The sequence below is a fragment of the Streptosporangium sp. OZ121 genome (assembly GCF_051918885.1).
Lineage (GTDB): Bacteria > Actinomycetota > Actinomycetes > Streptosporangiales > Streptosporangiaceae > Streptosporangium.
Genome location: NZ_JBPXMC010000017.1, coordinates 1 through 57,339, shown reverse-complemented (window position 1 = coordinate 57,339; position 57,339 = coordinate 1). Strand labels below are relative to the sequence as shown.

Sequence of the window (57,339 nt, the reverse complement as noted above, 5' to 3'; positions counted from 1 at the left end):
GTGCACGACATGAAGGCGGCCATCCGCTGGCTGCGGGCGAACGCCGCCACCTACCAGCTCGACCCCAACCGCTTCGCGATCATGGGCGACTCCTCGGGCGGCTGGCTGACGGAGATGGCCACCCTGTCCGGCGGCGTGGCGGCGATGGAGGGCACCGTCGGCACGACCGGCGTCTCCAGCGCCGTGCAGGTGGGACTCGCCTTCTACAGCCCGACCGACTTCCTGCAGATGAACGCGCAGAACCTGCCGACCGGCGGGCTCGACCACAACTCTCCCGCCTCCCCGGAGTCCCTCCTGGTCGGCTGCCCGATCCAGACCTGCCCGGCCACGGTGGCCCAGGCCAATCCGATGACCTACGTCGACGCCAACGACCCGCCGCTGCTGTTCCTGCACGGCCAGGCCGACTTCCTGGTGCCGCACGGGCAGAGCGTCCTGCTCTACAACAGGATCAAGGCCCAGTGCGGCGACGCCACGTTCGTCTCGGTACCCGCCGCGGACCACATGATGGTCCAGATCATGGACCCCGCCCAGTACGGCCTGCAGACCGTCCGCACCACCACCGACTGCGGCGAGACCGTCGGCACCGGCACGTTGAACCCCACCTGGGCCAACTTCGCGAACTTCCTGCGCGGCGGGCTCAAGATGGGCACCTCCTGCGAGGTCACCTACACCGCCGGCGGCTGGAGCGGCGGTTTCAACGGCAGCGCGACCATCAGGAACACCGGCACGACCCCCATCGACGACTGGACCCTGACGTGGGCCTGGTCGGGCAACCAGCAGATCACGAGCGCCTTCAACGCCACGGTGACCCAGGTCGGCACCCAGGTGACCGCCCGTGACGCCGGCCACAACTCCTACATCGGCCCCGGCTCCAGCCAGAGCCTCGGATTCACGGCGACCGTCACCGGGACGAACGCCATTCCGGCCCAGTTCAAGCTCAACAACACCGTCTGCACGAGAGTGCCCGCCTGAGACGACGCGCCGGGCCCGAGCCGAAACGGTGACGGCCCGGCGCCGTTCTCACATCGCCCGGATTCTGAAAGTTACATTCGGGGAAACCACGAGGTGGAGCGGAAAGGCGCATTTCCGAAGGCGAACACGTTCTGTCGAATCCTGATCACGGAATGTCGTCGGCCGGATTACTCGCGTTCATATTGCCTTACCCGATGAGCCGCCCTACTCTTGCCCCTGACGGTTCGCCGACCTATTTTCCGTTGTTTTCATCGACCGGCCGGTACCGCTTGATATCCCGGGGCCCGAAATAAATCGGATAAGCCGCCTTCCGCTGCCCGAAGGCCGTTGTCCGGGATCGTCGATGAGTTGATGAGTTAGGAAACGTGTGCGTACATCCAACATGTTCGTCAGGAGTCTCGGCGTCTATGTGCCTGACAGCGTGAGCGTCGAGCAGGCGGTTCGTGAGGGCTGGTACCCGGCCGAGGAGGTCGAGAGGTTCCAGCAGATCGGCGCGGCGGTGGCCGGCGACATGTCCGCGCCCGAGATGGCGCGGCTCGCGGTCCTGGACGCGTACGAACGCTGGGGTGAGTCCTCCCCGCGCGATCTCGACCTCCTGCTCTACCCCTCGGTCTGGCACCAGGGCCCGAACGGCTGGCAGCCCCAGCACTACCTGCAGATGCACCTCCTCGGCGGGAACGTGCCGGCGTTCGAGATCCGGAGCGGCTGCGTAGGGATGATCAGCTCGCTCGACCTGGCGGCGAGCTATCTGCAGGCCGACGCGGACCGGGAGACGGCGATGGTCGTCTCCTCGGACAACCACGGCACCCCGCTGGTGGACCGCTGGCGGATGACCCCCGGAGCGCTGATCGGCGACGCCGCGGCCGCGCTCGTCCTCGGCAAGGGGTACGGCATGGCCGAGCTCCTGTCGGTGAACGCGACGGTGATCCCGGAGGCCGACGCGGTCAACGACGGCGCCTACCCCCTGTTCCCCCCGGACGCCACCGTCGGCAGAGGGCTGAGCTTCGGGGACCGGCACGAGGAGTTCCGCCAGCGGCTGCTCAAGGCGCAGGGAACCGGGATCCACCTGACGATCCAGAAAACGATGATGCAGCAGGTCGAGCAGACTCTGGACGAGGCCGGGATCGGACTCGCCGACATCACGCGGGTGGCGTTGCCGCACGGCCGCCGCGAGGACCTGGAGGGGCAGATGTCCTGGCTGGGCATCGACGAGGACCAGACGACCTGGGACTACGGCAGGCGCGTGGGCCACTGCGGCGCGGTGGACCAGTTCATCGCCTTCGAGCATCTGATCGCGACCGGCGGGCTCGTGGCCGGCGATCACCTGCTCATGGTCGGGTTCGGCTCGGGAACGTCCGTCGCCGCGGCGGCGTTCAGGATCCTCTCCACCTCTCCCGCCACGGAAGGCACGGAAGGCACGGAAGGGGCACGCGCATGACCGAGCTCCGTCCCGGAAGGGACACGCGCACGACCGAGCTCACGCGAAGGCTGGTCGACTTCATCCAGGACAACCTCGTCCGGGACGGCGACGACATCAAGGTCGACGAGACGACCCCGCTCCTGGTGTCGGGGCTCCTGGACTCCCTGCGGACGGCACGGCTGCTGAACTTCCTCCGCAAGGACGTCGGCGTCCCGGTCCCCGCCGCGAAGCTCGACCCCGAGAACTTCCGGGACGTCGTGACCATCGTGGCGATGGTCAGAGAACTCGAAACCGTCTAGCCGGGGCGAGGGCAGAGTCATGCAGTTGGCGGACACGTACATCAGCGGAGTGGGGGCCTTCCTCCCCCGGACCGTCGTCAGCGTCGAGAAAGCCGTCGCCAAGGGCTGGTACCCGGCCGAGGAGGCCGAGCTGCACAACCTGGCCGGGGCGGTGGTGGCCGGTGACGTACCGGCTCCGGAGATGGCCCTGCACGCGGCGCGGAGCGCGATCAAGCGCAGCGGGCGGGCGCCGGCCGACCTGGATCTCCTCCTGTACGCCTCGACCTGGCACCAGGGACCGGACGGCTGGCCCCCGCACTCCTACCTGCAGCGTCACCTCGTCGGCGGGGACGTCCTGGCCACCGAGATCCGGCAGGGCTGCAACGGGATGTTCATCGGCCTGGAACTCGCGGCCGGCCACCTGGACGCCGCCCCCGGCCGGCAGGCCGCCCTGCTGGTCGCCGCCGACAACTACGGCACCCCGCTGATGGACCGGTGGCGGATGGGTCCCGGCTACATCGGCGGGGACGCCGCGAGCGCGCTCGTGCTCGCCAAGGGGGCGGGTTTCGCGCGCCTGACGTCGGTCTGCACGACGACGGTGACCGAGGCCGAGGAACTGCACCGGGGCAGCGAACCCCTGTTCCCCCCGGGCGTCACGGTCGGACGCAAGATGAGCTTCGCGGCCAGGAACGAGCAGTTCCGGCAGCAGGTCATGTCCAAGGGCGAGGCGACCGCGGCGCTGTTCAAGATCCAGCGGGCGTTGATGGAGGTCGTCGAGCGCGCGCTGGACGAGAGCGGGATCGAGGCCGGCGATCTCACCCGGGTGGCGTTCATGAACTACTCGGAGGAGATCGTCGAACAGCGGTGCATGGCCATGCTCGACCTGCCCATGTCCCGCTCGACCTGGGACTACGGCCGCACCATCGGCCACTGCGGTGCCAGCGACCAGATCCTTTCCCTCGACCACCTGCTCACGACCGGGCAGCTGGGCCCCGGCGACCACATGCTGATGCTCGGCACCGGGCCGGGAGTGACCGTCTCCAGCGCCGTGATCAAGATCATCGACAGTCCTCAGTGGGCCTGAACCGATCCTCAGCGGGCCCGAACCGAAGAGTGGGCTTGAACCGAAGGGAAACGAACACAGATGGCCGACAGTCCGCGCGGAGTCCAGGTGGAACCAGTGGCGGTGATCGGGATCGGATGCCGCCTTCCCGGCGACGTCCGCTCACCGGACGAGTTCTGGGACCTGCTGCGCGCCGGCCGGAACACGACCCGGCCGCTGCCCGCCGAACGCTGGCGCCGGTACGAGAACCGGAGCCCCGAGTACGCCGCCGCGCTGCGTGACGCCGTACGTCACGGCAGCTTCCTGAGCGACATCGAGGGCTTCGACGCGGAGTTCTTCGGCCTGTCGCCCCGCGAGGCCGAGCTGATGGACCCGCAGCAGCGGATCCCGATGGAGACCGCGTGGGAGGCCCTGGAGCACGCCGGCCTGCCGCCGCACGAGCTGGCCGGCACCGACGCCGGGGTGTTCATGGGAGTCTGCACCGCCGACTACGGAGGCCGCCTCCTGGAGGACCTGCCCCAGATCGAGGCGTGGACCGGGATCGGCGCCGCGACCTGCGCCGTCGCCAACCGCATCTCCTACTCCCTCGACCTGCGCGGGCCCAGCATGGCGATCGACACCGCCTGCTCGGCGTCGCTGGTCGCGCTGCACCTGGCCGCGCAGAGCCTGCGGCTCGGCGAGAACGACGTCGCCCTCGCCGGCGGCGTCAACCTGCTGGTCACCCCGGGCCAGACCCTCACGCTCGGCACGGCCGGGGCCCTCGCCCCCGACGGGCGGTCAAAGTCGTTCGACGCGTCGGCCGACGGCTACGGGCGCGGCGAGGGCTGCGGCGTGGTCGTGCTCAAGCGGCTGTCCGACGCGCGGCGCGACGGCGACCGGGTCCTCGCGCTCGTCGTCGGCAGCGCCGTGAACCAGGACGGGCACACCAACGGCATCATGGCGCCGTGCGGGCAGGCCCAGGAACACGTGATGGTCCGGGCCTGCCGGCAGGCGGGCGTCGAGCCGTCCACCGTCGACTACATCGAGGCGCACGGCACCGGCACCCGGCTCGGCGACCCGCTGGAGGCGGGGGCGCTCTCCTCCGTGTACGGCACGGGGCGACCCCCCGGAGACCCGTGCCTCATCGGCTCGGTCAAGTCCAACATCGGTCACCTCGAAGGCGCCGCCGGCATCACCGGCGTCATCAAGGCGGTGCTCGCCCTCGACCGCGGCGAGATCCCCCCGAGCGTGCTGACCAGCCTCAATCCGGCCATCTCATGGGAGACCTCGGGCCTTCGGGTGGTGACCGAGCAGTCGGCCTGGCCGGAGCGCGACCACCCCCGCCGGGCGGGCGTCTCCAGCTTCGGGTACGGCGGCACGGTCGCGCACATCGTGCTGGAGCAGGCCCCTCCGGCTCGGGAGGCCCGGGAGGTGCCCCGGGAGGAGGCGGCGGGGGAGCGGCTGTTCCCGCTGTCCGCCGCGTCGGAGCAGGCTCTGCGGCAGTACGCGGGCAAGCTCGCCGACCACCTCGGCAACGGGCTCGACCTGGCGTCGGCGGGGCACACGCTGGCGCTCCGGCGCACCCACCTGGCCCGTCGCGCCGTCGTGGTCGGGGCGGACGCGGGCGAGCTGGCGGCCGGACTGCGCAGGCTCGCGGAGGACGCGCCGGCCGAGGCCGTCCTCACCGGTGACGTGCTGCCCGAGCTCGGCCCGGGGCCGGTCTGGGTCTTCTCCGGGCAGGGCTGCCAGTGGCGCGGGATGGGGCGGGAGCTGCTCGCCGTGCCGGAGTTCGCGTCCCTGGTCGACGAGGTGGAGCCGATCTTCGCCGAGGAGATCGGCTTCTCCCCCCGGCAGGTCCTGGCCGACGGCGACCTCGACACCATCGACCGCGTGCAAACCATGATCTTCGTGATGCAGCTGGGCCTCGCCAGGCTCTGGAACGCGTACGGGGTCGTTCCGAAGGCCGTCATCGGCCACTCCGTCGGCGAGCTCGCGGCGGCGGTGACGGCCGGCGCGATGACCGTCGCCGACGGCGCCCGGCTGATCTGCCGCCGCTCCCGGCTGCTGCGCCGGGCCGAGGGCAAGGGGGCCATGGTGATGGTCGACCTGTCCTTCGAGGAGGCGGCGGAGAGGCTGGCCGGCCGCGGCGACCTGGTGGCCGCGATCGCGTCGGCACCCGGCTCCACCGTGCTGTCCGGCGACGTCGCCGCGGTCGAGGCGGTGGTGAACGAGTGGCCGGTCGAGGGCATCGTGGTGCGGCGGGTGGCGTCGGACGTCGCCTTCCACAGCCCGCACATGGATCCGCTGGCCGTCGAGCTGGCCGCCGCCGTCGCCGATCTCTCGTTCGGGGCGCCGCGCATCCCCATGTACACGACCGCGCTGGCGGACCCCCGGTCGGCGCCCGTCCTGGACGGCGCGTACTGGGCGGCGAACCTCCGCGACCCCGTGCGGCTGGTCGCGGCGACGACGGCCGCGGCGCAGGACGGCCACCGCGTGTTCCTGGAGATCTCCCCCCACCCCGTGGTCGCGCACTCGGTGACCGAGACGCTCTCGGAGAACGGGTTCGAGGACGTGTTCGTCGGCACGTCGCTGCGCCGGAACCAGCCGGAGCCGCTGACCTTCCTCGTCGCGCTGGGCACGGCGCACTGTCACGGCGTCGAGGTGGACTGGAGCCGGCTGCAGCCGTCCGGCGGCCTGGCCGATCTGCCGCCGTACGCCTGGCAGCACCGCCGCCACTGGCGCGAATCGTACGTCGAGGACGGCAACCGGGGGCACGACGTGGACTCCCACGCCCTGCTCGGAGCCGTGAGCAGCCTCGCGGGCAGCCGGACCCGGGTGTGGCGGACCAGCGTGGAGGACGCCAACCGGCCCTACCCGGGCAGCCACGCCCTCAACGGGGTCGAGATCGTGCCCGCCGCCGTGCTGGTCAACACGTTCCTGAACGCGGTCGAGGACGAGGACGTCACGCTCACCGACGTGGAGATGATGCATCCGCTGATGACCGCGGAACGCAGGCAGGTCCAGGTCGTGCACGAGCCTCCGGCGGTACGGCTCGCGGCCCGCACCCCGGCCGGCCCCGACGAGCCGGAACCCGCCTGGCTGGTGCACGTCACCGCGAACGTGGCCGCTCCGGGCCAGGCGAAACCCGACGTGCTGCCGGACGCCGGCGCTCTCACCCCGATCGATCCCGGGTTCGTGCACAAGCGGCTGGCCACCGTCGGCGTGCCCTCGACGGGCTTCGACTGGACGGTCGAGACGCTGCTGGGCGGGGACGGCGTGCTGCGGGCCACTGTCCACACAGCCCGTACCGCCCGCGCCGAGGAACCGGGGAGCTGGGCGCCGGCGCTGGACGCGGCGATGTCCGTGGCGCCCTGCGTGTTCCCCGGCGATCCGGTGCTGCGCATGGTCGTGCACATCGACGAGGTGGTGCTGACCGGCACGCCACCCTCAACGGTGATCATCGACGCGGCCGTGGACCCGGCCGCCGCCGACACCGTCCGGGCGCTCCTGGCCGACGTGGACGGCCGGGTGGTGGGACACCTCACGGGACTCCGCTATCCGGTGATCGACGCGCCCGCCCCGGCCGAGGAGGATCTCCGGGGACCCGCGGAGTCGTTCGCCGGCCTGGCGCCCGAGGACCTGCGCGAGCGCGTCCTGCCCGAGGTCCGCGCGGAGATCGCGGCCGTGATGAGACTGGCCCCCGAGGACCTGGCGACCCGGCGTCCCCTCGTCGAGCAGGGGCTGGACTCGGTGATGACCGTCATGGTCCGGCGGCGCCTGGAGAAGCGCTTCGGCCGCCGTCTCCCCGCGACCCTGCTGTGGCAGCAGCCCACCATCTCCGCGATCGCAGACCACCTGGCGGGGCTTCTCGCGGCTCCGCGACCGGACGCGGCGGCGGAGACCGCTCCCGAGAGCGCGCTCGCGATCGGGGGCTGAGGCCGCCGGCCGGGTGGCCCGGGGGGCGATCCCCCGGGCCACCCGGCCGGCGCGTCCGGCCGGAGCCGGCCGCACCACCCGCCGCGTCCCGGCCGCTCGGCCGCCCTCCGCTCCTCGACGTCGACGCCGAAAGGACACGGCGCCCACGGGTTTCCGGCTGCCGATCGTGATAAGCGGACCGCCAGGATCGGAGAAAACGACACCGGCGCGGCATATCTGCGATGCCTGAATCTTTTCGCCTGCCCTTCGACCGCCGGCGGGTCGGGCGCCTCCTCTCATTCGAATGATGTCTTCGGGTCAGGAACTCTTACGAAAAAACTTGAACGGCTGGGCTTCAACGACACTTCTTATGCATTTCGCACGTGTCGTCACCGGCCCGTGGCAGGAGATCTGTCCATGTTCCGCGCTGATTCGCGTCTCCCGCGGACCGGCGATGAAAGTTTCTTCGATCTCGCGTGTGCCGGCGGGGCCCGAGGGCGAACCGCAAGGGGCCTCGACCGCCGCGTCGAGGGCCCGGCCAAGGGACGGCTCATTCCTCTCACCAGCCAGAAGACGCCGGCGACAGGTGTCGTGGACCTTCGGCCGGATGCGGTGCCTCCCCGCGCCGGGACGGTCGATCGGATCCGGCCCTGGACCGGCGCCTTGACGTGAGGGTTCAAGTGAACTTGGCTCACCGAAACCACGGGAATGACCTGCGGTTTCAGGGGGCTCGGTTCCGGTCCGGCGCCCAAGAGGGAGGCGAGAGCATGAGCTCGGGAAAACGACACCTGACGATCCTCGGGGGTGCGGCAGGAGCCCTCTGCCTGGCGGCGGGCCTCGTCACGGCACCGGCCTCGGCGGCGCCGGCCTCAGCGGCGCCGGGCTGCCAGGTCACCTACTCGGTGAGCTCCCAGTGGGACAACGGGTTCGGCGCGAACATCGCGATCACCAATCTGGGCGACCCGCTCACCGGCTGGCAGCTGAAATGGCCGTTTTCGGCCGGACAGGCCGTGACGCAGGGCTGGAACGCGACCTTCTCCCAGAGCGGCAGCGCGGTGACCGCCGCGAACGCCCCCTACAACGGCGACCTGGCGACCGGTGCCGTCACCACGATCGGCTTCAACGGAAGCTGGAGCGGTTCCAACCCGATACCCACCTCCTTCACCCTCAACGGGATCGCGTGCACGGGTTCGGTCACCGGCTCGCCGTCGCCGAGCCCGTCCCCCAGCCCGACGCCTACCCCGACGCCCGCTCCGACCCCCTCACCGCTGCCGCCCAACCCCACCGGCCTGGCCGGCTGGGCGACCCAGGGTGGCGGCACGACGGGCGGTGGCAGTGCGTCCGCCACCACGGTGACGAGCGCGTCGGCCCTGACCGGCGCGGCCTCGGGGACGGGCGCGGCGGTGATCCGGGTGTCGGGCACGATCTCCTGCTCGGGCATGCTGAGGATCGGGTCCAACAAGACGATCATCGGTAACCCCGGCGCGGCGATCGTCGGCTGTGGCCTGAACGTCTCCAACGCCTCCAACGTGATCATCCGGAACCTGACCTTCAGGAACTGGGACGACGACGCGATCAACGTCCAGTACTCGACCCGGGTCTGGATCGACCACAACACGCTGTCCAACGGCTACGACGGCGCCATCGACATCAAGCGCGCCAGCGACTACGTCACCGTGTCGTGGAACCGCCTGTACAGCCACGACAAGGCCATGCTGCTCGGTCACAGCGACGACAACGGCGCCGAGGACAGGGGTCACCTGCGCGTGACCTACCACCACAACTGGCTCGACGGCACCAACCAGCGCAACCCCCGGGTGCGCTTCGGCAACCCGGTGCACGTCTACAACAACTACTACTCCAACGTCAGGGGATACGGGGTCGCCTCCACCGAAGGCGCCGGCGTGCTGGTCGAGGGCAACTACTTCGAGAACGTCCCCGACCCGTACCACCTGGGCGAGGCCGCGTCCGGCCCCGGCACCCTGGTGGCCCGCAACAACCACCTGACCGGTTCCGGCAGCGGGCAGCAAGGCGGTTCGGTGGCCTCCATCCCGTATTCCTACAGCCTTGACGGGGCATCCAGCGTCAAGTCCATCGTCACCTCCGGTGCGGGAGCAGGAAAAATCAATCTCTGAACGGCCGTGAAACCGATTTCCGAAGTCGTTCGGCCCGCCCCGGCCGGTGGCCTCGCCCCATGGGGAAGAACCGGGGAAGTGCCGGCCCGAGGCCGAAAAGAGAAGGAGCCGGATATCACTTAGCGTCTTGACGCCCCCAATGGCGCTCCTTACCATTCTCCCACCGATATCGGGAGCGGGCCGATCGATGACGAATACCAATGTGGCACTCGATCCAACAATTCAGTCGAGTGCCATATTGGCATGTGTCTCGACGGCGACGTGATGAGCGCGAGGGAGTGGGCTTGAACGAGCCGTTCGGCCGCCGCGGGCATCGCCGGCGCGGAGAGGCGACTCGCCAGGACCATCGCTCCCGGCCGGACCGCACGCCGGTGACCGCCGGGGAACACGCGCCGGGTTCGGTGCGGCCCCCGTGCGAGGCGGACCGCGATGACCGGCAGTGGTCGGAGGTGAATGACCTGAGGGTCTGCTTCTCGGGCTCCCGATCGGGGCGCTGGCCCATCACGGTCGGCCAGAAGAACGTGCTGGAGTGGATCAGTCCGGACCTGCCGGGGCCGGCCGACATCCTGTCGACGATGGTGCGCGTGCCCCGGGGAAGCACCATGGACGCGGTCGGTGCGGCTCTGGGCGCGCTCATCGGTCGCCAGGAGGCGCTGCGGACCCTGTTGCGGGACGGCGAGCAGTTCGTGCACGCGTCGGGAACGCTCGTCGCCGACGTGGTCGAGGCCACGGGCACCGGCCAGGAGTGGTTCCCGCCTGGCCGGGCCTTCGATCCCGCCGCCGACTTTCCGGTGAGGGCGAGCGTGGTGACCCGGTCGGGATCCCCGTTCCTGGTCGTCCTGCACGTGTCGCACGTGGCGGCGGACCTGTCGGCGATGACGATCCTGCGCGCCGAACTCGCCGCCCTGCTGGCGGGCCGGCCGCTTCCCGTCGCCGCGTACCACCCCGCCGACCAGGCCGCCTACGAACTCACCCCGGCCGGGCAGCGCCGGCTGGAGGGTTCGGTCAGATACTGGGCCCGCCAGATGGCCGAGAAGCCGTTGTGCGCGCTCGGCATGCCCTTCCGTTTTCCCGGTGCCCGCGGCCATCATCACGTCCTGCTGGGCTCCCGGCCCGCCGCCGAGGCGCTGGGCCACGTCGCGGCGAAGACGGGTGCGCGGCCGCCGGCGGTCGTGATGGCCGCGTTCGCGTCGCTCCTGACGAGCTGGACCGGAGTCCCGGGATGCCAGCTGAACTGCCTGTGCAACAACCGCTTCTCCCCGGAGCTGCGCCACTACGTCGGCACGGTGGCCCAGGAGACGATCATTCCCTTCACCGCGTCAACCTCGTTCCTGCGGTCGGTCTCCCAGACGAACGCCGCGGCCCTGGCCGCCTACAAGTACGGCCGGTACGACCCGGTTCGGCTCTCCGAGGCGCAGGGCGAGGCGGAACGGGCCCGCGGCATGCGATGCCACCGGGACGTGGTCGTCAACAACACGACCGGCCACTCGCATGTGATCCTGCCGAGTGCCGGCGTGGAACCCGGCACGGGCGACCGCGTGTTCGACGCCCCCGCGGAGTTCGACGTCTACCGGCTGGAAGGCACGCTCGGCTGCGGACTCGCCCTCGATGCCCGCCTGGCCACCGCCGACGAGACCGCCGCCATCCTCGGCGGGGTCGAGCGGCTCATCGTCGCCGCCGCCGACGGCGACGTCGATCCGGCCGGCTTCGGCGTCCCCCCGGTGGAACGGGGGCCGGGCTGGGTGCGTGCCCGCTCGTGCTGGGTCGACCTCGCCGGCGTCCAGGCCGCGGCGGACCTCGCCCTCGGCCTCGGCGTCGCGCGGATCGAGGCCGCCGGCGACGAGCTCATCGCCCACGTCGGGCGCGACACCGACGTCTCCGCGGCCGCCAGGGCGGTGCTCGACGCGGTCCTGCGCGAAGGACGCCACGGCGTGGTCGCACCCGGCGACTACGTGCGCGCCGCCGGCTGAGAACGGATCGATCCGGGTGGCGGGCCGGACGCCCCGCCCGCGAGACGCGCGGCGCGGACGAGACCACTAGAATGCAATTCTAGGATTGGCCGGTCTCCCGGCCCCGACCGCGAGGAGCCCACGTGCACGACGTCTCACCGGAGCTCGGGGCACTTCGGGAACTCGGCGCCGTCTTCGACCACACCGCCGTCGCGGCACCGCGCATCAGGGATCTCCTGCCGGTCTATCGTGACCTGCTGGGCGGGACCTTCCACCGTGGCGGCGACAACCGGCTCGGCGGCTACCGGGCCATGCAGCTCACCTACCCGGGTGGCGGCAAGATCGAGCTGATGGAGCCGCTCGAGGGCTCCACCTTCTTCGACAGCTTCTTCGAGCTGACGCGCGGCCGGGGCGGCGTGCACCACCTCAACTTCCACGTGGCCGACATCGACCTGGCGGTCTCCCTGCTCACCGAGCGCGGCTACCGCCTGCACGGCCTCAACCTGGGCGACCCGAGGTGGCGTGAGGTGTTCCTGCACCCCAAGGAGGCCCACGGCGTGCTGATCCAGCTCGCGCAGCCGGGTCCGCGCGACTCCGTACCCGTCCCCTCCCTCGACGACGTGCTGGCCGGACGCGGATTCCGCGGCAACGGGATTCCCAGCCCCGCCTGAACACGGAACCATCATCGGACAGGACGGGTTCCGGAGCCTTTCCGTCCGGCGGACAGCGGAGAGGCACATGACACGCAAGCCAGGCGCCTGGGAGTGGAGCCGCACGGCGCAGACTCGTACGAGCATGCTCAGGGCCGCCAGGGAGGTCTTCACCGAGCACGGTTTCGCCGACGCCGGGGTGGCCGACGTCGTCGAGCGCGCCGGCCTGAGCATCGGCAGCCTCTACCACCACTTCGGCGGCAAGACCGAGCTGTTCCTCGCGCTGTGGGAGAACCACCAGGCCGAGCACGAGAAGAACGCGGCCTCCGCGGTGTCGAAGGCCCGCCGGTCGGGCACCCACGATCCCCTGGAACTGTTCGTCGCCGGCGCCCGCGCCTTTCTCGAGGGGTCGTGGGAACGGCGGGATCTGGCCCGGCTGTTCATGGACGGGGGCGGGCCCCCGGGGTTCGAGCTGATGCGCCGCACGCGCGGTCGCGAGTGGGTACGGCAGAACGGCGTCCTGCTCGGCGCGGGCGGCACCTCCCTCGACCGCCTGACGGTCGCCGTCCTGACGTCGGTCATCGGCGAGGCGGGCCGCGAGGTGGCGACCTGCGACGGCGAGGCGGAGGCGGAGCGGATCATCGAGGCGGCGATCGAGCTGATCCGCCGCCTCGACCCGCTGCGCGCCCCCTCTACGGCCCCACCTCGATGACGTCGGCGCCGACCGGGTCGGCGACCGTCAGGCGCGGGGGCATCAGGCGCCCCAGCCCGCCTGGGCGCCGCCGACCCGGTCGGCGGCGATCTTCTCGAAGTAGCCCGACCTGGCGTACGCCGCCATCGGGTCGGGGTCCAGGCCCAGCTCGGCGCGCACCTCGGCCAGCAGGGGCCGCACGTCGGTGTTGTAGGCGTCCATGACGACCGCGTTGGCCCCGAGCACGTCCCCGGCCGACTGCGCCTTCGCCAGCGCCTCCCGGTCCACCAGCAGCGCCTTGGCCGTGGCCTCCTGCACGTTCATCACCGACCGGATCTGCCCGGCGATCTTCGGCTCGATGTTGTGGCACTGGTCCAGCATGAACGCGACGTCCTCGGTGAACCCGCCCCCGCCGATCACCTCGACCATGATGCGGAACAGCTGGAACGGGTCGGCCGCCCCCGCCATCAGGTCGTCGTCGGCGTAGAAGCGGGAGTTGAAGTCGAAGCCGCCCAGCTTGCCCTCGCGCAGCAGGAACGCCACGATGAACTCGATGTTGGTGCCCGGCGCGTGGTGGCCGGTGTCGACCACCACCTGCGCCTTGGGGCCCAGCTTCAGGCAGTGCGCGTACGCCGTCCCCCAGTCGGGCACGTCGGTGGCGTAGAACGCGGGCTCGAACAGCTTGTACTCCAGCAGGAAGCGCTGGTTGTCGCCCAGCCGCTCGTACACCCGGCCCAGCGCCTCGGCCAGCCGGTCCTGGCGGGCGCGGATGTCGTCCTGGCCGGGGTAGTTGATCCCGTCGGAGAACCACAGCTTCAGCGTGTCGGAACCGGTGGCGTCCATGATGTCCACGCAGTCCAGCAGGTGCGCGAGGGCCTTGGCCCGCACCCGCGCGTCCGGGTGGGTCACGCTGCCCAGCATGTAGTCGTCGTCCTGGAACACGTTGGAGTTGATCGCCCCGATCCGCACCCCCAGTCGCGACGCGTGCGCGGCCAGCGCGGCGTAGTCGTCGACCCGGTCCCACGGGATGTGCAGCGCCACCCGCGGCGCCACCCCGGTGAACGCGTGCACCTGCGCGGCGTCCGCGAGCTTCTCGAACGGGTCCCTCGGCACCCCCCGCTGCGCGAACACCTTGAACCGCGTGCCCGAGTTGCCGTACGCCCACGACGGGGTCTCGATGACCTGCGCCCGCAGCGAATCCTTGATCATGAATCGGTCCCCGATCAGTTGAGGTGGAAGACTTCCTCGAGCGCGACCATGCCCTCGTCGGGGCGGCCGTCGAGGCTCTCGAAGAACGGCGCCATCTCGGCCTGCCACCGGGCGTTGACCTCGGTCGCGGCCATGGCCTCGCGGGCGGCCTCGAAGTCCTCGGTCTCCAGGTAGCCGACCAGCAGCCCGTCCTGGCGCAGGAAGAGCGAGTAGTTGTGCCAGCCGGTCGCGCTCAGGGCGTCGAGCATCTCCGGCCACACGGCGCGGTGGCGCTCGCGGTACTCCGCCAGGCGCTCCGGCCGTACCTTCAGCAGGAAGCAGACACGCTGCATGGGCCGTCCTTTCTCGGGTGCGGCCCGCGGCCCCTCGGGGCACGGGCCGCGCCGGGACGTCAGAAGTCGAACTGGTCGATGTTGGAGGCGTCGAAGGTGAACGGCGGGCCGAGGATGATCTCCCCGTCCCTGCCGATCGTCCGCTCGCCGAGCCTGCCGGCCTTCAGGACCTCGCCCTCGGCTCCGGTGATCTGCCCGGAGGCCAGCGCCGCCGCCGCGTACGAGGCCAGGTAGCCCAGGTCCTTGGGGTTCCACAGCGCGAACTTCTCGACCGTCTTGTCCCTGACGAACTGGCGCATCTGGTTGGGGGTGCCCAGCCCGGTCAGCACGACCTCGCCCTTGTACTTGGACCCGGAGATGTAGCGCGCCGCCGCCGAGATGCCCACCGTGGTCGGCGAGATGATCCCCTTCAGGTCCGGGTACGCCTGCAGCAGGCCCTGGGTCTCCTGGAAGGACTTCTGGTCGTCGTCGTCGCCGTAGGCGACCTTGACCAGCTTCATGTCCTTGTACTCGGGCCTGCCGAGCTCGTCCTTCATGAACTCGATCCAGGTGTTCTGGTTGGTCGCGTTCGCCGTCGCCGACAGGATCGCCACCTCACCCTTGCCACCGATCAGCTCCGACAGGAGCTTCACCTGGCTGCGGCCGATCTCCTCGGAGTTGGCCTGGTTGATGAACAGGTCGCGGCACTCCTTGGAGGCGTCGGAGTCGTAGGAGACGATCTTCGTCCCCCTGGCCCGCGCCTGCTGCAGCGGCCCGCACACCGCGTTGGCGTCGTTGGCCGCGATCAGGATCGCGTCGTGTCCCTGCTGGGTCAGCGTGTTGATGTACGACACCTGTGAGGACGCCGACGCGTCGGAGGGGCCGACCTCCTTGGCCTCCGCCTTGAACTCCGCGGCCGCCTCGATCCCCGCCTTGTCCACGATCGTCTCGTACGGGTTGTTGATCTGCTTCGGCAGGAAGGCGAGCTTCAGCCCTTCCTTGATCGGCGCGTTCGGGTCGGCCTTCGCCGGGGCGGAGGACGCGGGGGCCGCCGGGGCGGCGGAACTCGCCGAGTCCTTGGTGGTGCCGCCGCCGCAGGCCGCGAGCGCGATCGACAGCAGACCGGCCACCATCGCGGCGGGAACGGACCTTCGCGAAACAGTGAACATGAGCGCTTCCTCAGGAAGTGGGGGGTGGTCGGACTCCTACGAAAAAACGATTTAACCGGTTGAGCTGGACAGTAGAACCAAGCTTCGCCGGGTGTCAATGGCACATGAACGTGCCGTTTCCTTAGCGTTACACGACCTCCGCCTCCGGCGGCCCGGCTCCCCCGGGCGGGCCCGCCGGGTCCGCGGTCCGGCAGCCGAGCCTCGATCCGTTGCCACGTTTTAACCTTCCGGCACCCGGCGGGGCGGTGACACGGCCGGGAACTCCCCGTTCGCGGCACGCCGCGCGGAATCCGGGCGGTCGTTCCACCGGATGCCACTCCCCCGGGCTCCCGGCCACCTCGGCCCGCAATCCGGCGAGCCTTTTGCCAATCAAGCTGGGAAATTGCGTGAATTGCCAGCCTTTGTAGCTGTCTTGGAAGTGCATCGGGGCACCGCGACCCCGTACGGGAAACGCGTGTGAGCACTATGACGCAGACGGCCGCCCGAATGGCCGTTTACATAAAGGGCGTCAGCAGTTCACCGATCAGAGAGGCATCACCGTCATGTCGCGTAAGCGTCGCAACATCACCGCCCTGGCACTGACGCTGGCCGGGCTGGCGACCACCGCCGTCCTCGCGTCCCCCGCCCACGCGGCCGGGGCCACCGTCACGGTGGGGTCGTTCGGGAACATGTCCGTCGTGGGCACGACCGGGAACGACAGCATCGACATCAACCTGTTCAACGGCAAGATCAACGTGACCTCCAGCCTGCACTCGGTGACCGCGGGCGCCGGATGCACCCAGCAGGGGCCCAGCACGGTCTCCTGCTCCGGGGTCTCGACCATCACGGTCAACGTCAGGCCCGGCGACGACACCGTGCGCAACCACACCTCCCTGTTCACCGAGATCTTCGGCTCGGCCGGCGCCGACCGCCTCTCCGGCGGGTCCGGCCGCGACATCCTCGTCGGCGGCACCGGCAACGACGTCCTGACCGGCAACGGTGGCAACGACACCACCGACGGCGGGCCCGACGTCGACACCTGCAACGGAGAGACCGAGGAGAACTGCGAGCTGTAGCGGAGGTCACCTGGCCGCACGGGAGCAGGCCAGGCCGGGGGCGGGTGACGGCACCGCGGGGGCGGTGCCGCCACTCGCCCCCGACCGTGACACGCGGGACCGGTGCCGTCACGCGGCCCGGCACGTCCCCCGCGACCCGGGCGCGCCCGGGTCGCGGGGGGACGCTATTTTCCGAACATGACGATCGCCCGTTCACTGCTGTTGTTCGCGCTGGCGGCCGTCGCCGAGATCGGCGGCGCCTGGCTGGTCTGGCAGGGGGTCCGCGAGCAGCGGGGGCCGCTGTGGATCGCCGCGGGGGTCGTCGCACTGGGGGCGTACGGGTTCGTCGCCGCGTTCCAGCCCGACGCGAACTTCGGCCGGGTCCTGGCCGCCTACGGCGGGGTGTTCATCGCCGGATCCCTGCTGTGGGGGATGCTGGCCGACGGCTTCCGTCCCGACCGGTGGGACCTGATCGGCGCGGGCGTGTGCCTGGCGGGGGTCGCTCTGATCATGTACGTCCCGCGCGGGTGAGGCGGGAGAGGCCATCGTGAAAGGGCCGTGGGAAAGGCCCGCGTGGCCGATCCCGGGGAGAAAGGCGAATCCACCGGCAGTTTCACCCACCATTTCTGATATATCCCCCGTATCAGGAAAGTCTTTCCGGTTACCCTTGAACCGTGCCCGTCTACGTGGCCGTGGATCTCGGACCTGAGAGCGGCCGGGTATTGACCGGCGAATTCGATGGTGAACGGCTCGCGGTGCGGGAAGTGCACCGCTTCGCCAACCGTCCCGTCCGCGTTCTCGACGGCCTGTACTGGGACGTGCTCGGACTTCTCACCCAGGCCCGCGGGGGCATCGCGCTGGCCGCCTCCCGCGGCCGCCTCACCAGCGTGGGCGTGACCGCCTGGGGCGGTGACTTCGCGCTCCTCGACCGCACCGGGCGGCTGCTGGCCAACCCCCGCCACCACCTCGACCCCTACACCTCCGGCCTGGCGGGTCTCGTCTCCTGGCAGGACCACTACGAGCTGACCGGTGTGCGCCCCGGACCCGGCACCACGGCCTGCCAGCTGCTGGCGCACGCCGGATCCCCGCTCCTGGAGGCCGCCGACCACCTGGCGATGATGCCGGACCTGTTCACGCTCTGGCTGAGCGGCGAGATGCTCGCCGAGCGGACGGTCGCGAGCACCAGCCAGCTGCTGGACGCCAGGACCGGCCGGTGGGCGGACAGCCTCATCACCCGCCTGGGCCTGCCCGGCCACCTGTTCGCCCCCCGGCTCGCCGAGCCCGGCACGGTCGCCGGGCCGCTGCGCGGCGAGAGCGGGAGCGGCGGGGGCGGCCGGATCAGCCGGAACGGGAGAGGTCCCGGCGCGACCGTGGTCGTCGCGGTGGCCGGCCACGACGCCGCCTCCGCGGCCGCGGCGCTTCCCGTCTCCTCCGGCTCGGTCGGCCACATCTCCTGCGGCCCCCGCTCGCTGGCGGGGCTGGAGCTCGACGCGCCGGTCACCGGCCGGGCGGCCAGACTGGCGGGCTTCACCAACGAGGGCGGTGTCATGGGGACCGTGCGCTTCACCCGCGCCCTCAACGGCCTGATGCTGCTCCAGGAGTGCCGCAGGGCCTGGGGGGTGCGCGTCTCGTACGCGGATCTGGTCGCCGAGGCCGCCGCGGCGCCCGCGTTCGGCCCCCTGATCGACCCCGGCCACCCGTGGTTCCTCGAACCGGGTGACGTGCCGGCCAGGATCGCGGCCTACTGCCGGTCGACCGGCCAGGCGCCGCCCGACGGCCGCGCGCAGACGGTGCGCTGCGTCCTGGAGAGCCTCGCGTGCTCCTACCGGTGGGCCCTGGAGCAGGCCGAGTTCCTCAGCGACCGGCGGGTGGAGGCCGTGCACCTCGTGGGGGGCGGGGCCGCCAGCGCCACGCTCTGCGAGCTCGTCGCCGACTTCGCCGGGCGGCCGGTGCTCGCCGGTCCGGTGGAGGCGACCGCCGTGGGAAACCTGCTGGTCCAGGCGATGGCCGACGGCCGCCTCGGCTCCCTCACCGAGCTGCGCGAGGTGGTCCGCCGCTCGTTCAGGCCCCGGCCGTTCACGCCCTGCGCGCGGCGGGAGCCGTACGAGATCGCCTACTCCCGCTACCGGCGGCTGGCCGGCATCGACGGGTTCTGGAACGGCGCGGAGGCCGGGCCGGACACCGTCCACCGGGCGCGCCCGGCCCGTCACGCGGCGTCGGCTCCGCCGGCGGAGTCGGCGGAGCCGACGGGGCTGGCGGGGCCGGCGGCCTCAGTGGGACTCGCGGGCGACCGCGTCACCGCTGGAGCCGACGAGGAAGTCGAGGTCGGCACCCCGGTGGGCCTGCATCACGTGGTCGACGTAGAGGCGTTCCCAGCCCCGTGACGGCGCGGCGAAGGCCGCCCGCATGGCCTCCGAGGGGTGACGCCTGGCCAGGTCCTCCGGCGGGATGTCGAGGTCCAGGCGCCTGGCCTCGACGTCCAGGATGATCGGGTCGCCGGTCCGCACCAGGCCGAGCGGGCCGCCCGCCGCGGCCTCGGGCGCCACGTGCAGGACCACCGTGCCGTACGCCGTACCGCTCATCCGGCCGTCGCAGATCCGCACCATGTCGCGTACCCCGCGTTCCAGGAGCTTGGCCGGCATGGGCATGTTGGCCACCTCCGGCATCCCCGGGTAGCCCTTGGGGCCGCACCCGCGCAGCACGAGCACCGAGGAGGCGTCCACGTCGAGGTCGGGGTCGTCGATCCGCGCGTGCATGTCCTCGATGCTGTCGAAGACCAGGGCCCGGCCCCGGTGGCGCATCAGCTCGGGCGAGGCGGCGGCGGGCTTGATGACGGCCCCGGACGGCGCCAGGTCGCCGTACAGGACGGCGATGCCCGCGGCCTCCTGCAGCGGCTGGCCGCGCGGGCGGATGACGCTCTCGTCCCAGATCCGCGCGTCGTCCAGATGATCGGCCAGCGGCCTGCCGGTCACCGTCAGCGCGTCCGGGTCCAGCAGGTCGCGCACCTCGCGCAGCACGGCCAGCAGCCCGCCCGCGCGGTGGAGGTCCTCCATCAGGTGGCGGCCCGCCGGTTGCAGGTCGACCAGGAGCGGCACCCCCGCGCCGGTGCGGTCGAAGTCGTCGAGGGAGAGCTCGACGCCGAGCCGGCCCGCGATGGCCAGCAGGTGCACCACCGCGTTGGTGGATCCGCCGACGGCGGCCAGCGCCACGATGGCGTTGAGGAAGGATCCCCTGGTCAGCAGGGCGCTGGGGCGCAGATCCCGCTCGACGAGCTCGACGGCGAGCCGCCCGGTCTCGTGGGCGCCCTCCAGCAGGCGGCTGTCGGGGGCGGGCGTGCCCGCCAGGCCGGGGACGGTGGTGCCGAGCGCCTCGGCGACGCAGGCCATGGTGGAGGCGGTGCCCATGGTGTTGCAGTGGCCCCTGCTGCGGATCATCGACGACTCCGAGCGCAGGAACGCCTGCTCGGTCAGGGTGCCCGCGCGGACCTCCTCGCTGAGCCTCCACACGTCCGTGCCGCAGCCCAGCTGCACGCCGCGGAAGGTGCCGGTGAGCATGGGCCCGCCGGGGAGCACCACGGCGGGCAGGTCGACCGAGGCCGCGGCCATCAGCAGGGACGGGATGGTCTTGTCGCAGCCGCCCAGCAGCACCACGCCGTCGATCGGGTTGGCCCGCAGCATCTCCTCGGTCGCCATCGCGGCCATGTTGCGCCACAGCATCGCGGTGGGCCTGACCAGCGTCTCCCCCAGCGAGACGACCGGCAGGTTCATCGGGACGCCACCGGCCTCCCAGACGCCCCGCTTGACGCTCTCGGCCACCTCGTCGAGATGGGAGTTGCACGGGGTGAGGTCGGAGGCCGTGTTGGCGATCGCGATGTGCGGCCGGCCGTCGAAGGCGTGCGAGGGCAGCCCTCGCCGCATCCAGGCCCGATGGATGTATGCGTTGCGGTCGGTTCCCGCGTACCACTGCGAACTACGCCGGTCCGCCGTCACGTTCTCAGCCCCATTTGCCGAACGGTAGTCTACGGAACCCGATTCTTGTACCTCCCGCCTCGCCCGGCGGCCCTTGGAAGGTTCCACCCGTGAGAGCGTTCGTCGTGACCGGGCCTCGCCGATTCGCCGTGCTGGACGTCGAGCCGCCGGTTCCCGGTCCCGGGCAGGTCGTGGTCGACGTGGAGCGGGCCGGGGTGTGCGGCACCGACATGGAGTTCTTCAGCGGCGAGATGGCCTACATCGAGGAGGACAACGCCCGCTATCCCATGCGGCTCGGCCACGAGTGGTGCGGGACGGTCTCCGCCGTCGGCGAGGGCGTCGACGACGGCTGGATCGGCACCCGCGTCACCGGCGACACCATGCTCGGCTGCGGCAGGTGCCGCCGCTGCCTGGGCGGGCTGCAGCACGTGTGCGAGGACCGCTTCGAGATCGGCATCCGGGGCGGGTGGCCGGGCGCCCTCGCCGAGCGGCTTCCCGTGCCGGTCACGGCGCTGCACGTCCTGCCGGACACGGTCGACGCGGTGGCCGGGGCCATGGTCGAGCCGGGCGGCAACGCGCTGCGGGCCGTCGAGGCCTCCGCCCTCGCCCCCGGCGACCGGCTGCTGGTGCTGGGGCCGGGGACGATCGGCCTGCTCGCCGCCCGGTTCGCCCTGGCGCACGGGGCCGAGGTCCACATCATGGGCCTGTCGGAGCCGTCGCTGGAGTTCGCCCGCACCCTCGGGGTGCACGGGGCGTGGACCTCGGACCGGCTTCCCGATCTCCCGTTCGACGCCGTCATCGACGCCTCCAACGCCCCCGGCCTGCCCGCCCTCGCGGTCGACCTGGTGGAGCCGGGCAAGCGGGTGGTCTACATCGGCCTGGCGCCGACCCCCAGCGCCGTCGACACCCGCGTGCTGGTGCTCAAGGACGTCACGGCCGTCGGCGTCCTGAGCGCCTCGCCCGGCCTGGCGGGGGCGATCGAGCACTACGCCTCGGGCTCGGTGGACCCCCGGCCGCTGGTGGCGGCCGTCGTCGGGCTCGAGGAGGTGGGCGAGATCCTCTCCGGCTCCCGCCCCGCGGGAGCCGGCCCCGGCCCCAAGATCCACGTCGACCCCCGGGTCTGATCCGGTCCCGCCGGGGTTTCCCCTCCCTGCCAGGTTTCGACGGCGGTGAGGCGGCTGTCCAGCCAGCCTGGCCCTGCCGGTCCCAGGACGACCAGGACACTTCCCGGCCGCGCACGGCCGGCGGACACTTCGAGGTGGCAGGACGCCCCCGCCCGCCGATCCGACGGCGGCCTCCACGACCGTTCCGCGGGAGGACCCGCGGCGAGGAACGGCCGTGGCGGGCGGGTGACGACCGGCCGCGGGGCTCCGCACGCGGCCGATCCCGCGCGCGAAGACCGTGAAGATCATGAAAAACCGTTGAGAGGACCGACAATGCCGACGTCACCACCCGGTGGAGACCTGAAGCTCGCCGAAGACCTCACCCTCAGCCGGATGGGCTACGGGGCCATGCAGCTCGCGGGCCCCGGCGTGTGGGGACCCCCGCGGGACCGCGAGGAGGCGATCGCGGTGCTGAGGGAGGCGGTCGAGCTGGGGATCACCCACATCGACACCAGCGACTACTACGGCCCGTACGTCGTCAACGAGATCATCCGTGAGGCCCTGCACCCCTACCCGGAGGACCTGCGCATCGTCACCAAGGTCGGGGCCCGGCGCGCCCCCGACAAGTCCTGGCCGCCGGCCCTGTCCCGCGAGGAGCTGGTCACCGCCGTCCACGAGAACCTCGAGCGTCTCGGGCTCGACGCGCTCGACGTCGTCAACCTCCGGGTCGGCGGGATGACGGACCCCGTCCCCGGTTCGATCGCCGAACCGTTCACCGTGCTCGCGGAGCTGCGGGAGCAGGGCCTCATCCGGCATCTCGGCGTCAGCGCCGTGTCACCGGAGCAGCTCACCGAGGCGCGGTCGATCGCCCCGGTCGTGTCGGTGCAGAACTTCTACAACCTGGCCCACCGCGCCGACGACGAGCTCGTCGACCGCTGTGCCCGCGAGGGCATCGCCTACACGCCCTTCTTCCCCCTCGGCGGGTTCAGCCCCCTGCAGTCCGGCGTCCTGGACGGCGTCGCCACCCGGCTCGGCGCGACTCCCCTCCAGGTCGCCCTCGCCTGGCTGTTGCACCGCTCGCCCACCGTCCTTCTCATCCCCGGGACGTCGTCGGTGGCCCATCTCCGGGAGAACGTCGCGGCAGCCGGTATCGAGCTGCCCGCCGACGCCCTCAAGGAGCTCGACGCGATCGGCGGGTGACCGCCGCCGCGCCGCCGCGCCGCCGGAGGAGGTTCTCAGCCCTTCAGGCCGGTGTGGGCCAGGCCCTCGATGAACTGCCGTTGCGCGAGCACGAACACCACCAGCACCGGCAGGGCGGTCATCGAGGCGGCGGCGAGCTGGACGTTCCACATCGGCCCGCCGTAGGCGTCGACGAACTGGGTCAGCGCCTGCGGGAGGGTGAACCTCTCCGGCGAGGAGAGGTACACGATGGGTTCCAGGTAGAGGTTCCAGCTGTGCAGGAACGTGAAGATCGCGACGGCGCCGAGCGCGGGCCGGGCCAGCGGCAGCGCGACCCTGTAGAAGGTGCCGAACCGCCCGAGCCCGTCCACCCGGGCGGCCTCCTCCAGCTCCCCCGGCAGGCTGATGAAGAACTGCCTCATGATGAAGGTGGCGAGCACCCCGGGCGCGCCGAGGATCGGCACCAGGATCAGCGGCCAGTGGGTGTCGGTCAGCCCGAGCCCGTGGAACATCTGGAACAGCGGGACGATCGTGACCTCGCTCGGGATGAGCAGCCCGAGCAGCACGACGACGAACAGGACGTTCTGGCCGGGGAAGCGGATGCGCGCGAAGGCGTACCCGGCCATGGCGGCCACCGCCATCGTGCCGGCCGTGACGACCAGGGCGATGTAGAGGCTGTTGAAGTACTGGCCCGCGAAGGGCTGCAGCTCGAAGACCTGCCCGTAGGCCGAGAAGTCCCAGTCGACGGGCAGCGGCCGCGGCGGGAAGGCGAAGATCTCGCTGACCGGCTTGAGGGACGAGGTCACCATCCACCAGGTCGGGAAGACGAACGGCACGCACAACACGCACAGCAGGCCGTACAGGAGCGTCTTCAGCCGTACCGGTATCTCACGTTTCATTGAAGACCCACCTCCTGCGCATCCGCCACTGCACGACGGTGAGCAGCGCGACGATCGCGAACAGCAGGACCGACAGCGTCGCGCCGTACCCGAAGTGATGGAACTGGAAAGCCTGCTGGTACAGGTAGTAGACGAGGACGGTCGTCGACATGCCGGGGCCGCCCTGGGTGAGCACCGCGATCTGCGCGAACACCTGCAGCGACCCCACCACGGTGATGATCGAGGTGAGCAGGATGGTCGGGCTGATCAGGGGGACGGTGATCCGCAGGAAGCGGGTCCGGGCCCCGGCGCCGTCCAGCTCGGCGGCCTCGTAGAGCTGGGCCGGCACCCCCTGGAGGGCGGCCAGGAACAGCACCATGTTGAGTCCGACGTTCTTGAGGACCTGGACGACGACCACCGAGAGCATCGCCGTGCCCTCGCCGCGCAGCCAGTTGGGGCCGTCGACCCCGGCGGTGGCGAGCAGGCCGTTGAGGCCGCCGTCGTCCTGCAGCAGGAACTGCCACACGATCGTCCAGGCGACCAGGGAGACCACCACGGGCGAGAAGAACACCGTGCGGAAGAAGGTGGTCCCGCGCAGCCGCTGGTTGAGCAGGATCGCCAGGACGAGGGCGAGGCCGAGGTTGAGCACGACCAGGCCGACGGAGAACAGGGCGGTTCCCCCCAGCACCTCGCGCAGGTTGGGGTCGGCGAGCAGCCTGTCGTAGTTCTCCCCGCCGACGAACTCGAAGGTCCCGGCCAGCACGTTCCACTCGTGGAGGCTGTACCACAGGACGAGCCCGAGCGGCAGGAGCACGAACAGCAGGCTGCCGAGGAGTTGCGGGGCGACGAGCAGGTACCCGACCAGGTTGTCGCGGCGGCGCACGGTCCAGAACGCGCGGCCCCCGCCGCTCCCGGGAGCCCGGCGAACCGGGCCGCCGCCCTCCGCGCTCTCCGTGCTCTCAGCGGTCCGCCCGCCGGGGGCCGGCCGGGCGTCGGCCCGGCCGGTCACCGCGGATCCGGGATGTGACGCGGCCACGTCACGCGCCCAGCATCGGCTGGATCTTGGCGCACACGCCGCCCAGCACGGCCCTGACGTCGGCGCCGGGCTGCCAGAGCGGGTCGAGCGCGGCCCGCACGGTCTGCGACAGCTCCGCCTGGCCGGTGTGGTTGGGCTTGACGACGCCCTTCTCGATGCCGCTGATCACGACCTTCTGCAGCTGGCCGGGCTTGAGCAGCGGGTTGCTCCTGGCCATGGTGTCCGCGGTGAGCTGGGAGGCCCGGGGCGGGGGGAAGTAGGCGGCGAGCTTGGCCGAGTTGGCGGGGTTGGTGAAGAAGGCGAGGAAGTCGGTGGCCGCCGCCGCGTTGGCGGACTTCTTGAAGACGCCCAGGCCCGCCTGGCCGATCACCGAGTACTCGCCCCTGGGCCCGGCGGGCAGCGGGACGAGGTCCCAGCCGAACTTCGCGTCCTGCAGGAGCGAGGCGCGGGAGATCTGGGTGATGGTCATCGCCGAGTCGCCCGCGAAGAAGTCGGCCGTGGTGCCGGGTCCGGGGAACGCCTTGTCGGTGAAGATCGACTTGTGCAGGAACGTCATGGCCTCGACCATCTCGGGGCTGTCGAACCCGCAGGTCTTCCCGTCCTCGCTCCAGGCCTGGGCGCCCCAGCCGCCCCACACCGTGGCGAGGTTGTCCCAGCCCTTGTAGTCGAAGTCGCGGACGACCATGCCCGCCTTGCCGGTCTTCGAGGCGACCGCGGCGTTCTGGGCGGCGACCTTCTCCCAGGTCCAGGTGCCGTCCTCGATCATCTCGGCGGGGGTCTTCTGGCCCGCCTTCTTGAGCAGGTCGGTGTTGACGAACACGCCGAACGGCGAGGTGGAGAACGGGTAGGCGTACAGCTTGCCCTCGGCCTGCCAGAGCTTGACCGCCGACGGGGTGAGGTCGCCGAACTCGTACCCCTGGGCCTTGGCCAGCGTGTCGTCGAGCGGTGCCAGCGCGCCGGAGGAGACGAAGTCGGGCGCGGAGCTCTCCAGGATCCAGGCCAGGTCGGGGGCGTTGCCGCCGGCGATCTGGGTGGTCAGGGTGGTGGTGTAGCTCTCGAAGGGGATGGGGTCGAACGTGATCTCGCCGACGTCGGGGTGGGTCTTCCTGTACTCGGCGGCGATCTCGTCGAACAGCTTCAGGTGGGCCTCGTTGGAGGTCCAGATCGTCATGCGCAGCGGCTGCGGGCCCTGCGCGGCGGGGGTGGCCTCGCCTCCCCCTCCGCACGCCGTCAGGGTGAGCAGTGCCGCCAGCGCGACGGCCGCGGGCCTTGCGAATGGTTTCATGGTCCGATCTCCTTGCTGGGAATCCCCCGGCGGTCGTGGTGGGTGACCGGTCCCCCGGCGGCCGGTGCCGCTCGCCCGGTCGGTGGCCCGTCGGCGGCCCGTCGGCGGCCGGCCGGTGGCCGATCAGTAACCGGCCACCTGCGGCCAGCGCAGCTCGACGCCGTCGCGGGTGAGCCGCCGCTGGAAGCCGGCGAGCAGGCCCTCGTCCTCGCGTACGGCGTGCGGGGTGGTGGCGTTGTCCAGGCAGAAGGCCGCGAGGGCGCCCGCGGCCTCGCCGACGTTCCACTCCACCGGGTGCAGCCGGTAGGCCCCGTTGGTGATGTGGGTGGTGCCGATGTTCTTGGACGCGGGCAGCAGGTTGGTCATCCGCTGCGGGACGAGCGCGCCGAGGGGGATCTCGAACGGCGAGCTCGCCACGTCGATGTAGTTGTCGCCCCCGGTGGAGGGGTGCAGGTCGATGCGGTACATCCCCACCCCGACGGAGTCGGCGTAGCTCACCGCGCCCTTGTCGCCGCGCACCGCGAGCGACAGGTCCTGCTCGGCCACGGTGTACAGGGCGCGCACGCGGCGCGACTCGCGGATGTAGGGGGCCTGGGCCAGCCCGCCCTCGCCGCCGCCGGTGACGTCGCCGCGCAGGCGCAGGCCGGGGAAACCGGTCCCGCCGTCGGCGCGCGGCGCCTCGGTCTGCATCCAGTACAGCACCGAGCGGGACAGCTCCCGGGCGGCGGCCACGTGCGCGGCGGCGTCCGGCACGTCGATGACCGGGCCCTCCAGGTAGTCGATCATCGGCCAGTTGACCAGGGTGATGTCGCTGGCGTAGGCGCCGTCGGCGAAGTTACGCCGCGCGGCGATCCTGCGGAACGTCCACAGGTTCGCGTCGCCGGGGTTGAGCCGCTGGTCGGCCTCCACCAGCAGCGGGTCGTCGTCCGGGTTGGGGGTGAAGGAACGTTCCACGATCTCCAGGGTCCTGGGGTGCGGGCAACGCCAGGACAGCAGCCGGTCGCCCCAGAAGTCGGGCTGGTAGCTCTTCCAGAACTCGTAGGCGGCGGGTTTGTCGATGGTGTGGTCGCCGTCGACGTGGTCGATCGCGAAGCACACCGAGACGGCCTGCATGTTCATCGGCTGGGCCTCGGCGGGCGCGCTCGGCTCCCCGGTGTCGCCCTGCGACTCGAACCCCGTCACGTACTCGGTGCCGGTCAGCGGCAGCAGCTCGCCCGTCTCGGTGGCGTCCAGCACGTACGGCGCGACGGCCGTGACCTCCCCTCCCCCGCTCCGGTGCTCCAGGCGCACGGCCCGCACCCGGTCGCCGTCGACCTCCGCGCCGACCGGCCGGTACGGCTGCAGCACGCGCAGCCGCCCCGAACCCCGGTACGGCGCGAGCATGGCCTCGATCACCGCGACCGCGACGCGCGGCTCGTGGCACAGGCGGCTCACGTGCCCGGCGCCCGGGTTCAGCTCCCGCCAGGCCCGCGACCGCGCGGTCAGCGGGTAGTGGTCGCGGTAGTAGCCGCGGATGCCCTCGCGCAGCGCCCGGTAGGAGGCCGTGACGCCGAACCGCTCCACCCAGGAGTGCTCGTCGGGCGGCACGGCCTGGCTGGTCAGCTGCCCTCCGAGCCAGTCGTACTCCTCGGTCAGGATCACGGTGCGCCCGGCCCGCAACAGCGCCAGGGCGGCGGCGACGCCGCCCAGCCCTCCGCCGACGACCACCGCGTCCGCCGATATCTCCACCACGTCGGGGGTCTCTCCCATCATCGTCGTTCTCACTGCCTTCTCGCCGTTCCCGGCGCTTTCTGCGTTCTCACCGTTCTCGCCGTCCTTGGTGTTCTCGGAGGTCTCACCGTCCGGTCAGCTCCGGACCGGCGCGAGCGTGGATCCCTCGACCAGCTCGCAGGCCAGTAGCTCCTGCGGTGTCCCCCCGCCGCTCTCCAGCACCTCCGCCAGCAGCTCGACGGCCCTGCGGCCCATCTCCTGCCGGGGGATGCGGAACCCGGTGAGGTCGACGTCGACGCGGACGGGCCTGGTCGGCGCGCCCAGCGCGAGGATCGACAGGTCGCCGGGGATCGACAGGCCCCGCTCGCCCGCCGCGTGCATGATCGCCACGGCGTCGGCGGGCTCCTCGACGAAGGCCGCGGTCACCCCGGTGGCCGACAGCTCCCCCAGGATCTCCTCGGGGGTCCTGTCGATGACCGGCACGTGCGACCCCTCGGCCCCGACGGCGGCCACCGCCTCGCGGAAGCCGCGCATGCGGTCGGCCGGCGACTCGGCGCCCGCCCCGGTGCCGACGTAGGCCAGCCTCCGGTGGCCGAGCCCCGCCGCCCGGTCGACCAGGGCCCGCACCGCGGGCGAGTAGTCGGCGCCCACGTACGGCACCGGCGCGCCCGCGTCGTCGCGGCGGCCGATGGAGACGAAGGGGATGCCCTCCGCCAGCAGCCGGGCCAGGTCGTCGCGGTCGACGGCGCGCCCGAGGAGCACGCAGCCGTCGGCCAGCCGCACCCGGCTGTCCTCGTTGAAGATCCGGCGCCGCTCCCCCGCGGCCCTGGCGCTGGTGAACAGCAGCAGGTCGCAGCCCATCTCCTCGGCGCACTCCTCGATGCCGAGCAGGAAGGGATGGTAGAAGTCGGCGCTCGCGGTCGGGAAGACCGCCTCGTAGGTGAAGACGCCCAGGATGCGGTTGCGCCGCTCGGCGAGCCGCCGGGCGATCGGGTCGGCCACGTATCCGGTCTCCCTGATCACCCGCAGCACCCGCTCGCGCGTCTCCGGGGCGATGCGGACCTCGGCGTCGGTCCGGTTGTTGAGGACGAGCGACACCGTCGTCTGGCTCACCCCCGCGATGCGGGCGATGTCCTGCTGGGTGAGCCGGCGGCCGGGGGAGGTCACGATCCGTAGCGTCCCATCTGCTGGTAATGCGCATTAGCGAGGTTGGGACGTCATCCTGCAATCCGCCACCGGATCCTGTCAAGAGCCGAGAGCCGGGATCATGAAATGGAAATTTGGCCGGTGATAATTCGTATTAGCATCTTGACGGGCGAGCGTGGCCGGCCGAACCTTTGCGATCAGAGAGATGTCCTCACCATCACTCACGGTGAGAGTTGTCGCGAAGGGACGGTCAATGTCTGAACCCCTCCTGGACCGCCGCGGACTCCTGCGCGCGGCGGTCGGCGCCGGTGTGGCCGGCGGTCTCGGGCTCGCCCTCCCCGGGGCGGCCACGGCGGCGATCGCGGAGACGTCCGCGCCGTCCGGTACGGCGGCCGCGCTGGGACCCGCCGGATTCCCCACCTACCAGTACATCGGCACGCCGTTCGACAAGGCGAGCCTGCGCTACAACCCGACCAACGAGCTGATCTTCCCCTGCATCCGGGGCATGTACGACAAGATCTCCGGCCCGCTGGGGCGCTACTACCTCTACTACGCCCCGCACGACGCGCCCGGCGGCATCTGCCTGGCCTACGGCGACTCGCTCGGCGGCCCGTTCACCGAGTATCCGAACAACCCGATCATCTCCAACACCTGGTCACCGCACTACTCGGTGAGTCACGTCTCGTCGCCGCACGTCATCTGGAACGCCGCCGACCGGCGGTTCCGCATGTACTTCCACGGCGAGAACAACACCACCCGGATGGCCTGGTCGACCGACGGCGTGCGCTTCACCTACCACGGCACGGTGCTGACCACCGCGATGATCCCCGGATCGACGGAGACCTCCTACGCCCGGGTCTTCGAGCACGCGGTCCCGGGGCTGGGCAACAGGTACGTCATGCTCTTCATGGGCGTCACCGGCGGCTCCCGCAAGATCTTCTGGGGCTGGTCGTCCGACGGCGGGGACTGGCGGTTCGACCCGGCCCCGCTGGTGTCGCCCGCCCCCGACGGGCAGAGCGACCTGTCCGGGCCGCACCTGCTCAAGCGCAACGGCACCGCGTACGTCGTCTACCACGGCAACAGCGGGAACATGTTCCTCACCGAGGTGGGCAACGCCTTCGACCGGGAGGTCCACCTCGGCGTCTTCCACCGGCCCCTGGCCGGCGCCCCCGACAGGGGACGCAGCGCGGCGCCCTCCTTCGGCACCGACGGCGGCGTGGAGTACATGTTCTACGAGGCGGGCCAGCGGAGCGGGTCGACGATCGCCGTCGCCCGCGCCGTCTAGGGACGCGCGCCCCCGGACGGTTCGCCCCGGCGCGACCGTCCGGGCCGGGCTCGCACGGCCCGGCCCGGAACCCACCGAGCGCCATGCGACCCGAGGGGCGAGCCGCCTGACGTCCCCGGAAAACCCGGAAAGCCCCGGAAACCCGGGAGACCCGGGAAAGGGGCCTTCCCGCGGCGGCGGTGGGAGCATGGAGGCATGAACGTGGTGGTGCTGTCCGACACCCACGCGCCCCGGCGGTGGAAGGCGTGCCCGCCGGCCGTGGCCGAGCACCTGCGGGGCGCGGACCTGATCCTGCACGCGGGCGACGTCTGCGTCGCAGGGGTGCTGGACGAGCTCGCCGCCTACGCCCCGGTGCGCGCGGTCAAGGGCAACAACGACGGGCCGGACGTGGTGGCCCCCGAGACGCTCGAACTGGATCTCGGCGGGCTGCGCGTGGCGATGATCCACGACAGCGGCGCGGCCCAGGGGCGGCTCGCCCGGATGCGGCGCCGGTTTCCCGAGGCCGACCTGGTGGTGTTCGGGCACTCCCACATACCGCTGGACCAGGGCGACGACGGGTTTCGCATCTTCAACCCGGGATCGCCCACCGACCGCCGCCGCCAGCCCCACGGCACCCTGGGCACCCTGCGTGTCGAGGAGGGCCATCTCGTCGAGGCGAGGATCGTCCCCGTCACCTGACTCCCCGGCGACGCGGGGACCGCGGACGGCCCTCGGCCACTCGTCGATCAGCACGGCGGGCGCCACCGCCCTCGGCGCCCGCGTCTCCTCCGCCGGTCCGGGGGCACCGTCCAGGTCCGCTCGGGATCTGCCACCGGGACCGTCCTCGGCTCGGTCGCCGTGCCGAACGGCGGAGGCCGGAACCCGGTGATCCACCCGGCCGGAGGCGGCGCCGGCGGAAGGTACGGAAAGCCCCTCCCCCGGCCGTCCGCCGTGGCCGTCAGACGACCAGGTCGGCGAGGCGGTCGACCTGGTCGGCGTCACGGGCCCAGCAGTAGAGCATCACCTCGTCGGCGCCGAGGTCCGTGAACGCGCCGATCACGTCGCGGATCCGCTCCGGCGTGGTGAGCATGTTCTCGACGACCCGGGTGGTGTCGCCCAGGAAGCCGTAGTAGGAGGTGATCGCCTCCGTGGCGTCCCTGACGGTGTCCTCGGGGCCGAGGGCGACGTTGACCTGCGCGACCATGCGAGGCCGCCCGTGCCGTCCCGCCTGGGTCCAGGACCTCTCGACGTCGCGCATGAGCCCGTCGGCCATGCCGGCGGGCGCGGCGCACAGGTACCCGTCCCCCCATTGGGCGACGCGCTCCACGGCGGCGGGGGCGAAGGCACCGATCAGGATCTCCGGGCCGCCCTCGCGGACGGGGTCCGGGCCGATCGGGCCGACCTCCTCGCTGTAGGGCTCACCGGACCAGACGCGCCGCAGCGTCGCCAGCTGCCGGTCGAGCCGGTGCCCGCGTCCCCGGACGTCGACTCCCGCGGCGTGGTAGTCGTCCTGGCGCGTCCCGATCCCGATGCCGAGGGTGAAACGGCCGCCGGACATGCGGTCCAGGGTCACGGCCTGCTTGGCGAGCAGCACCGACTCGCGAAGGGGACCGAGCAGCACCTCGGTCTGTACGCGGATCCGCGAGGTCGCCCCCGCGATGGCCGCCAGCGTGATCAGGGGCTCGGGGTTCGAGTAGACGAGACGGTCGAGCAGGCCGAGGGTGGTGAAGGGGCCGGCGTCGGCACGCCGGGCCCAGGAAAACAGCGACAAAGGATCGCTGATGGGCAGGCCAAGACCTACGTTCATGGAATCCAACCTCCAGAAGGGCATGCGATGACAACTGCCGCCCTTCCAGCACCGGACACGGTCACCGTGCGCGGCGCGCTCCCGTACTGCGACGTCTTTCCGGGGAGCGCGATCCTTGGAGTGCCACCATTCTACCCATCACCGCGTCCCCTCCCCCACCCCGGCTCACACCCGCACGGGTTCCGCGGGTACGCCCACCCGCGCGCTGTGCCGGAGGAAACCGCCGCCCTGCAGTACGAGGATGAGCACGCCCGTGGCGGCCAGCGCCGCCCACAGGCCGGCCAGCCCCCAGGCCGCCGTCACCGGAGCCGCCGCCGGCGCGAGCAGGCCGTACCCCGCCACGGCCGACCCCAGACCCCAGGCCGGACGCCTGAGCCCGGTCAGGCCGGCGGACATCGCGATCCCGCAGCTGTTCGCGGTGGCGTAGAGGGCCAGCAGCGGCACCAGCGTGAAGGCCAGGTTCAGCACCTCCGCGTCCGAGGTGAACAGGCCGATCACGAAGGTGCCGGAGAAGGTCAGCACGAGTGCGCCCGCGACCGCTCCGGTGGCCGCGAGCAGCAGCGCCACCCGGTTGACCAGGCGGGCGGCGGCGGGAGAGGTGGCCCTGGCGATCTCCGGCGCCGACGCCTGGCCGACGGCGAACGCGGTCAGCGCCAGGAACTCGGCCAGCGATCTGAGGATCGCGTGTGCGGCCGCCCCCTGCGCGCCCGTCCGCGCGACGACGTAGGTCAGGCTGCCCAGGACCGTGAACTTGATCAGCACGGTGGCGGACAGCGGGATGCCCACCCGGGCCATGCTCAGGATCTCGCGTGACCGGGGGCGTCCGGGCCACAGCGGCTGCCCGGCCAGTCCGGGGACGCGCAGCAGGCAGACGTTCGAGACCGTCACGGCGACGGCCGTGGAGACCACCAGCGCGATGCCGGTGCCGTGGACTCCCAGCCGGGGCACGAGGGCGACGAGCAGGACCACCTCGGCGGCCGTGCTCGACAGGCTCGACCAGAGCACCTGCCGGCTGCGGCCCAGCGCGATCAGCGTCGCGTTGGCACCGCCGCCGGCGGACAGCAGCAGCACGTTCAGCGCCAGGAGCGGCGGCAACATGCCGAACTCGGCCGTCACCTCGCCGGGCACCCCGCTCGCCCGCGCGATCAGCGGGACGCAGAGCACGACACCGGCACCCGCCGTACCGAGCGCGATGGTCAGCCAGCGCGCGTCACGCAGGATCGGCAGCGCCTCGACCGGGTTCTCCCGATGAGGCGCCACGAACGGCGTCATGCCGCGCAGCCCGGCGGCCACCGCGGCGGTGACCGGGTTGAGGACGGCGCCGGCGAGCGCGAAGGCGGCCAGCGCCGCCGTCGCCCGGTGTCCGAGCAGGGCGGTGCTGACGAGCTGGGCGATGATCCCGGCACTCATGGACAGGAAAAGGGGAACGGCCGCGCTCAGGATCGCGCGAAGAGGAGAGGACATGAACACAAAATCCCGGGGGGTTCGCCCGCCCGGGATGCATGATCAGTATACCATCCGGTTCGCGTGACGATCGCCGAGCCGGTCACGGCTCCGATCATGAGCAGCGTCGCGACCCCGCCGTCATCGTCTCGGTCGGTCCACCTCGCGCAGGCCCCTGCGAAGAGGCAGGCTCCTACGAAGAGATCGCCACGCGGCTGATTGGAGCTCGTCGATCAGAGGAGCCGCCTCCGGCCCCTGATCAGATGAACGGGCCGACGAGTCCGGCGAACTCCTCCGGGCCGACGATCCGTACGCCCAGGCTCTCGGCCTTGGCCCGCTTGGAGCCCGCCTTCTCCCCGGCCACCAGCAGCGACGTCTTGGCCGAGACGCTGGAGGAGGACTTGCCCCCGGCGCGTTCGATCAGCTCGTTCATCTGGTTGCGGGTCAGCGCCTCCAGCGCTCCGCTCATGGAGCCGGTGACCACGACGGACATCCCGGCCAGCGGCAGCTCGGACGCGTCGCTCGCCTCGGCGCCGGTGCCGGCCTCGGTGCCGGTGTCAGGGCCGGGGGCGGCGGGTGGCCTCCAGCCGGGCTCGGTCATGGTGACCCCGGCCGCCACCAGCTTGTCGATGAGGTCGGCGAGCTCGACCAGCTCGGCCACCACCACCGGCGCCTTCTCCGGGCCGATGCCCTCGACCGCCTGGATCGCCTCGGCGTCGGCCGCGCGGATGGCGTCCATGCCGCCGAAGTGCCGGGCGATGCGCCGGCTCATGGAGCGGCCGGTGCCGCGCACGCCCAGCGCGCAGAACACCCTGCTGAGCGGCTGGGCCTTGGCCCGCCCGATGGCGGCGAGCAGGTTGTCGGTGCTGGTCTCGCCCATCCGCTCCAGGCTCAGCACCTGCTCGCGGGTCAGGGAGAACAGGTCGGCAAAGTCGGCGATCAGCCCGGCGTCCAGCATCTGCTCGATACGGCTCGTGGCGAGCCCCTCGATGTCGAGCTGGTCGCGGCCGGCGGCGTAGGTGATGGAGGCGATCGCCCGGCAGGCGCGGCCGCGCACGCACCGCCATCGCTCCTGCGAGGAGTCGATGGCGTCGCCGCAGGTCGGGCAGACCTGCGGGATCGCGATCGGCCGCTCGTCGCCGGTGCGCAGGTGCACGACCGGGGCCTCGACGCGGGGGATCACGTCGCCGGCCTTGTAGACGACCACGGAATCACCGATCATCAGGCCCCGGCGGGTGATGTCGGCGACGTTGTGCAGGGTGGCGTAGGTGACGACGCTGCCGTCGAGCTCGACCGGCTCCAGCACCGCGCGCGGGGCGATGACGCCGGTACGGCCGGTGTTCCACTCGACGCCGATCAACTTGGTGATCTTCTCGGTGGCGGGCAGCTTGTAGGCGATCGCCCATCGGGGCGCGCGCGTGCCGAAGCCGGCCTGCGCCTGATCGGCGGCGAGATCGCACTTGATCACGATGCCGTCGATGCCGAAGGGCAGCTCGGCCCGCTTGGCGGCGATCTGCTCGACCCGCTCCTGGATCTGCTCCAGGGTGGTGGCGACGATCCCGCCGACGTCGGTGACGGCGGGGGTCTGCGCCCCCTGAGCGGCGACCCACGCCATGACCTCGCTGTGCGGCAGCTCGCGCAGCCGCACGGCATGCTCGGAGGTGTCATCGGGGCGTGACAGCGCGCCGTAGCCGAAGAACGTCAGCTCGCAGACGTACGGCCGGTCCTGGGCGCGCAGCGTGCCGGCGGCGGCGCTGCGCGGGTTGGCGAACGTGGTGCCGTCGTGCGCCTGGCGCTTGAGGCACGCCTGCTCGAACTGCTCGGCGGTCATCATCACCTCACCGCGCAGCTCCACCGTGACCGGCTCGGCCAGCCTGGCGGGCAGCCCCACGATGGTGCCGATCGCGTGACTCACGTCCTCACCCGCGACGCCGTCGCCCCGGGTGACCAGCTGCGCCAGCCTCCCGCCGCGATAACGCGCGGTGATCGCCAACCCGTCGAGCTTCGGCTCCACGCTCCACCGCGTGACCGGCCGGCCCAGCCTGCGCTCCAGCGACGCGGCCCAGTCGGCCAGCTGCTGGGCGCCGAAGACGTTGTCCAGGCTCAGCATCGGCACCGTGTGCGGCACATCGCCGACCACCGCGCCACCGGCCACCTTGCCCGTCGGCGAGGTCGGCAGCACCTCGTCGGGATGCTCGTCCTCATAGGCCTGGATGCCCCGGACCAACCGGTCGTAGGCGTCGTCGTCCAGCGTGGAGGTGCCGTCGCCGTAGTAGGCCGCGGCGGCGTCCAGCGCGAGCTGGACGGCCTCGGCGTAGGCGCTCTGATCGGCGAGAAGGGTGCTCGGGGGCGCGTCGGTCATGATCCCATCCTCTCGCCCGGCACCGACAGTTCCGGGCCGCGGAACGCGACCCGGCGCAGAGTGCCCCTCCTGGGCGTGTCAGCCGACTCCTCCCCGGCCAGGTCGGCAAAGCTCATCCACCGCAGCAGAGCCAGACACGTCGGTCCGGTGGCGTCGGAGCCCTTCGAACAGTGCCGACCAAGGAAGCGCACACGGAAACGTTCCTGTTGTCTATGAGCGGACGGGCGACACGCTGATGGCCGGCTACCCGCAGGTGTACAGCTCTAGCTTCGTCACAGGACGGCTGCTGAACAATATGCAAGTTATCCTCGTGGACGCGACTATCGAACTCTGGGTCACAAACCGGGCGACGATCTACGCAAGGCTGCTTTAGGGCGCGTATCGAGTCGTGATCAACCTGTGGGATTCGCCTTCGCGTCGAGGCTTGGACCGGTAGATCTTGCCGCGTGACGCGAGTGCACCCGACGGGTGCGGAGTGGGAGTTCATCAGGCCGTATCTGCCGATCGGCGAGTACGGCCCTTACCCCGAGCGACTGCGGCAGCAGTTCGAGGGCGTGATCTGGCGGTTCAAGACGGGCGGGCGGTGGCGGGAGATGCCGCAGGAGTTCGGTGCCTGGTCGACTGTCCGCAACCGCTTCCGGCAGTGGCGTGACGCAGGCGTCTTCGAGGTCCTCCTGGAGGGCCTGCGCGCCTCAGTGATCTGGATCAAGGACCTCACCCGAACCACACATTGATCACGACTCAATACATGTCCTAGCGGGCCAGGCGGTCCAGCAGCTCGCCGAGCAGCGCGCGTTCGCCAGGGGTGAGGCCGCCCGGGTCGTTGCCGACCAGCGCACGCAATGTCAGTGCGGCGCTCGCACGGGTCACGGGGGCGTCGGCGGAGGGCGTGTGCAGGACTCCGGCCAGCGCGGCCTCGCGGACGCGTCCGGACAGCCCGAAGTCCGGCTCCGGCTGGCTGATCAAGGTGAGCGTGATGCCGACGTTGGCGGCAAGCACCTGTTCGGCGGCTTCGTCCGCTGGCACCTTGAGCAGGCCCTGGGCGGCGGCGGCGGTCAACCGCTCGCGCAACGCGGCGTGCGCGGGAGCGGTGACGGCGCAGGGCTTTCCCGGCTCGGCGCGGCCGTAAAGCAGCCCGTAGAACGACGGGTGCTCCAGCCCGAACCGCACGTGCCTGTCCCAGCCCTCGCGCAGGTCGTCCAGCGGGTCGCCAGAGCTCTCGACCGCCGTGTACTGGGTGAAGCCGTGGTTCACCACGGCGTCGATCAGGCCCTGCTTGCTGCCGAAGTGGTGGTACAGCGTCGGGGCCTGCACCCCGGCGCGTTCGCACACCGTCCTCGTGGACACCGTGCCGCCGCCCTCCAGCAACTCCGCCGCGGCGAGCAGGAGCCGATCCCGTGCGTTCTGCATGCTTGCTATAGTAACTCATATAGCGCTACATTGCCCGCTATAGCGAAAGGAGAAGTCCATGAGGACTTGGTTCATCACTGGAGGGACGCCCGGAGGGTTCGGCCTGGTCTATGCCGAGGCCGCACTGAAACAGGGCGATCAGGTGGTGGTGACAGCGCGTCGACCCTCTGAACTGCAGGAATGGGCTGAACCGTACGGCGACCGTGTGCTGGTTCTCCAACTCGATGTCACCGATGCCGAGCAGGTGCGCGCGGCGGTCAAGGCGGCAGAGGAGCGGTTCGGCGGAATCGACGTGCTCGTCAACAACGCGGGCCGTGGCTGGTTCGGCTCGGTCGAGGGGGCCCCTGACGAGACGATCCGCCGCACGTTCGACCTCAACCTGTTCGCCGTGGTCGAGGTGATACGCGCGGTCCTGCCAGGTATGCGGGCACGCGGCGACGGCTGGATCGTGAACATGTCGTCGGTGGCAGGCCTCGTCGGCGCACAGGGGTTCGGCTACTACTCGGCGGCGAAGTTCGCGCTCGAAGGACTGTCGGAGACACTGCGCCATGAAGTTGAGCCGTTCGGTGTGCGCGTGCTCGTCGTAGAGCCGGGAGCGTTCCGCACCAAGGCTTTCGCCGGCTTCCAGAACGAGCCCGTCAACGAGACCGTCGACGCCTACGTGCCGATGGTCGAGGGCGTCAAGGCGGCGTTCGTGGAACACAACGGCAAGCAAGAGGGTGACCCTGAACGCGGAGTGCAGGCCGTGATCAGCGCGATGAACGCACCCGTTCCGCCGCAACGGATCGTGCTCGGCAACTCTGGCTACGACGTCGTTGTTGCGATGCACGAGAACGCACTCGCGGAGCTGCGCGCGAACGAAAAGCTCTCGCGCGGTGCGGACTTCTAAGCCTGTCGCCAGAAGTTGTGTCTGTAACTCGCGGGAGCTGACCTTGCCGCGAACGTGAGGAGCCTCGTCGGGGTGGATCGAGTTACCACACACAACCGACCCGACGAAGCCTTCATCAGTATGCGCCCCGCGCATGTCTATGCCGACTTGTCCCCTGCTGGGCACCTCGAGCTGGTCACCGCGCTGCACGGCCCGTGGCGGGTCGCCGCCCGCATCCTCATCGTGCTGCTGAGGTGCCGCAGGGACGTACCAGGACGCGCCCGTGTCCTGGCACCCGAGAAGACCGGAGAGCAGAAATGGACGACATCACCCTTCCCAAGGCTGTCGAGAGCTTCATCGCGGCCACCAACGCGCACGACGCGAACGCGCTGGCCGCGGTCTTCGGCGACGGGGCCACCGTGCGCGATGACGGGACGACCTACGCCGGCGAGGCCGAGATCCGCGAGTGGATCCAGGGGCACCTGATCAACCCCAAGGTCGTGATCACGCCGACCTCGTTCGCGGGCGACCGTCTGGTGGCCTCCGGGGACGGTGAGTTCCCCGGCGGGCCTCTGTCCTTCGCGTTCGTGTTCGGCATCAAGGACGACCAGGTCACCGACCTCGCGATCGACCCCGTCTGACTCATCACCGGCCGGGGCGGCCTGAGGGCTGCCCCGGCCATGAACAGGGGACCAGCCATGGGCACCATGGACGACTGATCAACCCGACAGTGGTGACGCAACTAGGACATGTATTGAGTCGTGATCAATGTGTGGTTCGGGTGAGGTCCTTGATCCAGATCACTGAGGCGCGCAGGTAGAGGCCGGCGAGGTAGCTGTCCGGGGTCTTGTCGTATCGGGTGGCGATGCCTCGCCAGGCCTTCAGCTTGTTGATCAGCCGCTCGACGGTGTTGCGCTCCTTGTAGAGGCCCGCGTCGTGGCTGATGGGCCGGCCGCCTCTGGAACCCTTCTTCTTCCGGTTGGCGGCCTGGTCCCTCTTCTCCGGGATAATCGCCTTGATGCCGCGTTCCCGCAGGTGGGCGTGGTTACCGCGAGACGAGCAGGCCCTGCGCGACCAGGTCAGAGGTCCAGGCCGGAGCCGCCGAACCGGTCCCGCAGGAACCTGCCCTGGTCGCGCAGGGCCTGCTCGTCGCCCCGGTAGACCGACTCGGCCACCTTGCGCAGCCGGGTGTCCAGCAGGTCGAGCTGGGCGAGCAGTTCCTCGTGCGCGCTGCGCTCCCGCTCGCCGCGCCGCGTGAGCGCGCGGGAGCGGGGCAGGTTCGCGTACGCCTCCAGGCTGGAGGGCAGGTAGTCCCTGATCGTCTGCGACACGATGTGCAGGTGGTCGGGTGAGGAGGTGAGGGTGTCCGCCCGCCGGAGGATGTCGCGCAGCACCTCGGCGAGCGCGCCGACCCTCGTCGTCACGTCGTCGGGGAAGCGGTTCTGGCCGACCTTGGCCAGCAGGGTGTCCAGGTCGGCACCCAGCCGCCGGGACTCCACCTCCGCGTGCGAGATCGTGAGCCTCACCCGGTCCGCCGGGGCCAGCAGCGCCCCGACGCCGTACAGCCCGGCGACCACGACGGGCCAGAACGTCCCGGCGACGCCGAGGAAGACCAGGAGCACCCCGGCGAGGGCCAGGGCGCACCCGGCGATGTTCCTGGTCGACCCGGCGTAGGCGAGGATCCGTCCTCCCGGGCTACTGGTAACCACGGATCTCCTTGAAGGCCGTGGCCAGCGAACCCTGCCGGGCGTCGAAGGTCGCCCCGCCGGTGAGTTCGGCGATCCGCCGCATCTCGTCGACGTCGCTGTCGCCGAAGAGCACGACGAACGTCCTGACCTTCACGGGGAGAGAGGCGTAGTGGGCGGCGAAGTCGTCGTAGGAGCCGCCGTCGGTGTTCTCGCCGTCCGTCATCAGCACGATCGAGGTGAAGTCCTCCGACGGCGAGGACCGCACCTGCTCGTAGGCGGCCCGCAGGCTGTCGAAGATCGCGGTACCGCCGCCGGCCCGCAGTCCCTCGCCGTAGGAGCGGATCCGCTGGAGCACCGGTTCGGCGTCGCGGTCGGGCAGGGTGAAGGTCCGCGGGGTGCCGGGGCCGGTGTTGAACGGGATCATCGTGACCGTCTCGCGGTCGCGGAAGCGCGAGAACGATCCGCTGGCGGAGGTGTCGGCGCCGGACAGGGCGGTCAGTGCCTGCTTGAGCGCGTCGATCCGCTCCCCTTTCATCGAGCCGGAGGTGTCCAGCACGAACAGGGTCCGCGACGGCCTGCGTACCTGGTTGAGGTAGACGCCGATCAGCTTGTCGGCCGCGCCGCGCCGGTTGGGGAAGGGCAGCTCCACCAGCGACGCGGTCCCGAAACGCGGCTCCGGCCTGACCTCGGGGACGATGGGCCTGCGGTGGGTGGTGGTCATGATCTCCCGCTGGATCTCCGGCGTGCGCAGCCAGGCGGCGAGCTTGCCGTACAGCTCCTTCTTCTCCGGGGGCGCGGAGCTCAGGAGCGTGAGCGGGTAGTCGGCCGTCACCACCCCGTCGCTCGGGTAGACCAGCGTGAGCGGTTCGGAGAGCTTTCCGGAGGCGTTGAGGCCGAGCAGCACGGACTCGTAGTTCACGAGCCCGTCCACCGTGCCCTCCTTGGTGTACGCGTCCGCGAGCCAGCCGGAGGAGCCGGAGGTGAGCGTCTGCGCGGAGAAGAACTCCTTCAGCTGGGGAGTCGCCGCGGTGATCTGGGCCTCCTCCAGGGCCTCGCCGGCGTCGGAGAGCGCCGCCGTCACGCCGACCAGCGCCGAGAATCCGGAGTTGGACGCGGCGGGGCTGGTCATGCCGAAGGTGAACTTCCCGGCGCGGGCGGCCGAGGCGATGTCGTTCCAGGTCACGGGTTTGGCGTCCCAGCCGAGCTCGCGGGCCTTGGACGCCTTCAGCCCGAGCAGCACGGGCGAGACCATGGCCTTGGTCTGGGTCGAGAGCCGCGCGGCCGCCCCGTCGATCAGCGACAGGTAGCGGTTGGAGGAGAACCAGGTCGCGTCGTGGCGCCCGTCCGCGCCGCCGCTCGCCACCTGGTCGGCCCCGTCGAGCGTTCCGGCGTACGACAACGCGACCCGCACGCCGACGGCGTCCTCGGCCCGCCTGAGCAGCGGTTCCAGGTCGCCGACCTCGCTTCCGGCGAGGACGCGGAGCACGTCGGGGCCGTCGGCGGGAGTGTCGGAGGTGTCGGGCGTGTCGGCTCCGCCGCACGCGGCCGACGCCACCAGCAGGATCAGCGGGACCAGCACGGCGAGCGCCCACCTCACCCGGCGGCCACCCGCCCGCACGCCGAGCGCCGGCCCAGTCGAGCGTGAACCGAGTGGCACGCCGGATGCCGACCAGGCCGGGCGGGAGTCCGGTGACGCACCGGGCGCCGGGCCGCTCATCGCGGGAGTTCCTGCTCGTCGCCGCGCCGGGAGCGCTCCAGGTACGTGCGCGCGTGGTCCAGCTCGACGGTGAGGCTGTTCACGGTGATCGCCATGTTCTCCACGGCCTTGGCCTTGAACGTGTCGATCGTGTCCATGGTGGCGTAGATGTTGTCGAACGCCTTGCGTAGCGCGTCCATGCCGACCGTGGTCGAGGCCGCCTGGGTCTGGATGTCGGTGGCCTGGGTGCGCAGCATCTCGCTGGTCGCCACGATCAGGTCGGAGGTGGTGGCGTTGAGCGCCGTTATCTGGTCGAGCACGAGTTTCTGGTTGGCGAGGGCCTGGGCCACGGTCACGGCCGTACGCAGCGCCGCGATCGTCGTCGTTGTCGCCCGGTCCACGCCCTTGATCAGTTCGAGGTTGTTCCTGCGGATCAGGTCCAGTGCGAGGTATCCCTGGGCGGACACCGCGAGCTGGGTCAGCAGGTCCTGGTGCTTCTGCCGAATGCCGAACAGCGCGTCCGAGCGCAGCGCGGTGGCCTTATCCGGCTCGGCCGCCTCGACGTACATGATCTTCTCTTCCACCGCGGCGTCGAGGGCGGCGGCGAGCAGCGCGTACTCCTGCAGGCGCTTCATCGACTCCCACAGGTTGGTCTTCTCGCCCTCGATGGCCGCGTTGTCCTTGCGCAGCTCGTCCTGCCCGGACTTCAGGGCGCGGATGATGTCATCGAGGTGTTTCTGCGCCGACCGGTACTTCGCGAAGTAGTCGCGCAGCCGGTCGCCGAACGGGATCAGCCCCAGCAGCTTCCTGGCCGGGCCGGACGTCTGCTTGGGATCGAGGTCGACGATCGTCCGGCGCAGCGCGACCAGCTGTCCCGCCACCGCCGCCTGCGCGTCCCGGCCCTCGCCCTTGACGGACGCCAGCGCGGCCACCGGGCGCCTCAGCATGCGATTCGCCACCTGGGAGGAGGCCCGGATCTCCGCGTCGCCCATGGAGGTGATGTCGTGCACCTTCCTGGTGAACTCCGGCGACCTGGGGTCCAGGCCGCCCAGTTCCTCGGCGAAACCGCGGGCCTTCTCCGCCAGTTCCGCCTCCCGCCCCTCCGGGACCGGCAGCATGGTGGCCGCCTTCTCCGTGGGCACCTTGGCTACGGGTTCGGGCGGGCTGAGCACGAGATCGCTCACGGTGGTCTCTCCTCGAAGCGCTGGGAAGGTGAGGTCAGGGAGTGGGTGAGGGGACCGCTCCGGAGCGGTAGAGCGTCTCGACCGCGGAGATCATGCCCTCCAGCCGCTCGTGGTCGGGGGGCTCCACCACGTCGACCAGGCCGGGTGGCAGCGGAGCCCCCACCTTCGCCACGAGGTCGTCGAACGCCCGGGGGGCGGCGGTGCGGAAGCCGTACAGGGCCGCGAGGCGCCCGAGTTCCGGGTCCTCCTGCAGGAGGCGGCCGACCTCGGTGCCCCGCTCGCCCAGCGGTACGAGCGTGTGCTTGCTCAGGACCGTGGGAGAGGGGTAGAGCAGCCGCATGTCGGGACGGATCGAGCCGTCCCCGGCGAACAGGCGCGAGGCGTACTGCGCCTCGTAGATCACAATCATGGGCGTCTTTCCCATGCCCAGGGACAGGTAGTCCTCGAACGGCGCCTCGGTGGAGGTCTCGGAGTAGCCCTGGTCGAGGAAGAGGGGGGCGACGGCCTGGGCGACCCTGGCCCCCCGCTCGTCGGAGGTGACCACGTCGTCGCCGTTGGCCACGTAACCGGCGATCGCCAGGTACATCGCCGCGGAGTTGGAGGTGCGGATGTCGGTGGTGGTGAGCAGCACGCGCTTGCGCGCCGGGTAAGCGGTATTACCCGGCAATTTATCCCATCGAGTACCTTTCGCTACCAAAACCAGATATTTCTGGATATCGAGCACTTGGTAACCCTGACCGGAGTCCCGTACGACGCCCGCCCTGGTGAGCACGTCCACGATCGGGGTGAAAGTGGCGATCGCCATGGGCGAGGAGAACGGCGCGAACGTGCGGGCGGCACCCCGGTCACGCCTGATCTTCTCGGCCGCCGGAGCGCTGGAGGGGAACGCGAAGCCGTATTTCCCCAGGTCCACCGAGGTCGCGATCTGGCGCGACCCGGCGGTGTCGACCTCCACCCGGAGGCCGTGCGCGGCGAAGGCCGCCCGCACTCTCGGATCGTCGAAGAACGGCTTCTTCTCCGATCCGATCACCCCCCGGACCAGGGCGAGCTCACGCGTCTCCGCGCCGCCGTCACGGTTGCCCGCCACGATCGCCGCCACCACGGCGGCGCCGAGGAGCAGTGCCAGCCCGACACCGATCCAACGCCTCATGTGATTCCTCGAAAGCTTGCCTCGTATCGCTATGAAATAGCGGTTGTAATTGAATTATGTGATTAATGACGACAGTGCGGAGCGAGGCACTCACAACGTATTGACAATTCACTTTCCGTTCACCGATACGCCGCCCGGAGGGCGGTCGCCGTCGTCACGCCGGAACTCGCATGAATCCCCCGGCGCCGGCCTCGACCCGCTGGAAAGCGTCGGGGGCGCCCCTCGAATCGCCCGTCACCACCGCCCGTACGCCGTCCGCGCCCACCTTCGGGAACCGGCCGAAGACCATGCCGCCCCGGAAGAACCACCTGCCGGGGAACTGCATGAACAACGGTGCAACTCCTGATCAAGGAGACACCTGTGACGAGTACCGTGATCCAGGCATCCGATGCGATCCACGTGAAGATCCGTGACGGTCAGGTCGCCAACCGGCCGATCTATGTGGCGATGGCGGTCACCGTCGACGGTGAGCGCGACATCCTCGGGCTGTGGGCCGGCGACGGCGGTGAGGGCGCGAAGTTCTGGCTGCACGTGCTCACCGAGATCAAGAACCGGGGCGTGGCCGATGCGCTGATGGCGGCCTGCGACGGGCTCAAGGGGCTGCCGGAGGCGATCGAGGCCGTCTGGCCGCAGGCCGTGGCGCAGGCCGTGGCGCAGACCTGCGTGGTACACCTGTTGCGCGCCTCGTTCCGCTATGCCGCCCGCCAGCACTGGGACGCCGTCGCCAAGGCGTTGCGGCCGGTCTACACCGCGCCGACCGAGGCCGCCGCGCTGGAGCGCTTCCATGAGTTCGCCGAGGTCTGGGGCGAGAAGTATCCGGCGATCGTGAAGTTGTGGCAGAGCGCCTGGGCCGAGTTCGTGCCGTCTTTGTCCTTCGACGCCGAGATCCGCCGGGTCATCTGCTCGACCAACGCGATCGAGTCGGTCAAAGCGCGAATCCGGCGGGCGGTCAAGAGGACGTCCCTGGCGTGACCACCGCGAGGTCATCAAGGGGATCTTGTGGCGGTTGTGAACCGGATCGCCCTCCAAAGGTGGCGCGGGCGGTACGGGTGCGGAAGACTGCCTCAATGGCTGCTGAGTACGTCCAGAGTGACCAGTTCCGTGGTGCCCGCATCCACCTGTGCGACCTCGCCGGTCTGGAGATCCGCGATTGCGAGGTCAGCGGCCTGAAGATCGTCGACTGCTACGGGAGCGACGTCTACCTCGGCGGCGACTTCGAGCGTCTCGTCGTCAACGACGTCGACGTGACCGCCTATGTCGAGGCCGAGCTCGACCGGCGCCACCCCGCGCGGGTGCTGGCGCGTGAGGCCGCGTCCCCCGACGACCACCGGGCTGCCTGGGATGCCATCGAGGCGCTGTGGGCGGCGACACTCGACCGCGCCAGGCTGTTGCCCGAGGCCAAGCTGCACGAGCGGGTCAACGGCGAGTGGTCGTTGGTCGAGACCCAGCGGCACCTGCTGTTCGCCGGCGATGCCTGGCTCGGCAATGCCGTGCTGGAGGAGGAAACGCCGTACCATCCGTTGGGCTTCCCTTACGGCGGGATGCCGCCCGGCGCGGCGGCGAAGCTCGGTCTCACCCTCGAAGCCACCCCGACACTCGACGAGGTGCTCGCGCCGCGGCTCGCCCGCATGGCCACGATGCGGCGTGTCGTCGACGGGCTCACCGAGGCCGAGCTCGATCGGGTATGCGCTCGCAAGCCGGCGGACCCGTATCCCGACCAGGAGTACGTCGTGCGCCGCTGCCTGAAGGTGGTGCTGAAGGAAGAGGCCGAGCATCACCGTTATGCGGTGCGCGACCTCGCCGTGCTCGAGGCCGGTGCCTGAACCGGCGCCGACCCGGCCGGAAACGACCTCCAGCCGCATTGCGTGCTGCTAGGACGGTCACCTGACGGTCACGTCGACCACAAGATCACGCTAAAGCGCCCAATTAAGCACCTACCACCCAAACGGCTCTGCTGTCCTTCGTGAGCACCCCACTTCGAGTGGCTCGATTACCTGCGCACGGGCCGGCTCAATTGGCTGACGTCCGACGCCAAGGGCAAGCCGATCCGCTGGGAAGTGACCGAGACGAACGCGGCGACGCAGCGGTCCGGGGGCCCCTCCGCACAGACCGTCGCGACCTCCGGCCGCGCGACACGGCCGGCAGTCGCGGGGCTTCGCCGGAACGGTCTCCGGCGAAGCCCGTGATGCGAGTTTCGGTTTCGCTCTGATCGATCAGGGCGCCCCAGATCACCAACACCGGTTGGCCACGCAGAGCGGAAGGCCTCCCGGCGGCGGTGGTTGGGGGTCGTTCGGCATGGGGGTGGTCGTACCGGTCGTGCCGGCGCCGTTGTTGAACCAGGCCTTCACCCCGCCCAGAGTGTCGTGGACGAGGTAGTCGGCCCGGCGGTCGCCGTTGATCTCGGCCAGACCGATGTTCGCGCGGGCCACGCCGACGCCGGAGGCGATCTCACCGACCGCCCGCCAGGCCGACCCGGAGCCGCCCCGGTTGTTGGTCCACGCGCGGATCTGGCCGTAGTCGCCGAGGACCAGGTAGTCATCACGGCGGTCGCCGTTGACGTCGGCGAAGGTCACCGTGGGACCGCTCGCGCCGACGCCGGAGGCGATCTCGCCCTGACTGACCCACGAGACGGCATCGCGGGTGCCGGTGTTGCGCCAGAGCCGGACCCTGCCCTGGTCGTCGACCACGAGGTAGTCGTCGCGGTTGTCGCCGTCGATGTCGGCGAACCTGATCTGGTCGCGGGGAGCGGAGCCCGAGGCGATCTGACCCTTGCTCGTCCAGACGACGGCATCACCGGTGCCGCTGTTGAACCAGGCCTTGACCTGGCCCTGGTCGCCGACCACGAGATAGTCGTCGCGGTTGTCGCCGTTCAGGTCGGCGAAGCGGATGTGGTCGCGCGGACCCGATCCGGACGCGACTTCGCCGCGGAAGTTCCAGCCGACGCGATCGGCCTCCCGGACGTTCAGCCAGGCCTCCACCCTGCCGTTGTCCTTCACCAGAAGATAGTCGTCACGGCCGTCGCCGTTCAGGTCGGCGAAGCGGACCTGTTCACGGCTCGCGCCAGGAACCGAGGCGATCTTGCCGGCGTAGTCCCAGCCCGCGGGAGCGGGGCCCGTCGGGGGCGGCGGCGGGCTGGCCGGCGCCGGGGTGCACGGCCGGTTGTCGCCGGGGAGCGCGGGCATGATCAGGCCCTCGTCCATCGCGGCGTTGATCGCGTGGTGGTAGGCGTTGGCCATCTTGCGGTAGCCGTCGTTGTTGGGGTGGAGCGAGTCGTTCAGGTCGGCCGCGGTGAACCCGAGAGCGCCGTTGCCGACCAGCCTGACGCGTTTGCCCTCGGCACGGAGGTTGTTGACGATGGTCGGCAGCCTGGCGTTGTACATCGCGATCAGCGAGTTGTCCCTCTCGTCCCTCGCCGGCACGAGGCTGGAGACGAGGACCGTGGTGAGCGGCGAGATGTCGGTGATCCTGTCGACCAGCCCGCCGAGGCGGAGGTGGGCCGTGTCGGTCTCCTCGTCGTTCGCCAGGTCGTTGGTCCCGATGTGCAACACGACGACGTTGGGCCGGTAGCGGTTGATCGTGCACTCGGCCGCCAGGGTGTCGATCTGGCTGATCCGCCAGCGGGGGTGCCCCTCGTGGTCGGTGTCGGGGATGTTGCCGTGCCCGGAGTCCACGGAGCCGACGAAGTCGAGTGCGCTCGCGTCGTCCTGCAACAGCTCCCACAGGCGGCCTCGATAGCCGACGCCGCCGGGGGTCCCGCCGACGCCGTGGGTGATGGAGTCACCGAGCGGCATCACCCGCAAGGCCCGGGTTGGTGATCCACGTTCGCCGGCAGCGAGTTCGATCTCTTCCACGTATTGAGGGATGTTCTCCTCCACGGTCGCAGCCGCGGCTTCCATGGACGCGCCGACGCTGCCCCCCCCCACCACCAGGTTTTCACCTGGCGCCCGAAATCACGCACGCCCCGGGCCAGACTCGTGAACGAGCTCCCATGGTCGAGGTTCAAGCGGGGCCCGAAGTAGCCGTCCCAGAGGGCCGCGCTCGCGCCGAGGACAAAGGACCAGATCAGGAGATTCCACCAGGCGTTCGGATCTGGGCTCGGGGCGATGGTCTGGACGATCGCGCCCCTGGCGAAATTGGCGAAGAAGGTCGCCAGCCCCGAGCATGCCGCGTTGGCGAGGGGTGCCAGCGGACCTGACTCGGGAAGGAAGAACAAAGAGCAGGTGATTCGGATGGTGAGATAGATCCCCACGGTGGCGAGGCCGATCAGAAAGGCCGCCCATGGGGACAGTCCGGGGATCGGCGCAGGGGTCGGCTCGGGGGGCGGCTCGTCGGTCTCCGCTGTGATCGTCAGGGTGGAACCTCTCACGGCGATGATTCCGTCGAAGTCCACCCAGTTGTCCATGAGCCCAACTGGAATGGACCCCTTGTTACGCATCAGTTCCTCTTTGAAGGAGTCGCTGAGCAGTTCGTTGGCACCGTTCATGTCGGCGGCCCAGTCGTGGATCTGGGTACGCTCGAAACCTTCGGGGAGCGCGAAGTCAACCGTGATCGTGGTCGCGGCCTTCGCCGCAGGCTGGAAGCCCACCTGGAGCAGCAGTGAAAGGGTCACCAGCAGGGCCGTCAGGCCCCTGCCTCTTCTTCTTAATCGGGTGAACATCCTGCCGCGGGATGCGGGCACGGTCCCTCCACCTGTTCATCCGCCGGCGGCTCGCCGAGCGGGTGGGTTGGTCAAAGATGCTTGCCGGGATGCAGGGATGCCGAGGCGGTCAGGGGCCGCCCCTGGCGCAGGTCGTGTGAGGCTCCGCTTCCCGTCACGTTGGTCGCGGATGCGGGGCGAGGCGAGGCGCGTCGACGACCGCGGCCCTGCCGGCGATGGACGGGCGGAGGTGACTTCCTTCCGTCCCCGGCGAGGCCTGACGACGCGAGAAGTCGGTGACGCGCTTACGCGTCGTGGTTCCACTGCTGGTGGAGGCCGCCGTTCCACGCCTGCGCGTAAGCGTTGCCGGCATGGTCGCTGTCGACCGCGTAACTCGTGTTGCCCCACCACAGGGAGAAGATGACCTTGTTCCAGCTCGTACCCTGAGCGAACCATTCACGAGCGGAAGACGAGTCGTTGTCCTCGCACTCGACGGTCGTCCTGAGGGCTCCCGAGCTGAGGCGGGCGAGGCACCGGCCTGTCGCCCTGTTCTTCAAAACTACGAGGTCGAAGCGAAGATGCGAGCCGGGGATGCCGTCGCCACGATGCTGGAGGATCGGCTCCCAAAGTTGGTGGTCGTTGGTGTTGCGAGGGCTGCACGGCAGCGTGTACACCTCGCCGGCCCAGTCGCTGTCCAGGCAACGGTTGGTCGCGTAGTTCTTCAGGTTGCCGGCGCCGACGTAGGCCTGGGCGGGCGCGGGCAGCATCAGCCCCAGGGCCGGCGTCAGGGCGGCGCTCATCGCGGCGGCGATCATCCCGCGGCCGGGCCGAGCCCAGGCGCTTTGGTGTCAGACATTTTTGTTCCGATTTTTGGGCACCACGGTTGGCGTCTCCATTCCTCTTGAGCCCGCATATAACCGTGACAAAAGTGCCACCTGGTGTACGCCAGGTGAACGACTTCCCCCAATGGCGTGACAAGGAATATCCAATGGCGGCAATTTCGCGCTGAGTTGCGACTCGACTGCACCTGGTGATCAGGTTTCCAGCGTGTTAAAAGAGTGCGGCCGGACCGCAGAGGGAATCTGCGCTGTCGACCTGAGAGTGACTCGCCGACAACGTGAGAATGGCCGCCGCGTCCACGTGGTCAGCAAACGAACGCCAGGCTCCGTCCGCAGCATGGCCGATCCCGCCAGTATGACGCTGATCTCGTGTTGTCGACGCTTGAGTTCTTGCAGATGTCTTACGGCCCCCTCCCTTGCTGATTCTGTCTCCGGCTGCGGCACATCCGCACCGCCACGAGGACCGGTGCAGGTGTCGCCAGATGAAATGAATACCGAGATGGAATGGAAACTCATGCCACGCGGCGAATGAGCCGCACATCCTTTGGGCGCGGCGACCGTTCAACCGACGTCCTGCTGCGCAATCCGCTCCCATCACGTGCGGGATATCGGAGCCCACCTTTCGGTGACTCGCCGAAGCCGTGCAGGTCGGCCGGCCTCCAGTACAGGCATTGCGTTCATGCGAGGACGAACTGTCAGACGGAGGCTTGGCACAGGTGAACGAACGCAGCCGAGGCAGGGTTTCACCCCTTGTCAAAACCGTCATCCCCGAAAAAAGTGACCAGGCGGCCAACCGTAAGAACCGCGGTTCCCGTGGTGGCCGCCCGGTCAGTCATGATCCAGTGAGGTGATCTCAGCGAAATAGTTCGGGGCGATCGGGATTTCTTGGACGCCGCTGATGGCGTTCCGGTCCTTTCAGGAGGAGTCGCCGAAGGCCGGAAACACACGTGGAGCCTCCGGTAGAAGAGCTCTCACCACAAGCGCTCAACCGGCCGGAAGGCTCCACGTGATTGCTCATCGTGCCACGCTCGACGTCTCCCGCGTACTGGTTCACTACACCGCCGGGCTGCTGCGGGCCGAACGCCGACTGCGCGGCACGCCCACCGGCAGCCGGGCCCTGACCCTGAATCGCCCCGACTTTGATGGAGACCTCAGCGGCTGATTGCTAGGGCTTCGTTGGAGTGGTGCTGAGCGTAGTAGATCGCCTCGAACTCGTCGGGCGGGAGGTGTCCGATGGCTGAGTGCAGGCGGGTGCTGTTGAACCAGGCCACCCATTCAGCGGTGGCCAGTTCCACATCAGCCAGGCTGCGCCAGGGGCCTCGGGACTTGATCAGTTCGGTCTTGTAGAGGCCGATCTGCGATTCCATCAGGGCGTTGTCGAGCGCGTCGCCGACCGTGCCGATGGAGGCGTCGATGCCGGCCGCCAGCAGATGGGTGGTAAACCGGAAAGACGTGTATTGACTGCCCGCATCCGAGTGATGAATCAGTCCCGGCCCGACCGGATGACCGGTGCGCTCGCGCCGCCACAACGCCATGTCCAGGGCGTCCAGCACGAGGGTGGTTGTGCTTGGTGAGTGAGGCGGCCCAGCCGACGATCGCCCGGGAGTAGACGTCGACGACGAACGCGACGTAGACCACCCCGCATCAGGCCGTCACATGGGTGAAGTCGGCCACCCAGGCGGCGTTCGGCCGCTGAGCGGTGAAGTCGCGCTGTAGGTCGGCCGCCCGCGCATGTCCGGGATCGGGCGTCGTGGTGCGGATCTTTTTGCCCCGCCGGGCGCCTTGCAGGCCGAGCGCACGCATGCGCCGCTCGACGGTGCAGCGGGCCACCCGGACTCTCTGGCGCAGGAGTTGCTGCCAGACCTTGCGGGCGCCGTAGACGCCGTAGTCGGCGGTGTGGATGCGCTGGATGTGTTCGTCCAGCTCGGCGTCGCGCACCGCCCGCGGTGACGGTGGCCGGTTCTTGGCGGCGTAGTAGGTGCTGGTGGAGATGGGGCAGCCGTGTTCGGTCAGGACACGGCAGATCGGCTCGACACCGAACACGTCGGCGTGCTGGTCGATGAAGGTCACGAGTGCGTGTGTGGCCGGTCGAGCTCGGCCGCGAAGAAAGCGACTTAGATTCAAAGAGTCAAGGCAACGCATTGGGCCGGGGTTCGGTAGCCGAGGCACTTGTACTGGTGGGCGCGGCTGTGAGGACGGAGCACGATCACCGGCCGTCACGGCCTGCCTGAAACCGTCACCCAACGCACAGTACCTCCGTCGGGAGTCGCACGCGGCCTATGTCGGGGCCGCTCAGCCCTGGGTGGTCCCTGTTTACTCTGCGGCGGCGGGAGTCGGCTGGAGGTGGGGCGTACGGACGGCTTTGCGGGCCGGGGCGAGGGCGGCGGCGAGGGCGGCTCCGAGCAGGAGGAGGGTCAGCGCGGAGAAGCTGTGGGTGTAGCTGGAGTCGTACGGCAGGCCGGAGGGCTGGAGGTGGCTGGTGACCAGGAGGCTGGTGATCGCGGTTCCGATGGCGCCGCCGATGGAGCGGAGGTTGGCGTTCATGCCGGTCGCGGCGCCGGTCTGCTCGGCAGGTACGCCGCCGACGATGAGGTTGGCCATGGATGCGAAGGCGAGACCGACGCCGAGGCCGAAAACGCCCGCCGCGACGGCGATCTGCCACTGCTGGGTGTGCCACAGGGCGAGGATGGCGCAGGCGACCGCGGCGGAGACGGTCCCCGAGATCAGCAGGCGTTTGGCGCCGACCTTGGGTTCCAGGCGTCCGCTGACCACACCGGCGACGAACATCGCGATCAGCATGGGCAGCATGAGCAGTCCGGACGTGGTGACGCTGGCGCCGAATCCGTAGCCGGCGGAGCGGGGTGTCTGTACGAAGCCGGGCAGGAACGACCAGACCGAAGACAGGCCTGCGCCGAACAGCAGAGCGGCGGCGTTCGTGGTCCACACGGACCGCACGCGCATGATGCGCAGGTCGATCAGCGGGCTGCGGGAGTGGGACTCCGCGAACAGCCACAGGGCGAAGAGCACGACGGCCGCGGCGAACAGCGCGATCACAGCAGCGGAGCTCCAGCCCCACCGGCTGCCGCGGCTGACCGGCAGGAGCAGCGCGACCAGCCATCCGGACAGCAGCACCGCGCCGGACCAGCTGACCCGTCCCTTCGCCCGTCGGGGCGACTCGGGGACATAGCGCAGGGCTAGCAGGGCGGTGACGGCGACGATGACGACGGGAAACCAGAACAGCCAGCGGTAGTCGAGCCCGGCCACGATGGGACCGGCAGCGACTATGCCGACGCCGCCGCCGGCGGCGATCACGGCGGACAGGTTGCTGATGCTGCCGCTGACCCTGCCGGGTTCGAACTGGTCGCGGATGATGCCGAAGGACAGTGGGAACACCGCGCCTCCGGCGCCCTGAATGATGCGGGCGATGATCAAGACGCCGACGTTCGGAGCGAGGGCGGCGAGCAGACAGCCGGCGAGGACGGTCAGCAGGACTGCGACGAGGGTGCGCTTCTTGCCGGCCAGGTCGCCGACCCGGCCGATGATCGGGGTGCACACCGAGGCGGACAGCAGGTAGGCCGTCATTACCCAGATGGCGGTGGATTGGGAGGTGTACAGTGCGTGTTGGATAGTCGGCAGAGCCGGCGCGATCAGTGACTGCAGCATGGAGAACACGCCCGCCCCGCTCGCGAGGACTGCGAAGATGAGGCGGGTGGACTTGCTGGGCATGGGGTTGTCTCTCCGGGGAAACGGGGGCGTCTTGACGACGGCGCGGGACAGGTCGCGGGTCTCGTGCATGCGGGTGGCACGCCGGTACAGCGATTGCGGGGAGCGGTCACGGCCAGGAGGTGGGCCGGGCGCGTCGCAGCGGTTCGGGCCGCGCGGGGCGGCGGTTCGCCGGGGCGTCGCCGGTGACAGTGCGACCGACGGATCGGCCCGGCCCGGCTCGGCTCGGTTCACGTTGCTCGCCCCCGTGCACGCTCAGGACGTGCCGGCGTCGAGCAGGGGGTGCGGCAGGCCGGGCCGGCCTGCCGACCGCACTGCGGGTGGTTCCGGCCCGGTAGGTCTGCGCCTCTCCGGTCGGCTACGGCTGCCGGAGCCGGGTGATGGACTTGTGCTCGATGTAGCCGGTGAGTCCGACCTTGCCGTACTCGCGGCCGAGGCCGCTGGCCTTGTAGCCGCCGAAGGGGCCGTCGAAGCTGATGGGCGAGCCGTTGAGGGTGATGGTTCCGGTGCGCAGCTTGCGGGCGACGGCCAGGGCGCGCTCGGGGTCGGCGCTCCAGATGCCGCCTGAGAGGCCATATTCGGAGTCGTTGGCGATGCGGACGGCGTCGTCCTCGTCGTCGTAGGCGATGACGGCCAGGACTGGGCCGAAGATCTCCTCCTGGGCGATGCGCATGGAGTTGTCGACGTCGGCGAAGAGGGTCGGGGTGACGTAGTTGCCCTTTTCCAGGCCCTGGGGGACGTGCGGGCCGCCGGTGACCAGGCGGGCGCCCTCCGCTATGCCGATGTTGATGTAGTCGATGACGCGCTGCTGCTGGTCGGGGCGGATCATCGGGCCGATGAAGGTGTCGGGGGCGGAAGGGTCGCCGACCTTCAGCGATTCGACCATGTCCTTGAGCGCGGCGACGACCTCTTCGTAACGCTCGCGGGGAACCAGGATGCGGGTCTGCAGGATGCAGGCCTCGCCGTTGTTGCCGAGGGAGCCGAAGCGCAGGCCCTGTACGGCGGCGTCCAGGTCCGCGTCCTCCAGGATCAGAGCCGCGGACTTGCCGCCCAGCTCCAGGCTGACCCGCTTGAGGTGCTCGCCGGCGATGGAGGCGATGCGCCGGCCGGCACGCGTGGAGCCGGTGAAGGCAATCTTGTCGACGTCCGGGTGGGAGACGAGGTACTCGCTGGTCTCGCGGTCGGCGGGAAGGATGCTGAGCACGCCTGCGGGAAGCCCGGCCTCGTGCCACAGGTCCGCTAGCAGCATCATGCTGAGGGAGTTCTCCGGGGAGACCTTCAAAACAACCGTGTTGCCGGCCAGCAGGGCCGGGATCAGCTTGGCGGTGGCGGCGGAGAACGGCGAGTTCCACGGGATGACCGCGGCGACCACGCCGATCGCCTCACGCCGCACGATGGTGTCGAAGGCCACCGACGGGTCGGAGGGTTCGATGACCTCCTCCCAGCCGAACTCCTCGGCCGCCTTGAGATAAGCGTTGACCTGGCGGGTCAGGAAGGGCTGGCCGACCTTGGTGAACCAGCCGGCCGAGCCGTTCTCGACGGAGATTGCCGCGGCGACCTCGTCGGCGCGGGCGGTGCGCAAGGCGTCGTAGCGCCGGATGATCTCCTGCCGCTCCTCGGGCGTGGTGCGCGGCCAGGGGCCGTGGTCGAAGGCCTCGCGGGCCGCGGCGACGGCCGCGTCCACGTCGGCGGGTGCGGCCTGGGCCACGCGGCCCAGCACCGACTGGTCGTGGGGGGAAAGGATGTCGAGCAGCTCCGGGTTGCTGGGGGTGACCCAGGAGCCGCCGATGTAGAGCTTGTCGCGAACAGGCATGTCTGTCGATTTCTTCCTGTGAAACGTGGTGGGTGCAGGGCCCGGGCGGGAGTGCGTCCCGGGCGATGCCGCAGGGGTGGAGGAGACCACCGGAGCGAGCGGGTATCCGCGCTGTCGCCGGGCCCGTGGTCGCGTGCCGTCGGGCAGGCGACCGACGGCACGCGAAGCTGCAGGGTCGTTACGCGGTCTGGTGGTCGGTGGAGCGGCTCGCTTCGGCCCATGTGTCGGCCTCGGCCAGGCGAGCCTTTTCCGCGCTGACAGCGATTTCCAGGGCGTCGCTGCCGAGCAGGAGCCGGCGCGGGGGCTCGGGCGCGTCCACGGCGGCGATGACGGCCCGGGCCATTCGGGCGGGGTCGCCGGGCTCGTTGCCGCTGTAGGCCGCAAACTGCTCCAGCCATGCGCCGACCGTCTGCTGATAGTCAGGAGCGATGGGTCCGGACGGCTTCGCGGCGCCGGCGGCCCAGCCGGTGCGGATACCGCCCGGCTCCACGATGATCACCTTGATGCCGAACGGGGCCACCTCGTTCGCCAGCACCTCGGAGAAGCCTTCGACTCCGAACTTTGCTGTCTGGTAGGCGCTGAGCCCGGGCGTGCCGCCGACCCGGCCGCCGATGGACGAGATCTGCACGATGTGCCCGGACCGCTGGCCACGCAGTACGGGCAGGGCAGCCCGGGTCACGTTGATCACACCGAACAGGTTCGCCTCGACCTGCGCCCGGAACTCGTCCTCCGGGAAGTCCTCGATCGAACCGCTGGTGGCGTAACCCGCGTTGTTCACAATGACGTCGACGGTGCCGAATCGCTCCACTGCGGCCGCCACCACGTCCCGAGCCTCGGACCGCGACGTGACATCCAGCGCCACGGTCTCCAGCCGTTCCGGATACTTCGCCTTCAGATCAGCCAGAGCCTCCGGCCTACGGGACGTCACGACGACTCGATCACCGTCCTCAAGAGCCTGAAGAACCAGGGCCCTGCCCAGCCCCTGGGAACCACCGGTGATCAACCAAGTCCGTGACATGGCGTTCTCCTCATCATCTCGTTGCCTCTTGCCGCTCTCCAGAGCGCAATCCCAATGTAGACGTTTCATCGTCAACTGCAACATTGATGTTGCAATAAATAGATGAGATGTATCTCACTATGGGATGATGGCGCTGTAATCACCACTGCTGGTTAGGATCGCCGGACCATGAGAGCCGATGCCGCACGCAACCTGTCCTCCGTCCTCCGCACCGGGGCCCGCCTCCTGGCGGAGGATCCGAACACGTCGATGGCGGCCATTGCCGCTGCGGCGGGTGTCGACCGCACCACCGTTCATCGCCGCTTCGCGAATCGGGAGGCGCTGCTGCGCGCCGTCTTCCAGGCCAAACTCGACTTGGCCGAGCGGGTGTTGGACGAGGCGCGGCTGACCGAGGCCCCGGTGCCGGTCGCTCTCCACCGCTATCTGGAGGGGATCATCCCGGTCAGCCGCGAGTGGCCTGTCGACACGCGCCGCATGATGCAGAAGGACCCCGAAGCCAGCGCTCGCCGTGAAGCGCAGAGTGCGCGCCTGAGCACCTTCATCCAGCGCGCTTGCGATGAGGGCTACCTGCGCGCCGATATCGATGCGGCCTGGGCACGTGCGGTCCTCGACGCACTCGTCGACAGCATCGCCCACCGGTTCCCCGCAGTGGATCCCCCGCAGGCGGCCGACCTCGTCGCGGACGCCTTCCTGCGCGGCCTCGGCGTGACCTGACCCTGCGGGTGAGCCAGTCGCCGGTGCCCTAGCCTTCTTCCGCGCCGTCGCCGTCCAGCATCAACCCGCACGCATGCAGCCACCCCTGGTGCGCTGATCCCGCCACTCCGGCGGGCCGGCCAAGCCCCCCAACCCCATCGCGCGCAAGGCGTGCGCACCCCACCAATCCCCTTTCACAGACTCACCTGCTGAAGAATCGAGGACACCATGGCGCGCGCTCGGATCACGCTCGGTCATTCCGACGGCCTCGGCTGCATGGGCATGTCCCAGTTCTACGGAGCAGCCGACCCCGCCGAATCGATAGCGACGGTCCAAGCAGCCATCGACGCGGGTATTGATTTCTTCGACACCTCCGAGGGCTTGATGTGATGGGTGAATACCTCGGCCGGTGAATACGCAAAGTGATGACTGGCTCCCAGGTCACCGTCGCGCATCGAGGTGTCGAGGCCCAGACTGCGGGCGCCGGGCAACTGGTCGAGCACGCCAGCCAGGTAGTAGCCCGTGCCGCAACCGATGTCCAAGACTGTGCCCTGTTTGACCGAGAGCGCGACCTGCATGAGGTCGGACCAGTGAGATGATCTCAGCGAAATAGTTCGGACGATTGGGATTTCTTGGATGCTGCCGGTGGCGTTCCGGGCTTTTCG

Annotated in this window: 47 protein-coding genes and 4 pseudogenes (1 of these 51 only partly in view); 23 read left to right on the top strand and 28 right to left on the bottom strand. The window is 70.3% G+C overall.

Annotated elements, in window-relative coordinates; genetic code table 11:
* From ACTOQ1_RS26800 to ACTOQ1_RS26760, 9 genes are all read left to right on the top strand, one after another.
* Window positions 1–972: the 3' portion of a cellulose binding domain-containing protein gene (locus tag ACTOQ1_RS26800; protein ID WP_440070765.1), read on the top strand. The gene continues 327 nt to the left of window position 1, outside the view; only the last 972 of its 1,299 coding nucleotides appear in the window; its start codon lies beyond the left edge, outside the window; its stop codon occupies window positions 970–972.
* A gap of 367 nt (window positions 973–1,339) precedes the next feature.
* Window positions 1,340–2,410: a ketoacyl-ACP synthase III family protein gene (locus ACTOQ1_RS26795; RefSeq protein ID WP_440070764.1), complete on the top strand. Its 1,071-nt coding sequence runs from the start codon at window positions 1,340–1,342 to the stop codon at window positions 2,408–2,410.
* A complete protein-coding gene (locus tag ACTOQ1_RS26790) occupies window positions 2,407–2,691 on the top strand; it encodes a hypothetical protein (RefSeq protein ID WP_440070763.1) in 285 nt (94 codons plus the stop codon). The genes ACTOQ1_RS26795 and ACTOQ1_RS26790 overlap by 4 nt, the downstream gene beginning before the upstream one ends.
* A 19-nt stretch (window positions 2,692–2,710) precedes the next feature.
* Complete coding sequence (locus tag ACTOQ1_RS26785) at window positions 2,711–3,754, top strand: ketoacyl-ACP synthase III family protein (RefSeq protein WP_440070762.1); 1,044 nt, start codon at window positions 2,711–2,713, stop codon at window positions 3,752–3,754.
* Window positions 3,755–3,841: 87 nt separating this feature from the next.
* A complete protein-coding gene (locus ACTOQ1_RS26780; RefSeq protein WP_440070761.1) occupies window positions 3,842–7,648 on the top strand; it encodes a type I polyketide synthase in 3,807 nt (1,268 codons plus the stop codon).
* Between the two features lie 746 nt (window positions 7,649–8,394).
* Window positions 8,395–9,762 (top strand): pectate lyase family protein, encoded by a 1,368-nt coding sequence (locus tag ACTOQ1_RS26775; RefSeq protein WP_440070760.1) that lies wholly within the window; start codon window positions 8,395–8,397, stop codon window positions 9,760–9,762.
* A 449-nt stretch (window positions 9,763–10,211) separates the two neighbouring features.
* Window positions 10,212–11,732, top strand: coding sequence for a condensation domain-containing protein (locus tag ACTOQ1_RS26770; RefSeq protein WP_440070759.1), 1,521 nt, complete (start codon window positions 10,212–10,214; stop codon window positions 11,730–11,732).
* A gap of 122 nt (window positions 11,733–11,854) precedes the next feature.
* On the top strand, window positions 11,855–12,382 hold the full coding sequence (locus ACTOQ1_RS26765) for a VOC family protein (RefSeq protein ID WP_440070758.1): 528 nt from the start codon (window positions 11,855–11,857) through the stop codon (window positions 12,380–12,382).
* Between the two features lie 67 nt (window positions 12,383–12,449).
* On the top strand, window positions 12,450–13,073 hold the full coding sequence (locus ACTOQ1_RS26760) for a TetR/AcrR family transcriptional regulator (protein ID WP_440070757.1): 624 nt from the start codon (window positions 12,450–12,452) through the stop codon (window positions 13,071–13,073).
* A gap of 42 nt (window positions 13,074–13,115) precedes the next feature.
* Here the strand turns inward: ACTOQ1_RS26760 and rhaI are convergent, their stop codons facing one another.
* From rhaI to rhaS, 3 genes are read right to left on the bottom strand one after another with little or no spacing between them, the layout of a single operon-like run.
* The gene (gene rhaI, locus ACTOQ1_RS26755) at window positions 13,116–14,261 is read right to left on the bottom strand and encodes an L-rhamnose isomerase (protein WP_440070756.1); all 1,146 of its coding nucleotides are present in this window, start codon (window positions 14,259–14,261) and stop codon (window positions 13,116–13,118) included.
* A 14-nt stretch (window positions 14,262–14,275) separates the two neighbouring features.
* Window positions 14,276–14,593 (bottom strand): L-rhamnose mutarotase, encoded by a 318-nt coding sequence (locus ACTOQ1_RS26750; protein ID WP_440070755.1) that lies wholly within the window; start codon window positions 14,591–14,593, stop codon window positions 14,276–14,278.
* A 59-nt stretch (window positions 14,594–14,652) separates the two neighbouring features.
* Window positions 14,653–15,741, bottom strand: a complete 1,089-nt coding sequence (gene rhaS, locus ACTOQ1_RS26745; protein WP_440070754.1) for a rhamnose ABC transporter substrate-binding protein — start codon at window positions 15,739–15,741, stop codon at window positions 14,653–14,655.
* A 542-nt stretch (window positions 15,742–16,283) separates the two neighbouring features.
* Between rhaS and ACTOQ1_RS26740 the strand changes: the two genes are divergently transcribed.
* From ACTOQ1_RS26740 to ACTOQ1_RS26730, 3 genes are all read left to right on the top strand, one after another.
* Window positions 16,284–16,796: a hypothetical protein gene (locus ACTOQ1_RS26740; protein WP_440070753.1), complete on the top strand. Its 513-nt coding sequence runs from the start codon at window positions 16,284–16,286 to the stop codon at window positions 16,794–16,796.
* A gap of 177 nt (window positions 16,797–16,973) precedes the next feature.
* Window positions 16,974–17,306 carry a YnfA family protein gene (locus ACTOQ1_RS26735; protein WP_440070752.1) on the top strand — a complete coding sequence of 111 codons (333 nt, stop codon included), beginning with the start codon at window positions 16,974–16,976 and terminating at the stop codon, window positions 17,304–17,306.
* Window positions 17,307–17,449: 143 nt separating this feature from the next.
* Window positions 17,450–19,159, top strand: coding sequence for a rhamnulokinase (locus ACTOQ1_RS26730; RefSeq protein ID WP_440070751.1), 1,710 nt, complete (start codon window positions 17,450–17,452; stop codon window positions 19,157–19,159).
* On the opposite strand, the gene ACTOQ1_RS26725 is transcribed toward ACTOQ1_RS26730, so the two are convergent.
* Window positions 19,046–20,764 carry an IlvD/Edd family dehydratase gene (locus ACTOQ1_RS26725; protein ID WP_440070750.1) on the bottom strand — a complete coding sequence of 573 codons (1,719 nt, stop codon included), beginning with the start codon at window positions 20,762–20,764 and terminating at the stop codon, window positions 19,046–19,048. The genes ACTOQ1_RS26730 and ACTOQ1_RS26725 overlap by 114 nt on opposite strands.
* A gap of 89 nt (window positions 20,765–20,853) precedes the next feature.
* Here ACTOQ1_RS26725 and ACTOQ1_RS26720 point away from each other — a divergent pair, with 89 nt between their 5' ends.
* Together ACTOQ1_RS26720 and ACTOQ1_RS26715 are read left to right on the top strand one after the other, a co-directional pair.
* Window positions 20,854–21,867 (top strand): zinc-dependent alcohol dehydrogenase, encoded by a 1,014-nt coding sequence (locus ACTOQ1_RS26720; protein ID WP_440070749.1) that lies wholly within the window; start codon window positions 20,854–20,856, stop codon window positions 21,865–21,867.
* A 312-nt stretch (window positions 21,868–22,179) separates the two neighbouring features.
* Window positions 22,180–23,046: an oxidoreductase gene (locus tag ACTOQ1_RS26715; RefSeq protein WP_440070748.1), complete on the top strand. Its 867-nt coding sequence runs from the start codon at window positions 22,180–22,182 to the stop codon at window positions 23,044–23,046.
* Between the two features lie 35 nt (window positions 23,047–23,081).
* Here ACTOQ1_RS26715 and ACTOQ1_RS26710 read toward each other — a convergent pair whose 3' ends face one another.
* The 5 genes from ACTOQ1_RS26710 to ACTOQ1_RS26690 form a co-directional block, all read right to left on the bottom strand.
* Window positions 23,082–23,924 carry a carbohydrate ABC transporter permease gene (locus ACTOQ1_RS26710; RefSeq protein ID WP_440070747.1) on the bottom strand — a complete coding sequence of 281 codons (843 nt, stop codon included), beginning with the start codon at window positions 23,922–23,924 and terminating at the stop codon, window positions 23,082–23,084.
* A complete protein-coding gene (locus ACTOQ1_RS26705) occupies window positions 23,914–24,912 on the bottom strand; it encodes a carbohydrate ABC transporter permease (RefSeq protein ID WP_440070746.1) in 999 nt (332 codons plus the stop codon). Before ACTOQ1_RS26705 ends, ACTOQ1_RS26710 begins: the two co-directional genes overlap by 11 nt.
* Window positions 24,913–24,940: 28 nt before the next feature.
* Window positions 24,941–26,224: an ABC transporter substrate-binding protein gene (locus ACTOQ1_RS26700; protein ID WP_440070745.1), complete on the bottom strand. Its 1,284-nt coding sequence runs from the start codon at window positions 26,222–26,224 to the stop codon at window positions 24,941–24,943.
* A 123-nt stretch (window positions 26,225–26,347) separates the two neighbouring features.
* A complete protein-coding gene (locus ACTOQ1_RS26695; protein WP_440070744.1) occupies window positions 26,348–27,988 on the bottom strand; it encodes an FAD-dependent oxidoreductase in 1,641 nt (546 codons plus the stop codon).
* Between the two features lie 81 nt (window positions 27,989–28,069).
* The gene (locus tag ACTOQ1_RS26690; RefSeq protein WP_440070743.1) at window positions 28,070–29,101 is read right to left on the bottom strand and encodes a LacI family DNA-binding transcriptional regulator; all 1,032 of its coding nucleotides are present in this window, start codon (window positions 29,099–29,101) and stop codon (window positions 28,070–28,072) included.
* 232 nt (window positions 29,102–29,333) lie between these two features.
* Here ACTOQ1_RS26690 and ACTOQ1_RS26685 point away from each other — a divergent pair, with 232 nt between their 5' ends.
* On the top strand, window positions 29,334–30,365 hold the full coding sequence (locus ACTOQ1_RS26685) for a hypothetical protein (RefSeq protein WP_440070742.1): 1,032 nt from the start codon (window positions 29,334–29,336) through the stop codon (window positions 30,363–30,365).
* Window positions 30,366–30,560: 195 nt separating this feature from the next.
* On the top strand, window positions 30,561–31,043 hold the full coding sequence (locus tag ACTOQ1_RS26680; protein WP_440070741.1) for a metallophosphoesterase family protein: 483 nt from the start codon (window positions 30,561–30,563) through the stop codon (window positions 31,041–31,043).
* Window positions 31,044–31,302: 259 nt separating this feature from the next.
* On the opposite strand, the gene ACTOQ1_RS26675 is transcribed toward ACTOQ1_RS26680, so the two are convergent.
* The 3 genes from ACTOQ1_RS26675 to ligA all read right to left on the bottom strand — a co-directional run bounded on the left by ACTOQ1_RS26675 (window position 31,303) and on the right by ligA (window position 35,956).
* Window positions 31,303–32,151: an LLM class flavin-dependent oxidoreductase gene (locus tag ACTOQ1_RS26675; protein ID WP_440070740.1), complete on the bottom strand. Its 849-nt coding sequence runs from the start codon at window positions 32,149–32,151 to the stop codon at window positions 31,303–31,305.
* A 165-nt stretch (window positions 32,152–32,316) separates the two neighbouring features.
* Complete coding sequence (locus tag ACTOQ1_RS26670) at window positions 32,317–33,615, bottom strand: MATE family efflux transporter (protein ID WP_440070739.1); 1,299 nt, start codon at window positions 33,613–33,615, stop codon at window positions 32,317–32,319.
* Between the two features lie 238 nt (window positions 33,616–33,853).
* Window positions 33,854–35,956, bottom strand: a complete 2,103-nt coding sequence (ligA, locus tag ACTOQ1_RS26665; RefSeq protein ID WP_440070738.1) for an NAD-dependent DNA ligase LigA — start codon at window positions 35,954–35,956, stop codon at window positions 33,854–33,856.
* A 446-nt stretch (window positions 35,957–36,402) separates the two neighbouring features.
* Between ligA and ACTOQ1_RS26660 the strand changes: the two are divergent.
* Window positions 36,403–36,648, top strand: a pseudogene (locus tag ACTOQ1_RS26660) (transposase); the annotation flags it as partial.
* Between the two features lie 61 nt (window positions 36,649–36,709).
* Here ACTOQ1_RS26660 and ACTOQ1_RS26655 read toward each other — a convergent pair.
* The gene (locus tag ACTOQ1_RS26655) at window positions 36,710–37,366 is read right to left on the bottom strand and encodes a TetR/AcrR family transcriptional regulator (RefSeq protein ID WP_440070737.1); all 657 of its coding nucleotides are present in this window, start codon (window positions 37,364–37,366) and stop codon (window positions 36,710–36,712) included.
* 58 nt (window positions 37,367–37,424) lie between these two features.
* Between ACTOQ1_RS26655 and ACTOQ1_RS26650 the strand changes: the two genes are divergently transcribed.
* A complete protein-coding gene (locus tag ACTOQ1_RS26650; protein ID WP_440070736.1) occupies window positions 37,425–38,255 on the top strand; it encodes an SDR family NAD(P)-dependent oxidoreductase in 831 nt (276 codons plus the stop codon).
* A gap of 296 nt (window positions 38,256–38,551) precedes the next feature.
* On the top strand, window positions 38,552–38,875 hold the full coding sequence (locus ACTOQ1_RS26645) for a nuclear transport factor 2 family protein (protein WP_440070735.1): 324 nt from the start codon (window positions 38,552–38,554) through the stop codon (window positions 38,873–38,875).
* Window positions 38,876–38,999: 124 nt separating this feature from the next.
* On the opposite strand, the pseudogene ACTOQ1_RS26640 reads toward ACTOQ1_RS26645, so the two are convergent.
* The 6 genes and pseudogenes from ACTOQ1_RS26640 to ACTOQ1_RS26615 form a co-directional block, all read right to left on the bottom strand.
* Window positions 39,000–39,359, bottom strand: a pseudogene (locus ACTOQ1_RS26640) (IS5/IS1182 family transposase); the annotation flags it as partial.
* Window positions 39,314–39,943, bottom strand: a complete 630-nt coding sequence (locus tag ACTOQ1_RS26635) for a hypothetical protein (RefSeq protein ID WP_440070734.1) — start codon at window positions 39,941–39,943, stop codon at window positions 39,314–39,316. The pseudogene ACTOQ1_RS26640 and the gene ACTOQ1_RS26635, both read right to left, overlap by 46 nt.
* A complete protein-coding gene (locus ACTOQ1_RS26630) occupies window positions 39,930–41,519 on the bottom strand; it encodes an extracellular solute-binding protein (RefSeq protein ID WP_440070733.1) in 1,590 nt (529 codons plus the stop codon). Before ACTOQ1_RS26630 ends, ACTOQ1_RS26635 begins: the two co-directional genes overlap by 14 nt.
* Window positions 41,520–41,635: 116 nt before the next feature.
* Window positions 41,636–42,802: a toxic anion resistance protein gene (locus ACTOQ1_RS26625; protein WP_440070732.1), complete on the bottom strand. Its 1,167-nt coding sequence runs from the start codon at window positions 42,800–42,802 to the stop codon at window positions 41,636–41,638.
* A 34-nt stretch (window positions 42,803–42,836) separates the two neighbouring features.
* On the bottom strand, window positions 42,837–43,952 hold the full coding sequence (locus ACTOQ1_RS26620) for a hypothetical protein (RefSeq protein WP_440070731.1): 1,116 nt from the start codon (window positions 43,950–43,952) through the stop codon (window positions 42,837–42,839).
* 154 nt (window positions 43,953–44,106) lie between these two features.
* Window positions 44,107–44,283, bottom strand: a complete 177-nt coding sequence (locus tag ACTOQ1_RS26615) for a hypothetical protein (RefSeq protein WP_440070730.1) — start codon at window positions 44,281–44,283, stop codon at window positions 44,107–44,109.
* A gap of 56 nt (window positions 44,284–44,339) precedes the next feature.
* On the opposite strand from ACTOQ1_RS26615, the pseudogene ACTOQ1_RS26610 reads away from it, so the two are divergent.
* Together ACTOQ1_RS26610 and ACTOQ1_RS26605 are read left to right on the top strand one after the other, a co-directional pair.
* A pseudogene (locus ACTOQ1_RS26610) lies at window positions 44,340–44,906 on the top strand (IS256 family transposase); the annotation flags it as partial.
* Between the two features lie 113 nt (window positions 44,907–45,019).
* A complete protein-coding gene (locus tag ACTOQ1_RS26605) occupies window positions 45,020–45,775 on the top strand; it encodes a DinB family protein (protein WP_440070729.1) in 756 nt (251 codons plus the stop codon).
* A 405-nt stretch (window positions 45,776–46,180) separates the two neighbouring features.
* On the opposite strand, the gene ACTOQ1_RS26600 is transcribed toward ACTOQ1_RS26605, so the two are convergent.
* The 3 genes from ACTOQ1_RS26600 to ACTOQ1_RS26590 form a co-directional block, all read right to left on the bottom strand.
* Window positions 46,181–47,743 (bottom strand): FG-GAP-like repeat-containing protein, encoded by a 1,563-nt coding sequence (locus tag ACTOQ1_RS26600; protein WP_440070728.1) that lies wholly within the window; start codon window positions 47,741–47,743, stop codon window positions 46,181–46,183.
* Window positions 47,743–48,561 (bottom strand): hypothetical protein, encoded by an 819-nt coding sequence (locus tag ACTOQ1_RS26595; protein ID WP_440070727.1) that lies wholly within the window; start codon window positions 48,559–48,561, stop codon window positions 47,743–47,745. Before ACTOQ1_RS26595 ends, ACTOQ1_RS26600 begins: the two co-directional genes overlap by 1 nt.
* 332 nt (window positions 48,562–48,893) lie before the next feature.
* Window positions 48,894–49,388, bottom strand: coding sequence for an RICIN domain-containing protein (locus ACTOQ1_RS26590; protein WP_440070726.1), 495 nt, complete (start codon window positions 49,386–49,388; stop codon window positions 48,894–48,896).
* 1,045 nt (window positions 49,389–50,433) lie between these two features.
* Here ACTOQ1_RS26590 and ACTOQ1_RS26585 point away from each other — a divergent pair.
* Entirely contained in the window at window positions 50,434–50,589 is a 156-nt protein-coding gene (locus tag ACTOQ1_RS26585; RefSeq protein WP_440070725.1) for a hypothetical protein, read from the top strand.
* Here the strand turns inward: ACTOQ1_RS26585 and ACTOQ1_RS26580 are convergent.
* From ACTOQ1_RS26580 to ACTOQ1_RS26560, 5 genes are all read right to left on the bottom strand, one after another.
* Entirely contained in the window at window positions 50,579–50,980 is a 402-nt protein-coding gene (locus ACTOQ1_RS26580) for an integrase core domain-containing protein (RefSeq protein ID WP_440070724.1), read from the bottom strand. The two genes, ACTOQ1_RS26585 and ACTOQ1_RS26580, sit on opposite strands and share 11 nt — an antisense overlap.
* A 91-nt stretch (window positions 50,981–51,071) precedes the next feature.
* Window positions 51,072–51,497 carry an IS3 family transposase gene (locus tag ACTOQ1_RS26575; protein WP_367740914.1) on the bottom strand — a complete coding sequence of 142 codons (426 nt, stop codon included), beginning with the start codon at window positions 51,495–51,497 and terminating at the stop codon, window positions 51,072–51,074.
* Between the two features lie 243 nt (window positions 51,498–51,740).
* Entirely contained in the window at window positions 51,741–53,222 is a 1,482-nt protein-coding gene (locus tag ACTOQ1_RS26570; protein ID WP_440070723.1) for an MFS transporter, read from the bottom strand.
* Between the two features lie 286 nt (window positions 53,223–53,508).
* Window positions 53,509–54,963 (bottom strand): aldehyde dehydrogenase, encoded by a 1,455-nt coding sequence (locus ACTOQ1_RS26565; RefSeq protein WP_440070722.1) that lies wholly within the window; start codon window positions 54,961–54,963, stop codon window positions 53,509–53,511.
* Between the two features lie 178 nt (window positions 54,964–55,141).
* Window positions 55,142–56,065, bottom strand: a complete 924-nt coding sequence (locus ACTOQ1_RS26560) for an oxidoreductase (protein ID WP_440070721.1) — start codon at window positions 56,063–56,065, stop codon at window positions 55,142–55,144.
* Window positions 56,066–56,149: 84 nt separating this feature from the next.
* Between ACTOQ1_RS26560 and ACTOQ1_RS26555 the strand changes: the two genes are divergently transcribed.
* Entirely contained in the window at window positions 56,150–56,695 is a 546-nt protein-coding gene (locus ACTOQ1_RS26555) for a TetR/AcrR family transcriptional regulator (protein WP_440070720.1), read from the top strand.
* 272 nt (window positions 56,696–56,967) lie between these two features.
* Here ACTOQ1_RS26555 and ACTOQ1_RS26550 read toward each other — a convergent pair.
* Window positions 56,968–57,339, bottom strand: a pseudogene (locus ACTOQ1_RS26550) (hypothetical protein); the annotation flags it as partial.

What these genes read in the sequence shown, in the direction of transcription:
- ACTOQ1_RS26790 (WP_440070763.1), top strand. Translation starts at nt 2,407, where the DNA reads ATGACCGAGCTCCGTCCCGGAAGGGACACGCGCACGACCGAGCTCACG.
- ACTOQ1_RS26785 (WP_440070762.1), top strand. Translation starts at nt 2,711, where the DNA reads ATGCAGTTGGCGGACACGTACATCAGCGGAGTGGGGGCCTTCCTCCCC.
- ACTOQ1_RS26775 (WP_440070760.1), top strand. Translation starts at nt 8,395, where the DNA reads ATGAGCTCGGGAAAACGACACCTGACGATCCTCGGGGGTGCGGCAGGA.
- ACTOQ1_RS26760 (WP_440070757.1), top strand. Translation starts at nt 12,450, where the DNA reads ATGACACGCAAGCCAGGCGCCTGGGAGTGGAGCCGCACGGCGCAGACT.
- rhaI (WP_440070756.1), bottom strand. Translation starts at nt 14,261, where the DNA reads ATGATCAAGGATTCGCTGCGGGCGCAGGTCATCGAGACCCCGTCGTGG.
- ACTOQ1_RS26750 (WP_440070755.1), bottom strand. Translation starts at nt 14,593, where the DNA reads ATGCAGCGTGTCTGCTTCCTGCTGAAGGTACGGCCGGAGCGCCTGGCG.
- rhaS (WP_440070754.1), bottom strand. Translation starts at nt 15,741, where the DNA reads ATGTTCACTGTTTCGCGAAGGTCCGTTCCCGCCGCGATGGTGGCCGGT.
- ACTOQ1_RS26740 (WP_440070753.1), top strand. Translation starts at nt 16,284, where the DNA reads ATGTCGCGTAAGCGTCGCAACATCACCGCCCTGGCACTGACGCTGGCC.
- ACTOQ1_RS26735 (WP_440070752.1), top strand. Translation starts at nt 16,974, where the DNA reads ATGACGATCGCCCGTTCACTGCTGTTGTTCGCGCTGGCGGCCGTCGCC.
- ACTOQ1_RS26715 (WP_440070748.1), top strand. Translation starts at nt 22,180, where the DNA reads ATGCCGACGTCACCACCCGGTGGAGACCTGAAGCTCGCCGAAGACCTC.
- ACTOQ1_RS26710 (WP_440070747.1), bottom strand. Translation starts at nt 23,924, where the DNA reads ATGAAACGTGAGATACCGGTACGGCTGAAGACGCTCCTGTACGGCCTG.
- ACTOQ1_RS26700 (WP_440070745.1), bottom strand. Translation starts at nt 26,224, where the DNA reads ATGAAACCATTCGCAAGGCCCGCGGCCGTCGCGCTGGCGGCACTGCTC.
- ACTOQ1_RS26685 (WP_440070742.1), top strand. Translation starts at nt 29,334, where the DNA reads ATGTCTGAACCCCTCCTGGACCGCCGCGGACTCCTGCGCGCGGCGGTC.
- ACTOQ1_RS26680 (WP_440070741.1), top strand. Translation starts at nt 30,561, where the DNA reads ATGAACGTGGTGGTGCTGTCCGACACCCACGCGCCCCGGCGGTGGAAG.
- ACTOQ1_RS26675 (WP_440070740.1), bottom strand. Translation starts at nt 32,151, where the DNA reads ATGAACGTAGGTCTTGGCCTGCCCATCAGCGATCCTTTGTCGCTGTTT.
- ACTOQ1_RS26670 (WP_440070739.1), bottom strand. Translation starts at nt 33,615, where the DNA reads ATGTCCTCTCCTCTTCGCGCGATCCTGAGCGCGGCCGTTCCCCTTTTC.
- ligA (WP_440070738.1), bottom strand. Translation starts at nt 35,956, where the DNA reads ATGACCGACGCGCCCCCGAGCACCCTTCTCGCCGATCAGAGCGCCTAC.
- ACTOQ1_RS26655 (WP_440070737.1), bottom strand. Translation starts at nt 37,366, where the DNA reads ATGCAGAACGCACGGGATCGGCTCCTGCTCGCCGCGGCGGAGTTGCTG.
- ACTOQ1_RS26650 (WP_440070736.1), top strand. Translation starts at nt 37,425, where the DNA reads ATGAGGACTTGGTTCATCACTGGAGGGACGCCCGGAGGGTTCGGCCTG.
- ACTOQ1_RS26645 (WP_440070735.1), top strand. Translation starts at nt 38,552, where the DNA reads ATGGACGACATCACCCTTCCCAAGGCTGTCGAGAGCTTCATCGCGGCC.
- ACTOQ1_RS26620 (WP_440070731.1), bottom strand. Translation starts at nt 43,952, where the DNA reads ATGAGGCGTTGGATCGGTGTCGGGCTGGCACTGCTCCTCGGCGCCGCC.
- ACTOQ1_RS26605 (WP_440070729.1), top strand. Translation starts at nt 45,020, where the DNA reads ATGGCTGCTGAGTACGTCCAGAGTGACCAGTTCCGTGGTGCCCGCATC.
- ACTOQ1_RS26600 (WP_440070728.1), bottom strand. Translation starts at nt 47,743, where the DNA reads ATGCCGCTCGGTGACTCCATCACCCACGGCGTCGGCGGGACCCCCGGC.
- ACTOQ1_RS26590 (WP_440070726.1), bottom strand. Translation starts at nt 49,388, where the DNA reads ATGAGCGCCGCCCTGACGCCGGCCCTGGGGCTGATGCTGCCCGCGCCC.
- ACTOQ1_RS26570 (WP_440070723.1), bottom strand. Translation starts at nt 53,222, where the DNA reads ATGCACGAGACCCGCGACCTGTCCCGCGCCGTCGTCAAGACGCCCCCG.
- ACTOQ1_RS26565 (WP_440070722.1), bottom strand. Translation starts at nt 54,963, where the DNA reads ATGCCTGTTCGCGACAAGCTCTACATCGGCGGCTCCTGGGTCACCCCC.
- ACTOQ1_RS26560 (WP_440070721.1), bottom strand. Translation starts at nt 56,065, where the DNA reads ATGTTGCAGTTGACGATGAAACGTCTACATTGGGATTGCGCTCTGGAG.
- ACTOQ1_RS26555 (WP_440070720.1), top strand. Translation starts at nt 56,150, where the DNA reads ATGAGAGCCGATGCCGCACGCAACCTGTCCTCCGTCCTCCGCACCGGG.